Annotated in this window: 54 protein-coding genes, 1 pseudogene and 1 riboswitch (1 of these 56 running past the window's edge); of the genes and pseudogenes, 8 read left to right on the top strand and 47 right to left on the bottom strand. The window is 36.6% G+C overall.

From position 1 onward, the window contains the following. A partial coding sequence (gene tnpA / locus BUB45_RS08235) for an IS200/IS605 family transposase (RefSeq protein WP_139300120.1) occupies nucleotides 1-262 on the bottom strand: 262 nt, incomplete at its 3' end. Between the two features lie 457 nt (nucleotides 263-719). On the opposite strand from tnpA, the gene BUB45_RS08240 reads away from it, so the two are divergent. After that, a complete protein-coding gene (locus tag BUB45_RS08240; protein ID WP_073007238.1) occupies nucleotides 720-1,346 on the top strand; it encodes a metal-dependent hydrolase in 627 nt (208 codons plus the stop codon). Between the two features lie 153 nt (nucleotides 1,347-1,499). Here the strand turns inward: BUB45_RS08240 and tkt are convergent, their stop codons facing one another. The 9 genes from tkt to BUB45_RS08290 all read right to left on the bottom strand — a co-directional run bounded on the left by tkt (nucleotide 1,500) and on the right by BUB45_RS08290 (nucleotide 13,230). Next, nucleotides 1,500-3,500, bottom strand: a complete 2,001-nt coding sequence (gene tkt / locus BUB45_RS08245; RefSeq protein ID WP_073007240.1) for a transketolase — start codon at nucleotides 3,498-3,500, stop codon at nucleotides 1,500-1,502. A gap of 43 nt (nucleotides 3,501-3,543) precedes the next feature. Further along, on the bottom strand, nucleotides 3,544-4,902 hold the full coding sequence (locus BUB45_RS08250; RefSeq protein WP_073007243.1) for a PTS ascorbate transporter subunit IIC: 1,359 nt from the start codon (nucleotides 4,900-4,902) through the stop codon (nucleotides 3,544-3,546). A 21-nt stretch (nucleotides 4,903-4,923) separates the two neighbouring features. Then, the gene (locus BUB45_RS08255) at nucleotides 4,924-5,205 is read right to left on the bottom strand and encodes a PTS sugar transporter subunit IIB (protein WP_073007245.1); all 282 of its coding nucleotides are present in this window, start codon (nucleotides 5,203-5,205) and stop codon (nucleotides 4,924-4,926) included. A 16-nt stretch (nucleotides 5,206-5,221) separates the two neighbouring features. Further along, a complete protein-coding gene (locus tag BUB45_RS08260; protein WP_073007248.1) occupies nucleotides 5,222-7,249 on the bottom strand; it encodes a BglG family transcription antiterminator in 2,028 nt (675 codons plus the stop codon). Nucleotides 7,250-7,628: 379 nt separating this feature from the next. Beyond that, on the bottom strand, nucleotides 7,629-8,168 hold the full coding sequence (locus BUB45_RS08265; protein WP_073007251.1) for an NADPH-dependent FMN reductase: 540 nt from the start codon (nucleotides 8,166-8,168) through the stop codon (nucleotides 7,629-7,631). A gap of 261 nt (nucleotides 8,169-8,429) precedes the next feature. Then, on the bottom strand, nucleotides 8,430-10,277 hold the full coding sequence (locus BUB45_RS08270; protein WP_073007253.1) for an LTA synthase family protein: 1,848 nt from the start codon (nucleotides 10,275-10,277) through the stop codon (nucleotides 8,430-8,432). Then, on the bottom strand, nucleotides 10,265-11,887 hold the full coding sequence (locus BUB45_RS08275) for an aminotransferase class V-fold PLP-dependent enzyme (RefSeq protein ID WP_073007256.1): 1,623 nt from the start codon (nucleotides 11,885-11,887) through the stop codon (nucleotides 10,265-10,267). The genes BUB45_RS08270 and BUB45_RS08275 overlap by 13 nt, the downstream gene beginning before the upstream one ends. After that, entirely contained in the window at nucleotides 11,887-12,426 is a 540-nt protein-coding gene (locus tag BUB45_RS08280; RefSeq protein ID WP_244527692.1) for a glycerol-3-phosphate acyltransferase, read from the bottom strand. Before BUB45_RS08280 ends, BUB45_RS08275 begins: the two co-directional genes overlap by 1 nt. A gap of 258 nt (nucleotides 12,427-12,684) precedes the next feature. Next, complete coding sequence (locus BUB45_RS08290; protein ID WP_073007261.1) at nucleotides 12,685-13,230, bottom strand: DUF6944 family repetitive protein; 546 nt, start codon at nucleotides 13,228-13,230, stop codon at nucleotides 12,685-12,687. 520 nt (nucleotides 13,231-13,750) lie between these two features. Between BUB45_RS08290 and BUB45_RS08295 the strand changes: the two are divergent. After that, nucleotides 13,751-14,058 (top strand): annotated as a pseudogene (locus BUB45_RS08295) (transposase); the annotation flags it as partial. Nucleotides 14,059-14,207: 149 nt separating this feature from the next. On the opposite strand, the gene BUB45_RS08300 reads toward BUB45_RS08295, so the two are convergent. From BUB45_RS08300 to BUB45_RS08390, 19 genes are all read right to left on the bottom strand, one after another. Next, on the bottom strand, nucleotides 14,208-14,900 hold the full coding sequence (locus tag BUB45_RS08300; RefSeq protein WP_073007264.1) for an OmpA family protein: 693 nt from the start codon (nucleotides 14,898-14,900) through the stop codon (nucleotides 14,208-14,210). Then, entirely contained in the window at nucleotides 14,890-16,719 is a 1,830-nt protein-coding gene (locus BUB45_RS08305) for a MotA/TolQ/ExbB proton channel family protein (RefSeq protein ID WP_073007267.1), read from the bottom strand. Before BUB45_RS08305 ends, BUB45_RS08300 begins: the two co-directional genes overlap by 11 nt. A 251-nt stretch (nucleotides 16,720-16,970) precedes the next feature. After that, nucleotides 16,971-17,795 carry a YihY/virulence factor BrkB family protein gene (locus tag BUB45_RS08310; RefSeq protein WP_073007270.1) on the bottom strand — a complete coding sequence of 275 codons (825 nt, stop codon included), beginning with the start codon at nucleotides 17,793-17,795 and terminating at the stop codon, nucleotides 16,971-16,973. A 101-nt stretch (nucleotides 17,796-17,896) separates the two neighbouring features. Beyond that, complete coding sequence (locus BUB45_RS08315; protein ID WP_073007274.1) at nucleotides 17,897-18,082, bottom strand: hypothetical protein; 186 nt, start codon at nucleotides 18,080-18,082, stop codon at nucleotides 17,897-17,899. A 384-nt stretch (nucleotides 18,083-18,466) separates the two neighbouring features. Next, nucleotides 18,467-18,784 (bottom strand): hypothetical protein, encoded by a 318-nt coding sequence (locus BUB45_RS08320; protein ID WP_073007276.1) that lies wholly within the window; start codon nucleotides 18,782-18,784, stop codon nucleotides 18,467-18,469. A gap of 11 nt (nucleotides 18,785-18,795) precedes the next feature. Further along, the gene (locus BUB45_RS08325; RefSeq protein ID WP_073007278.1) at nucleotides 18,796-20,172 is read right to left on the bottom strand and encodes a M56 family metallopeptidase; all 1,377 of its coding nucleotides are present in this window, start codon (nucleotides 20,170-20,172) and stop codon (nucleotides 18,796-18,798) included. A 15-nt stretch (nucleotides 20,173-20,187) separates the two neighbouring features. Beyond that, entirely contained in the window at nucleotides 20,188-20,538 is a 351-nt protein-coding gene (locus BUB45_RS08330; RefSeq protein ID WP_212590752.1) for a DUF4367 domain-containing protein, read from the bottom strand. Between the two features lie 24 nt (nucleotides 20,539-20,562). Further along, nucleotides 20,563-21,255: a LolA family protein gene (locus BUB45_RS08335; RefSeq protein ID WP_212590753.1), complete on the bottom strand. Its 693-nt coding sequence runs from the start codon at nucleotides 21,253-21,255 to the stop codon at nucleotides 20,563-20,565. 40 nt (nucleotides 21,256-21,295) lie between these two features. Beyond that, the gene (locus tag BUB45_RS08340) at nucleotides 21,296-22,756 is read right to left on the bottom strand and encodes a sensor histidine kinase (RefSeq protein WP_073007286.1); all 1,461 of its coding nucleotides are present in this window, start codon (nucleotides 22,754-22,756) and stop codon (nucleotides 21,296-21,298) included. Further along, the gene (locus BUB45_RS08345) at nucleotides 22,753-23,454 is read right to left on the bottom strand and encodes a response regulator transcription factor (RefSeq protein WP_073007289.1); all 702 of its coding nucleotides are present in this window, start codon (nucleotides 23,452-23,454) and stop codon (nucleotides 22,753-22,755) included. The genes BUB45_RS08340 and BUB45_RS08345 overlap by 4 nt, the downstream gene beginning before the upstream one ends. Nucleotides 23,455-24,048: 594 nt before the next feature. Beyond that, nucleotides 24,049-24,966, bottom strand: a complete 918-nt coding sequence (locus tag BUB45_RS08350; protein ID WP_073007292.1) for a DUF4349 domain-containing protein — start codon at nucleotides 24,964-24,966, stop codon at nucleotides 24,049-24,051. Between the two features lie 161 nt (nucleotides 24,967-25,127). Beyond that, complete coding sequence (fdhA, locus tag BUB45_RS08355; protein WP_073007296.1) at nucleotides 25,128-26,345, bottom strand: formaldehyde dehydrogenase, glutathione-independent; 1,218 nt, start codon at nucleotides 26,343-26,345, stop codon at nucleotides 25,128-25,130. A gap of 256 nt (nucleotides 26,346-26,601) precedes the next feature. Then, nucleotides 26,602-27,177, bottom strand: coding sequence for a DUF5067 domain-containing protein (locus BUB45_RS08360; RefSeq protein WP_073007298.1), 576 nt, complete (start codon nucleotides 27,175-27,177; stop codon nucleotides 26,602-26,604). A 447-nt stretch (nucleotides 27,178-27,624) separates the two neighbouring features. Beyond that, a complete protein-coding gene (locus tag BUB45_RS08365) occupies nucleotides 27,625-28,875 on the bottom strand; it encodes a dihydrolipoamide acetyltransferase family protein (RefSeq protein ID WP_073007302.1) in 1,251 nt (416 codons plus the stop codon). Nucleotides 28,876-28,890: 15 nt separating this feature from the next. Next, nucleotides 28,891-29,922, bottom strand: a complete 1,032-nt coding sequence (locus tag BUB45_RS08370) for an alpha-ketoacid dehydrogenase subunit beta (RefSeq protein WP_073007305.1) — start codon at nucleotides 29,920-29,922, stop codon at nucleotides 28,891-28,893. A 19-nt stretch (nucleotides 29,923-29,941) separates the two neighbouring features. Further along, nucleotides 29,942-30,907 (bottom strand): thiamine pyrophosphate-dependent dehydrogenase E1 component subunit alpha, encoded by a 966-nt coding sequence (locus BUB45_RS08375; RefSeq protein WP_280157380.1) that lies wholly within the window; start codon nucleotides 30,905-30,907, stop codon nucleotides 29,942-29,944. 331 nt (nucleotides 30,908-31,238) lie between these two features. Next, nucleotides 31,239-33,041, bottom strand: a complete 1,803-nt coding sequence (locus BUB45_RS08380) for a sigma-54-dependent Fis family transcriptional regulator (protein ID WP_073007307.1) — start codon at nucleotides 33,039-33,041, stop codon at nucleotides 31,239-31,241. 272 nt (nucleotides 33,042-33,313) lie between these two features. Then, nucleotides 33,314-33,781: a GNAT family N-acetyltransferase gene (locus tag BUB45_RS08385; protein WP_073007311.1), complete on the bottom strand. Its 468-nt coding sequence runs from the start codon at nucleotides 33,779-33,781 to the stop codon at nucleotides 33,314-33,316. 20 nt (nucleotides 33,782-33,801) lie between these two features. Continuing rightward, nucleotides 33,802-34,272, bottom strand: a complete 471-nt coding sequence (locus tag BUB45_RS08390) for a hypothetical protein (RefSeq protein WP_139300123.1) — start codon at nucleotides 34,270-34,272, stop codon at nucleotides 33,802-33,804. Between the two features lie 388 nt (nucleotides 34,273-34,660). Here BUB45_RS08390 and BUB45_RS08395 point away from each other — a divergent pair, with 388 nt between their 5' ends. From BUB45_RS08395 to BUB45_RS08405, 4 genes are all read left to right on the top strand, one after another. Further along, nucleotides 34,661-35,137: a hypothetical protein gene (locus BUB45_RS08395; protein ID WP_073007316.1), complete on the top strand. Its 477-nt coding sequence runs from the start codon at nucleotides 34,661-34,663 to the stop codon at nucleotides 35,135-35,137. A 138-nt stretch (nucleotides 35,138-35,275) separates the two neighbouring features. Further along, nucleotides 35,276-35,398 (top strand): hypothetical protein, encoded by a 123-nt coding sequence (locus BUB45_RS20610; RefSeq protein WP_280157382.1) that lies wholly within the window; start codon nucleotides 35,276-35,278, stop codon nucleotides 35,396-35,398. 605 nt (nucleotides 35,399-36,003) lie between these two features. Then, entirely contained in the window at nucleotides 36,004-36,576 is a 573-nt protein-coding gene (locus BUB45_RS19345) for a DUF4879 domain-containing protein (protein WP_212590754.1), read from the top strand. A gap of 24 nt (nucleotides 36,577-36,600) precedes the next feature. After that, entirely contained in the window at nucleotides 36,601-37,083 is a 483-nt protein-coding gene (locus tag BUB45_RS08405; RefSeq protein ID WP_073007319.1) for a hypothetical protein, read from the top strand. 455 nt (nucleotides 37,084-37,538) lie between these two features. On the opposite strand, the gene BUB45_RS08410 is transcribed toward BUB45_RS08405, so the two are convergent. The 18 genes from BUB45_RS08410 to BUB45_RS08485 all read right to left on the bottom strand — a co-directional run bounded on the left by BUB45_RS08410 (nucleotide 37,539) and on the right by BUB45_RS08485 (nucleotide 55,755). Beyond that, the gene (locus tag BUB45_RS08410; RefSeq protein WP_073007813.1) at nucleotides 37,539-38,018 is read right to left on the bottom strand and encodes a DinB family protein; all 480 of its coding nucleotides are present in this window, start codon (nucleotides 38,016-38,018) and stop codon (nucleotides 37,539-37,541) included. A 412-nt stretch (nucleotides 38,019-38,430) separates the two neighbouring features. Next, nucleotides 38,431-39,828 (bottom strand): Fe-S cluster assembly protein SufB, encoded by a 1,398-nt coding sequence (gene sufB / locus BUB45_RS08415; RefSeq protein ID WP_073007322.1) that lies wholly within the window; start codon nucleotides 39,826-39,828, stop codon nucleotides 38,431-38,433. A 64-nt stretch (nucleotides 39,829-39,892) separates the two neighbouring features. Next, a complete protein-coding gene (gene sufU / locus BUB45_RS08420) occupies nucleotides 39,893-40,327 on the bottom strand; it encodes a Fe-S cluster assembly sulfur transfer protein SufU (protein WP_073007324.1) in 435 nt (144 codons plus the stop codon). Further along, the gene (locus BUB45_RS08425) at nucleotides 40,317-41,537 is read right to left on the bottom strand and encodes a cysteine desulfurase (protein ID WP_073007327.1); all 1,221 of its coding nucleotides are present in this window, start codon (nucleotides 41,535-41,537) and stop codon (nucleotides 40,317-40,319) included. The genes sufU and BUB45_RS08425 overlap by 11 nt, the downstream gene beginning before the upstream one ends. Beyond that, the gene (gene sufD / locus BUB45_RS08430; RefSeq protein ID WP_073007330.1) at nucleotides 41,537-42,844 is read right to left on the bottom strand and encodes a Fe-S cluster assembly protein SufD; all 1,308 of its coding nucleotides are present in this window, start codon (nucleotides 42,842-42,844) and stop codon (nucleotides 41,537-41,539) included. The genes BUB45_RS08425 and sufD overlap by 1 nt, the downstream gene beginning before the upstream one ends. A 17-nt stretch (nucleotides 42,845-42,861) precedes the next feature. Continuing rightward, entirely contained in the window at nucleotides 42,862-43,647 is a 786-nt protein-coding gene (gene sufC, locus BUB45_RS08435) for a Fe-S cluster assembly ATPase SufC (protein ID WP_073007331.1), read from the bottom strand. A gap of 474 nt (nucleotides 43,648-44,121) precedes the next feature. Further along, complete coding sequence (locus BUB45_RS19835; protein ID WP_164085238.1) at nucleotides 44,122-44,292, bottom strand: YuzK family famiily protein; 171 nt, start codon at nucleotides 44,290-44,292, stop codon at nucleotides 44,122-44,124. Between the two features lie 201 nt (nucleotides 44,293-44,493). Continuing rightward, entirely contained in the window at nucleotides 44,494-45,318 is an 825-nt protein-coding gene (locus BUB45_RS08440; RefSeq protein ID WP_073007334.1) for a MetQ/NlpA family ABC transporter substrate-binding protein, read from the bottom strand. A gap of 81 nt (nucleotides 45,319-45,399) precedes the next feature. After that, nucleotides 45,400-46,068: a methionine ABC transporter permease gene (locus tag BUB45_RS08445; protein WP_073007337.1), complete on the bottom strand. Its 669-nt coding sequence runs from the start codon at nucleotides 46,066-46,068 to the stop codon at nucleotides 45,400-45,402. Beyond that, nucleotides 46,058-47,089 carry a methionine ABC transporter ATP-binding protein gene (locus BUB45_RS08450; protein WP_073007339.1) on the bottom strand — a complete coding sequence of 344 codons (1,032 nt, stop codon included), beginning with the start codon at nucleotides 47,087-47,089 and terminating at the stop codon, nucleotides 46,058-46,060. Before BUB45_RS08450 ends, BUB45_RS08445 begins: the two co-directional genes overlap by 11 nt. A gap of 100 nt (nucleotides 47,090-47,189) precedes the next feature. Continuing rightward, a riboswitch (SAM riboswitch) is annotated at nucleotides 47,190-47,304 on the bottom strand. A gap of 68 nt (nucleotides 47,305-47,372) precedes the next feature. Continuing rightward, the gene (locus BUB45_RS08455) at nucleotides 47,373-47,687 is read right to left on the bottom strand and encodes a thioredoxin family protein (protein ID WP_073007342.1); all 315 of its coding nucleotides are present in this window, start codon (nucleotides 47,685-47,687) and stop codon (nucleotides 47,373-47,375) included. Nucleotides 47,688-47,709: 22 nt separating this feature from the next. Beyond that, nucleotides 47,710-48,066, bottom strand: a complete 357-nt coding sequence (locus BUB45_RS08460; protein WP_073007345.1) for a toprim domain-containing protein — start codon at nucleotides 48,064-48,066, stop codon at nucleotides 47,710-47,712. A 680-nt stretch (nucleotides 48,067-48,746) separates the two neighbouring features. Continuing rightward, the gene (gene gcvH / locus BUB45_RS08465; RefSeq protein ID WP_073007348.1) at nucleotides 48,747-49,127 is read right to left on the bottom strand and encodes a glycine cleavage system protein GcvH; all 381 of its coding nucleotides are present in this window, start codon (nucleotides 49,125-49,127) and stop codon (nucleotides 48,747-48,749) included. Between the two features lie 173 nt (nucleotides 49,128-49,300). Continuing rightward, nucleotides 49,301-49,654 (bottom strand): arsenate reductase family protein, encoded by a 354-nt coding sequence (locus BUB45_RS08470; RefSeq protein WP_073007350.1) that lies wholly within the window; start codon nucleotides 49,652-49,654, stop codon nucleotides 49,301-49,303. 210 nt (nucleotides 49,655-49,864) lie between these two features. Then, nucleotides 49,865-50,053, bottom strand: a complete 189-nt coding sequence (locus tag BUB45_RS20150) for a hypothetical protein (RefSeq protein ID WP_212590755.1) — start codon at nucleotides 50,051-50,053, stop codon at nucleotides 49,865-49,867. A gap of 229 nt (nucleotides 50,054-50,282) precedes the next feature. After that, nucleotides 50,283-52,067 carry an acyl-CoA dehydrogenase family protein gene (locus BUB45_RS08475; protein ID WP_073007353.1) on the bottom strand — a complete coding sequence of 595 codons (1,785 nt, stop codon included), beginning with the start codon at nucleotides 52,065-52,067 and terminating at the stop codon, nucleotides 50,283-50,285. Nucleotides 52,068-52,163: 96 nt separating this feature from the next. After that, nucleotides 52,164-53,339, bottom strand: coding sequence for an acetyl-CoA C-acetyltransferase (locus tag BUB45_RS08480; RefSeq protein ID WP_073007356.1), 1,176 nt, complete (start codon nucleotides 53,337-53,339; stop codon nucleotides 52,164-52,166). 16 nt (nucleotides 53,340-53,355) lie between these two features. Next, nucleotides 53,356-55,755, bottom strand: coding sequence for a 3-hydroxyacyl-CoA dehydrogenase/enoyl-CoA hydratase family protein (locus BUB45_RS08485; RefSeq protein ID WP_073007358.1), 2,400 nt, complete (start codon nucleotides 55,753-55,755; stop codon nucleotides 53,356-53,358). A 510-nt stretch (nucleotides 55,756-56,265) separates the two neighbouring features. On the opposite strand from BUB45_RS08485, the gene BUB45_RS08490 reads away from it, so the two are divergent. Next, complete coding sequence (locus BUB45_RS08490; protein ID WP_073007361.1) at nucleotides 56,266-57,243, top strand: metal ABC transporter solute-binding protein, Zn/Mn family; 978 nt, start codon at nucleotides 56,266-56,268, stop codon at nucleotides 57,241-57,243. Between the two features lie 38 nt (nucleotides 57,244-57,281). Continuing rightward, a protein-coding gene (locus BUB45_RS08495) for a metal ABC transporter ATP-binding protein (protein ID WP_101932353.1) crosses the window boundary here: on the top strand, nucleotides 57,282-57,671 show its 5' portion. 366 nt of this gene lie beyond the right edge of the window; only the first 390 of its 756 coding nucleotides appear in the window; its start codon is at nucleotides 57,282-57,284; its stop codon lies beyond the right edge, outside the window.

Consider the following 57,671-nt stretch of genomic DNA (forward strand, 5'->3'; position numbering starts at 1 on the left):
ATCTCGATGATCTTCCTTTTAGATACTGCAATATTTTACTTGGGGCAATACTTGGAGGACAAGATAATAATAAATGAATGTGGTCTTTCCCAACACTTCCTTGCAATATGGTAATTCCTCTGGCTTCACAACCTTGTCTTATCAAATCACGCACTCTCACCGCTATATGCCCGCCCAAAACCTTATATCTATACTTTGTCACCCATATGACATGATACTTAATATCATACACAGCATGACTATTTTTTCTATATCCTTCCATACTTTCACCTCTTCACTTAGTATGGACAAAAAAGATAAGGCTAAAAGCGGATACCGTCTAAAGACGGTGGAGTTAGACCACGCATTTGTAAATTAAATCATCCATTCGCATTAATCCCTTTCTTCTCTCCTAATTTATTATGCCAAACTATATAAAGAAATTTCACTTCTTTCGGTTATGGCAGCCGTCAAGCCTAAATACTTCATGCTTTTCTATAGCTTAAAAAAGGAGGCGTAATTTTCGTGCTTCCCTCACTACATATTACATACCCATCTTTTGTAGAAAATATATACGTAAAAAATTGTATGCCAATAGATTTTTATAACAGTTATCAACTATCCTACTAAACAGAACATACATTTTGGTGTACAATGGTAAAAGTGCATTTTAGTAGCCGAATTATCATCAAGAAACATTTTAGTACTTTCCGAAACAACTTAGAAGGAGGTTTATATTTATGAATGGTACAACTCACGCAGCAATCGGAACGGTAACTGGCTTTATAATTGCAAATAACTTACAAAGCCCTCCTACAGAAACAGCTTTACTTGTTAGTCTTGGGACCTTTTCAGCATTAATTCCAGACTTAGATATTGATGGGAAATTACGAGGTAAGATTACCCTATCGCATAAACTGTTTCGAACAATTGCTCAGGTTATCGGTGTATTACTTATTATTTACAGCTTTTATGAAGGAGTAGGTAGCAAGCAATGGATTGGAGCTGGGAGTGGATTTGCTTTGCTTTCCATCTCTATTCGCCTTAAACAGAAACATATGCTTACCATAACCGGATTAGGTGTTATTATTGGTGGACTTGCATTGCAAGAACAGTGGCTGCTATTATTAGGAATTTATGTTATTATTGCTTCTTTCGTAGCACATAGAAGTTATACACATTCCATTGTCGGTCTTTTGTTTTTTGGATTTATTGCCTATTACTTAGATCAATTACTTCAAATCAAAGGAGTATATTATTCATGTCTCATTGGCTATATAACACATATCATTGCTGATAGTAAATTTTTACCCTTTAATAAACGTGGTGTGAAACTGTTCTTACCATTTTGGAATAAGGAGTTTTAACTCCTTCGCTTATACGTAAGACTAAAATAATGAACGCTCCTAAAATCCAACTTATGGTATATTGAACTAATTTTTTGATAGAACGAAATGAAATTTGTTTAAAAAGAAGTGGGGATACTCGTATCTTAAAAGTATCCCCATGGAACCATTTGTTTATAATAAGTTTTTAAAGTTGGCTACGACGTTTTCTACAGTAAATCCAAATTTATCAATCACTTGGTCTCCTGGTCCAGAAACGCCAAATGAATCAATGCTCATTACTGCACCATTACATCCTGTATATTCCTTCCAACCAACCTTAGAACCCATTTCAATGGATAAGCGTGTTTGTAAATGCGAAGGTAATACACTTTCTTTGTATTCTGGTGACTGTTTATCAAATAGATCCCAAGATGGCATACTGACAACATTCACATGAATATCTTCTTCAGCAAGCTTTGCCTGAGCCTTCAAAGCGAGGTGAACCTCTGATCCTGCAGCAATTAAAATTCCTTCTGCTGTTTTTTCAGCCTCCGATATAACATAAGCTCCTTTTGGAACACCTGTTACTGCCTTTTCCCCTGTCTGTCTTAAAGTTGGGACGGCTTGACGCCCCAGTACGAGAATGGTTGGACGATCCTTTTGTGTTACGGCAATTTTCCAAGCTTCTTTCGTTTCATTCGCATCTGAAGGTCTTAATACGGTAATATGAGGCATCGCTCGAAAAGAGGCTAAATGCTCAACCGGTTGGTGAGTTGGCCCATCTTGTCCAACCGCCACACTATCATGGGTAAACACAAAGGTTACCGGTTGCTCCATCAAAGCGGACAGTCGAATAGCTGGTCGTAAATAATCCGAAAATACAAAGAATGTACTGACAAATGGTCTTAAATAATGACGTGCCATTCCGTTTGCGATAGCACCCATAGCAAATTCTCGAACACCAAATGAAATATTTCTACCAGCATAATTTTGTGATGTTAAATCAGGAAATGATTGTAACCTTGTTTTCGTTGAAGCATTTAAATCTGCGGATCCACCAACTAGTTCTGTAAAGTGCTCTGCTAAAGCTTGCTGCACTTGACTTGCGGAAGCACGTGTCGCAACTGCCTCTCCTTCTTTGTAAACAGGCAAATCATCTTCCCAGTTTTTTGGTAAATCACCAGCGATTAATCGCTTTAATTCAACAGCAAGCTCTGGATACACTTCTTCATACTGCTTAAATAATTTATTCCATTGCTCCTCTTTTTTGGTTCCATTCTCTAAAATACTACGAAAATCTTCGTATACTTCTTCAGGTACATGGAAATCTTCTTCATAGTTCCATTTATAAAACGCTTTTGCACGTTTAATCTCTTCAACACCAATTGGATCACTGTGTGCATCACTTTTACCTTCAATAGTAGGAGCACCATAGCCGATTTTTGTTTTAATTTCGATAATTGTTGGGCGGTCTTCATCCGCTTTCGCTTCTTTAATTGCTTGTTCAATTGCTTCTATATCATTTCCATCTTCAATATAAAGGTATTGCCAATGGCAAGATTCAAACCGCTGTTTGATATCTTCTGAAAACGATAACGCTAGTTCACCATCTAAACTAATGTCATTAGAGTCATATAAAACAATTAAACGACCTAACTTTAAATGTCCTGCTAAAGATGCTGCTTCATAAGAAATACCTTCCATTAAGTCACCATCACCACAAATAGTATATGTGTAATGGTCAACAATTGGATAGCCTTCCCGATTAAAAGTTTCAGCTAAATGTCTCTCAGCTAAAGCTAAACCAACAGTAGCTGGTATTCCTTGCCCAAGTGGTCCTGTAGTAATTTCCACTCCTGGCGTTACCCCAAATTCTGGATGTCCTGCTGTTTTACTACCTAATTGTCTGAAGTTTTTCAACTCATCTAAAGATAGATCGTAACCCGCTAGATGTAATAAGCAGTAATGTAGCATAGAACCGTGACCTGCCGATAAAACAAAGCGATCTCGATTGAACCATTCAGGGTTTTTAGGATTCATATTCATGATGCGTTTCCATAGGCTGTATGCCATTGGCGCTGCTCCCATTGGCATACCTGGATGACCATGTTGCGCACGTTCTACCGCATCAATCGTTAGGGTACGAATGGTATTGATAGATAAGTTTTCAATGTTGTTTCCTGATTTCGTCATAGATGACTCCTCCAGTTCATTTTTTCTTGTATTATTTTCCTATTTAAACGTTTTTTGTTGCTTCTTTTTTCTTACCAAAAGGAATAAGCATTAAGCCTAGAATGACAATTAAGCTAATAACGATTGCAATTGGGCCTGCATAATTTGCTAATGTTCCAAAGAATATACCGGATACACCAAAGTCAGCATCAGAGAAGGTTGTATTGGCAAAACCTAGCTCTCCTAGGACTGGAAGTAAAAATATTGGTAAAAACGAAATAATAATTCCGTTTACAAACGAACCGGCAACAGAACCTTTTATACCACCTGTTGCATTACCTAAAACACCAGCTGCTGCACCTGTGAAAAAGTGTGGCACAACACCAGGAAGAATAATGGTTGTACCTAAAACAAACATAATTCCCATACTGAATATCCCGCCAATAAAACTACTGAAAAAACCAATTAAAACAGCGTTCGGTGCATACGTATAAATAATCGGAACATCAAGAGCTGGTTTTGCATTTGGAACAATCTTCGTAGAAATCCCTTTAAATGCTGGAATAATCTCTGCTAGCACGAGACGAACACCTGATAGTATAATGAACACCCCAGCCGCAAAACTACCACCTTTCATCAAAGAAAACACGAGGTAGTTTGTACCATCACTAAGTTCCGCTTCAATAAATGTGGAGCCCGCAAAGAGCGCAACAATGATATACATAACAATCATGGTTAAAGCAATACTTACCGTACTATCGCGTAAAAATCCAAGTCCTTTTGGAAAATCAATATTCTCTGTGGAATGCTCTTTGCTTTTTTTGAATAATTTTCCAGTTAATCCGCTAATAGCATACCCTACCGCACTAAAATGGCCTAAAGCGACATTATCATTACCAGTAAGCTGTCGCATAAATGGTTGTAAAATAGCTGGAGATAGCGTCATAATAATACCTAACGCAACCGCACCTGCAGCGATTAATGGTATCGTATCAAATCCTGCTACAGCCATTATTACGGCAAGCATACAAGCCATATAGAGTGTGTGATGTCCAGTTAAGAAGATATATTTATATCTTGTAAATCTGGCAATGAGAACGTTAACAATCATTCCAAAAAACATAATGAGTGCTGTATTTGTCCCATATTCATTCAACGCCAATGCAACGATGGCCTCATTATTTGGTACTACTCCTGACACATTAAATGCTTCTTGGAACATAGCACCAAATGGAGAAAGGCCTTGTTCTAGTATTCCAGCTCCCGAAGCAATAACAATAAACCCAACGAATGTTTTAATAGCGCCTTTCATGATTTCTGACAAATTTTTTCTTTGCGCTAATAATCCAATTAGCGCAATGGCAGCAACTAAAATGGCTGGCTGACTTAAAATATCGACTAAGACACTTAAGAATTCATTCATGGTAGTCATCCTTTCCTCGTATTAAATTAGATTTTTTTCTTTTACTACTTTTGTTACCTTGTCCCTCAACTCATCCATATCTATAATATTATCTAACACGATTACTTCACCTAAATGGGCGCCTCCCTCAGCAATATCTTTTGCTAAAAAGAATACATCTGCGTCTCCAGGTGTTGCTGAACTTAAATCAGAATGCGACACTTCAACACCCGTGACACCTATCTCTTGTAAAATTTGTTGAATATTCATTTCCACCATAAAACTTGTTCCTAATCCTGACCCACATACTGCTAAAAATTTCATTTTTTCCATCTCCTTTTTATTTAATAATTTCCATGACCTCTTGCGCTGTTTGCGCTGCTTTTAAAGCTTGTAGTATTGCGTTATCTGACAGCAACTTTGTTAAATGAGATAATGCTTTTAAGTGCGCCTCATTATCAACCGCTGCTAAACAAATAAAGACATCAATTTGATGGTCATCCTTTCCTAGCAATTTAACTGGTGTGTTTGTTCTTAAAAATGACATCCCTAAATGGACTACGCCTTCCTCTGGTCGTGCATGAGGAATAGCAATTCCTTTACCTATATGAATATAAGTTCCTACTTCTTCGACTTTTTTATTCATCGCCTCAATATATTCTGGTCTAATTTTATGAGCTGCAAGTAATGGTTGTGCAGCCATTTCTATCGCTTCTTTCCAGCTCAAAGGCTCATCTGTAAACTGAATCATTTCTTCGGTAAGTAATTCTGAAAGCATTGGTTTATACCCTCCTATATCGGTATGACTTAGATGTATGAGATCAACAAGGTCTGAAAATAACCGTTTCTCATCTTTAATTTCTGTATGTTTTGCTATAACTTCCATTATTTGATCCATCGAAAAATCGTAATTATTTAAAATAGGGAATTGATTCATTACGGATTCAATTAAATAATTTTTTTCTATTTTTGAAAGCAATGGTTTCACTGTAAATATCGGCTTGGGCGAATCCACATCTACTGTAGTAAAGATCAGATCATAACTAGACGTTGGAAGTAAGCTCACTTGTTCAGCTGTGTGCACCCGGGAAAAATGAATGTTTGGAAACATCTCCTTTAACTGTGCACGCAACATAATGGAAGAACTAACGCCGTTAGAACAAACAATTAATCCATGAATTTCTGTTTTATTCCTATTTCTATTTTTTTCAAGATAACCGCCAAAATGAAGCGTAAAATAACCTATTTCCTCATCACTAATTGGCTTTTTTGTCCAATCAGATAAAGGAGCGAGCGAGCGTTTGACAAATTGAAACAATTCCACATACTTTTGTTTAATTTGTGATGTTAAAGGGTTCACAAGCGGTATTTCAAATATAATTCGATAAAAAGCTGGAACGAGGTGGTTATACAAGCTTTTTTGTAAGAACGTTTTATTATCAATCGGAAGCAAGGTGTTTTTTTCAAATGCTTCAATGATTTGCATGGTCAGTCTGCTTAAATATGGATTTTCTTCTAATTTCACTTCCTGTAAGGCAATTAATAATTGCAAGGTCAAATAATATTGTTCTTCTAATTGATTATTTTCAAATAATCGTCGTGCCAACTCTTCTACCAGCCCAAACAAGCGTTGTGAACGCAATAACTGTTTCTCTTCTTGAGAAAACAATGGCTCGATGTTTGCAGTTCGGACTCTTATAAACGTCAAATGAAAAATAACTTCGGCTTTTCTATCCTTCACTAAATGAATTTGCTTTACTTTTAACACATCATTCACTGTTAACTGCGTATTCACATAGTAGCCTTCCTGTTTCCACGATTTTAATACGAGTACTAACATCTCTTTTCCTAGTGACTTTGTGAGCAAGTAATTGATACAAAAGCTTGCTAACCTTCTTTTTTCCATTTCTGTACCAGTTAAGTGGTAGCCATCTTTCCTTGAATATTGAAGGATAACCCCTTTTTTTTGACACAACTTTTTTGCTTTTTTCACATCACTTAGCGCTGTATTCTTACTTACGTAAAGCAATTGCTGATAATGATAATTGGAAACAGGTTCTTTGCGAATAAACGTGTATAAATAGAGTAAATAAATACGTTCCTCTTCTGATAAAACAATGTGATGCATAGAAATATCCAAAGGAGCACCAGCTTGAAGTAAATCCTTCACTTTAGCATCAACGACAAATTGTTGATCATGCAGTTTAATTGGCTCTAACTTCATACTTTTTAAAGTGTTATTCACTTTTTCCAAATCATAGTTAAATTGCCGTTCTGAAACATCTAATTTTCGTATGAGTTGAGAAACAGTAATCTCATCATGCGTAATAATTTCTTCAAACAGTTTAAAAGACCTTTGATCAAACAACTTTGCCCCTCCTTTAACTTTATTGTAATGCGCTTACAATGTTGATTCAACAGTGTTTTAGCCCAAACTATGTAGCCTGTTGCTATGTTCTATTGTGCTCTTTTTATGAAATCTTATGAAAACTGTTGTCTCAGCAAGCTACACAGATTAATTATGTTCATTTTTGTATAAAGGCATCTTCACATAGAAGAGCGAAATCTATTCTTCTTTTTCATCAAATCTTAAAAACGAAAACTGTAAGCCTTCATCATATACTTTCCTCAAATGCAAATAGCCGAACAATTTTATTTTAATTGTTCGGCTATGACTATATGGAGTTACAGAGGTCCCCTTTTCTTAAAAATAAGTGATAGATCTATTTATTTTTGCTTACATTTATTTAAATGCTATACGTACGTTTTTTAATTGTAATCATTTCTTGAGCGAGCTTATTTATCCTTTCTTGTACATCTTGGTCAATAATCTCATTATCATCATTAAAACAATCATTGTTAACAAAAACACTATAACGAGGTATGATTCCTTTCAAATAAGCAAGTATTGGCTTTAATTGATATTCGGATACGAGAAAGTGCTTATCCGATCCAGCAGTAGTTACAATTCCTGTAACTTTTGATTTGAAGGCGTCGATTGGAAAATGGTCGAGCAAATTTTTCAACGCACCTGAAATAGATGCTTGATAGATAGGTGAACCAAAAACAATCATATCTGCTGCTAAAATCGTATTTACTACATACCATGTGTCTTTATTATAATAGGCTAAAGGTGACCCCTTAACAAACTCTACATCATATTCTTTCAAGTCGATTAATTCGATTTCTATTTGTTTATCGACACGTTTGGCTACACGTAAAACGTCATGTACTACTTGCGACGTTTTTTCACCAACTAACGAGCCGGCTATTCCAACAAGTTTCACAGCTGTCCCCTCCTGCTTTATCTATGGATAGTTAATATAAGTTTAAGTTGAAAATAACATTATGAATAAACGGTTACAAGCTCAATCGAAATACGACTGGGACTATGCAACCGATGCTTACGTACACACCTCTCTAAAAATTCTAAATAAATATTTCAGTGATATAAGTGTAATAAGTATGCACAAAGAATAGCTTACCATAGATATAATAGCAAATTTTTTGCTTCATTCTGTTTCATCAAAAGGGCCTCTCCTTCGAGGTTATTTTCCGATAAAGCGAAATAGATCACCAAGGATAATTTGATCCGAAGCATATAATTCATTTCTCGCCGTTTCTAAATAATCAGTACATGTATTTGATTTGACAACCTGTTGCTTGTGCTTATGATAACAACGACCATTTACATAAGCATATTTCCCTGTGACGATGCTTCCATCACGAAACACAACAGGGGCTTCATTATCTCTCGTAAATAGATTGCGACTAAAATTTATTTGCTCCTTATCTCGTACACCCATTAATTCAGAAACAGTTGCATGAATATCAATCGTTCCTCCCACTGTTTCTATCTTTTTTCCTTCTTGTCCTGGTACATGGATAATTACTGGCACCTTTTGTAGCTCAAGGTGGCTCATTTCCGTATCCTCTTGCCCAAGTAATTCATAAACGCCAGCTTCATATTTTTGGGAAATACCATAATGATCTCCATAGATAACAAACACTGTATCTTCATACATGTCTTTTTCCTTTACTAATTCAAAAAAACGTTTTAATGCTTCATCCTCATACCGAACGGTTGTTACATATCGATTAACAACACCTACAGATGTATTCGCAGGTGCAATAGATTGATCCTCTTCTTCTAATAAAAATGGAAAATGATTCGTTAACGTAAGGAAACTTGCCATATAAGGTTCAGATAAATGAAGTAATTTTTCCATTGATTGCTCAAAAAAGGGAATATCTTTTAACCCATAATTAACCGAATTTTCTTCTGTCACATGATAATCTTTTTTCGAGAAAAACCTATCAAACCCTAACGATTGATACATATCGTCTCTATTCCAAAAAGAAGCATCATTTCCATGAAAAGCAGCAGCCGTATAGCCATTTGCTTCTCGCAAGATATGCGGTAAAGATTGAAATTCATTGTTCGGTCTGCGAACAAATACAGATCCACTTGGTAAAGGATATAAGCCAGTATTAATCATAAATTCAGCGTCAGATGTTTTTCCTTGCGCTGCTTGGTCGTATATATTGTTAAAATAAAAACTGTCTTGAATCAGCTCATTTAAAAATGGGGTTATTTCTTTGCCATTCACTTTTTGGTTAACCACAAAATTCTGTGTAGACTCTAAACTAATAAAAACAACATTCTTTCCTTCCGCTATTCCAAATTCCTGAAACGAATCCTTTTCTTCATTACCTTGGATATACGATTGTACTTCTTTTACATCTGCCTCATCTGCAAAAGCTTTCATTACGGGAGATTTAACACCATTTGCTATATTTATCAGCTGATAATTATATAAACCTAATGACTTCACTAGTTCTTCACGATCGTAATCTGTTTGTAAAAGAAACGGATTTTGAATGAGCGCAATGACCAAAGTAAAGACAAGCAACCCCACACCAGTAAAAGCATATCTTTTCTTATTAGGTACTACTGGATGGTTTTTCTTTCTGTTCATTTTAAAAATAACATACCCAATAACTGCAACATCCACAAATAACAACGTATCAAGCGGGGAAAAGAGTTCAACCGTGCTAGGTCCTAAACCTCCTACATTGTTCAATTGTAGTAAAACAGAAACGGTAACAAAATCAATATAAAACCGATAATATAGCACATTTGCATACAATATGCCTAACAATAATAGATAAATGATAAATAGCATAAGTGGAGACAAACGTTTTCTCCACAAGAAACTAATCCCAAACATGATCATAATAATGCCAATCGGGTTGATAAAAACGACCATGATATCAAACCAAGAATAAAGCGGTAGTTGAAAAGTAGTAAAAGAAATAATGACTGATTTTAACCATAATAAGATAATCAGCGTCATCAATACATTTCTTTCGATCAACAGAGTTAATTTTCGCATGAATGAATCTCCTTCTCCCTAGCAAACTGTTGATATACCTCAACAATAATCTCTATGCCTTTCATAATATGCGAAGCTTGTTGTTGTCCCATAATAGCCACTTGAAACCAGTTATGGTTTAGTAAATAACTGCTTTCATAACTAACTTGAACCCCTTTTTGTTTTAACACATCACCAAACTGACGTGAACGAATTTCAGGAGGTAGACAAACCGTCACAATGCCTGGAGAATAATTTTCTCCAGTAAGCACTTGCATGCCAACGCTTTGAAAGGCATTGCTTATATCTCGAAATAGCTTTGTTTTATCTGGACAAAACTGCTGTAAAGCAGCTTGCATAGCAAACAAACTATTGGATGAATGCGTAAACGGAATACTATCGCTTGTTTGATACCTACCAAGGTCTAAATAACTAGGTATTGAATTTTGTGGAAAAAGCTTCTCGTGATGAAACACAATAGCTAATCCCGGGTATGAACCGATACCTTTTCCACTTACCGTGCTTGCTAAATAAACGGACTCTAAATGAAGCGGTAGAACACCAACCGTACTACAAGCATCTATACATAAACGGACACCATATTTGTTACATAGCTGCTTTAAATCTTCCAATGGATAAACATAGCCTGTTGATGTCTCGCAATGGACAGTCCATAGCCATTCTATTTCTGGATGCTCCACCAATGTTCGTTTTATTTCTTCTAAAGTAATCGGTGCACTCCACGACTTAGAAATGCTTTGGAAAGTAAGGCCGAATCTAACAGCTTGATCCATTAAACGTTCTCCAAATTCGCCATTTGACAGAATTAACCCTGCACCTGGAAGTGTTGTTAATTGAGCAGCAATCATATCATTTGCAAGTGTACCTGTCCCTACTGCAATTTCTACATAATTAGCATTGGTTACATCACATAATTGTTGCTGTACCTCTTCCATCACTTTATGTACATCCTTCGCACGATGAGATATTGCTTTATCACTCCATGCTTTTTTTACAGCATCAGAAACCTCTACAGGACCTGGTAGAAAATTATAATTCTCTTGCCGTGCTTCTTTTCGCAACATTCGTTCAAATAATTTAGAGGCACGCTCAAAGTTTTTCTTCGTTAAATACATGGGTTGATACGGGGCTTCTTCTGTTCCAACTAATGGTCCAAACGCTTTAAACCCTAAATGCTTATAGAGCTTGGTTTGCCTTAATGTTCCAGAAATAACCGCCATATTAAACCCTTTTTCCAAACAATAGTCTACTAACGTTTCACAGAGACCATAAAAGATACGCCCTCCTCGATACTGCTTTTTTATAGCTAATAGACGTATTTCACAAGGGGTTGCAGATGCAGGTAAATAATCATCCACATTATCTAATTTCTGGTCAAGCGAAAAAGGTCTTTGATTATGAACCGAAATCATGCCAATTACTTCCTTGCCTCGTTTAGCAATAACATATGTATTCTTATCGTCAAAACGGTCTACTAATCTATGGTCGCTGTTCTTTTCATGCTGTGGAATCTCTTCAACAAACGTTTCATAGTTTAAACGATAGATTTGCTCTAACTCTTCTTCTAAGTCTGCTATCTTATAAATTACAAAGTATGATTCTTTCACCATTAGTCCCCATTTCTATGCATAATTACAACAACAAACAGCATTATAAAATAAACTACTGTCAACTCGATATTTCTAAAGAAAATGAACAAGTTTAACGGGATACTACTAAACCCAATCATCGCTATTAACGTAAGATTTTTATGAAGCTGATACCCTACCAAGATGATAAAACCACAAACAACTAAAGGGATAGGTGCTAACATAAGTGCTGTAGCTAAGTATACAACTACTCCCTTTCCTCCACGAAAACCTAGTTGTACTGGCCATAAATGACCTAGGAGAAGGGCAATAGCCATACACCCTAATATAATCGTATCCATTTCCCAAAAGCTGATAGCTATCCATAACGGAATAATTACCTTCCATGCATCTATGATTACTGTAACAATAAACGCAGAACGACTAAAGACCCTCCCCGCATTTCTAGCTCCAGCATTCGTACTACCTAATTCTCTAATATCTTGTTGATAAAATAGTTTACCAACATAATAAGCGCCATTTAAACAGCCAAATACATAGGCAACCAAAATCCAAATCACTTTTTCCAGTGGCTTCACCCCACATCGAACATATTCCGATTCTCTTTATATTCTAACATTATAATCCAAAAAATTTTAGCTTTCCAAAAATTATTCTCAAATAAAACCAGTATGAATTTACCATAAAGTGTTAGAAAAAATTGGCTTAGCCAAGTCATAATGGGGGAATGCTTCGTATTTTTTATGTGATAAACCAAAAAAACGTATGCTTTCCTTTAATGTAAAAAGAAAAGCACCCGTTAAGATGCGTTTCAATAACTATTCTTCTTGAAATGCTCCAATAAACGATATAACGGTGCCTACTGCTTGTATCCAACTTCCTACAACCCCAATTATACGCTGATCAGACTGATTGTTTTGAAGCGTTTGAATGCCGCTTATTGCTTGTAAAGAGTTACCAATACCTTGCAATAATGCTCCGATAGTATTTTCCCACACACCCTTTGTGTGATCAGCCCATTCATCACTAGCAACTAGAAAACTCCCCAATGCCTGCATCCACAGTCCTGTTATAATCCATTTTTCTTTTGTTATAGGATCAGAAGAACGATAAATCAACATTCCTACTATTACAGTTGAATTGCCCGTAGCTTGAATTTGGTACCCTAATTTTTCAAAAGAAGCCGTGGTTTCCCCATCAGCAGTGACGCCGCTTCCTAGAGCTTGTAATACATTACCTATTAATCGAAGTTGAAAACGTTGATCTTCACTTAAAGATAATTGGGGAGTGCTACCAATCGCCGCTTGTATCGTTCCAATTGCCGAAAGAAGAGATCCCGTTATTTCCTTTAAATTAGATGCCATTTGATACCCATTCCATCATTTTCTGAACTGAACTTTTACGTAATCAATAACTAGTGTATGACAGATATCGTATAAGTGATTCTGCTAAAAGTGATTTTCTGACTTTAAAGAGACAACGAAGATAGGGATAGCTGTCATTTTTAATACAGAATCTCTCTACAATTACGCTCCTGTAGCATGACAATGCTTATCCCCTCTCGTATATTATGTTTAGGCGTTATTTTTCCGCCTATTTTATTCTAACTAATTTATAAAAATTGTATCTGCTAGTGCTACCGTTACTTTCCACTGCAGGCGGACGCTTTCCTCAGGGCTGATTGAGTCTCCTCACTCGCAAAAAACGCTCGTTGCGGGGTCTCAAGTCTCATGCTTTTCCCGCTGGAGTCGCCGCCTTCCGTTCCAAGTAACTTGGTTTGGACAAACTCATGAATTAGTAAAGACCTAAGATAATATGTCAAATGTCTTGGACGTTCCGTGATGTTCCTAGATAATGGTCTTAGGATCATTTGGGACAATTCACGAAGCGAAGATCGCCAAATATGCAGGACTCTATGGCGTAAACACCAATCTGGTCGCTTTACAGCTGACGACACATCGTTATCGCGTAATGGAAATCAGTATCTCCGTTATTACCTCGTTGAAGCCGCCAACTTGGTAAGAAGGCATGTTCCTGAATACAAAGAGTATTACGCGAAAAAGTTCGATGAAGTACCAAAGCATCAACACAAAAGAGCCCTCGTCTTAACTGCAAGAAAACTAGTACGTTTGGTGGATGCGCTACTACGCAAAAACCAAATTTACACGCCACAAAGGAGCGTCAATACATGAAGCATAATTAGCTTCTAATCCTTTGAGTAATTTGCAGTATTTTACACATGTTTACTGGAGTCGGTTTAGGGTTGCCTTTTTTAAGCAAATTGTACCTTGATAACTAAAAAACTATTTAATTTTTACTTGACATACTACCGCAGGTCTTTCTACTCACCTAATATATCTCTTGTTTTATCTAATATTTCTTCGTCCTTGAGTCGAAATTTGAATTCCACTCTACGAGAAGCTTCTGCACTATAATCCCCTTTCTCATCCATCCTAACGTCGGAGAATGATTTACTGTTTACTGTTAATTTATTTGCTAAATGCTGCTGGATATTCTTGTATGGAAAATCATCACTTAATAGGTAGGCAGCAACACTATATGCCCTATTCTGTGCTAACTGTAAATTATATAAATATGACCCATCACGGTCCGTATGACCTTCAATAATGATCTCCGCAACATACTCTTCATATCCTTCTTGCAACAAAATATCCAAATATTTGGGAACAAATTCGTCTAAAAAAGTATAAGAGTTAGCCTTTAACTCGTGCTTATCATAGGCAAACAAAATCTCTGTATTAAAAATGATGGCGCCCGTCTTTTCGTCGACTTCAACACCTAATTCAGAACCACCGAACTCTTCTTTTAAGTCTTCCACTAACTTTGCTCGTACCCCCATAATTTGGTCTAACGTCTTTTTCATTTCTTCTATTTGTAAGGATTTAATAATCATCATAGCAACAAAAATTAGAATAAAGCAAAGCAAAATCGTTGTAAGTAAGTCTGTAAATGATGGCCAAAAATGTCCTTCGTCCCTATTCTGCCTAAATAAACGCTCATATTTAGTATTCATTTTGGTTCAGCCTAATCGCATTATTTGCAGTGTAATTACGTTGTGAGAAAGTTGCCAATTGCTCGTTTAACATGTGAATTTCCCGCTGCAGATCCTGTACGCTTTGTTGGATTGCCCTTACTTGATTTTGCTGTATCGTGTCATTTCTTCTTCTTAGTTCATTCCATTCATTGCGCAGCCCTTCATTTACTTCACGCATGGACGATTGGAGAGCTTGACCAATTTGATCTAATCGTTTTCCTACAGACCCTTCCAAATTATGAACATAATTGGCTAACGTATCCTTTAATATATGCACACTATTATCCAAATGGTTCTCGCGTTGCTGATGGGTTTGCGTCATTTGGGAAATGGTTCCATTTATTTCTTGTAACAATTGACTATTTTTCATAGCCATTTGTTCAAAAGAACTTATCGTTTGCTGCAAATGTTTTTCAAATGCCGTCGTATTTGTAGCCTGTGATTTCATATGATTGCTAAATGTACGGTTAAATTCTTTTAATTCTTGGAAACGATCCGATAATAAATGTTTATATTCTGCTTGCGTTTGGTTAATGACTTCAAGAGCATTTGGAAGCTGTGTTAAACCATCCCCCATTTTATCAAATTCTCTCGACAGTCCATGTAGCTGTTCAATCACACCTGATAGCTTTGTCGATAGATCCGCACCAAATATGGATCTAAATTCACTGTTCTGTGACTCCATTTGCACAACGAGTTGTTTGCTCTTTTCCTGTATCGCGGTGAAATTATGATGTAACGATGCTTGTTCATCTAATAAAGTAGATGTGAATTGTTTTATTTCCTCTGTGGAATCTAAAAAATTTTGCAACATGCCCATTTGCGAAATCGTTGCTTCTTTTATCTTCTCATATGTTTGTTCGAACGCTTTCTCCTGTCGTTCGTTATGACTATCCATACGTTTAAAATACGTAAATAATGTAGCAAAATTTTCGTTTAGATTGTCCGTTCCCGTAGCAAAACGATCGGTTACTTTTTGCATATGTGTAAATAATTGCTGAAATGATTCGAGATTATCTGAAAGCCCATGATTAAATGCAGCTAAGTCTTTAGCGGATTGTTCCAAACTTGAGGTGTAATTTTGAAATCCAGCGAAGGCGGCTTCTATTGTTTTAAAGGACTGTTGATTCGATTTTTGTAAATGCTGTATAGAGGTATGAATCGCCTCTGAAATGCTTACTAATCGTTGCAGTCCTTTTTCCTCTGTGCCTTCTAATCTTGTCTCCGTCATCAGCATAATATCTGTTAACATAAATTCTGTATTGAATACCTTTATTAATACCGTCATCACTAATGAAAATCCCATCCCAACAATACTTGTATAAAAAGCAACATCAATACCAGCTAATACACTTGCTACCCCTGTAACCACATCATTTCCTTGTAAATCAATACTACCTAAAGAAGAGGTTAAGCCAATAAATGTGCCAAGTACTCCTAATAATATAAACACTGACACGGTCATTTGGACCATTTTAATGAGACTAACGACAGACACCTGCCATATACGCCAGTTCGAAAATTGCTCTTGAACAAATGTCTCCACTTTAACCATTTCTCGTTTTTGCTTTTGTTCATATTGTTCTTTCAATGTTTTTAACGGATATACATTCAAATTCCCCGTCGTTTTAAGATGATTTCGAATCATTTTTAATTTATTGTAAATGGTAAAATGAATCAGCAAAGCCAACAGAAACATGACAAACAGGACAACAAAAATAAACTCAATAATGGAGCTGCTTAAAATAGCTTCCACTCTTTGTTCTGATGTAAATAATTTAAGCATAAATTCAACCATGGATTCCCCTCCTACTACGTCCCAAATGTATTACTATATAGATATTCAAGGCATGTTCCAATCATGAATATAGATAGGAGAGAATCCGTTATTTATTGTCTGATTAAAAAATGAATAGGTTTGCGAAATAGTAGTTAAGGTAGCGAAGATCCTGTATTTACGAGTGTTTCAAACTTTTGTCGGAGAAAAAACAGGGGAAACAGTATCCGCTCAGCTCATACAAACGATATCGTATGTCATGATTTTCAAGGCTAAAAAGAACGCCTTTCGCTACGTTGAATCGGATAAACCATAGCATTAACTAGTCCCCCAATAATAATGATCATAGCAGACATATAAAACCAAATCATTAATACAACAATACCGCCTAATTGTCCATAAAAAGCGGTATAATCGTTACGACTAACAAAAGTAGCAAATTGAAGGGAGATAATTTGCCAACCAATTGTAGCGACAAGCGCACCTGGAAGAACTTGCTTTACTTTGACACGTAGATTTGGAGTGAAATAATAAAGTAGAAGAAAAAAAGTCATGATTAAAAAACTACCAACTCCCCATTGGATAAAATCCCACAAACGATGAAAACTATCATTGGTAAATATATCGACCAAATATGCCCTCAGTGTTCTTTCCAAAACAGGAACAACAACAGAAAACAAGAAAACAATCATAAATCCTATCGTTAACATTAGCCCTTCAATTACTTGCCTTACGATACTTTCCTTCGCATGCACGTTATAAGCCGTGTTAAGTATACGTTTCATGGATTGAAATCCCATTGAAGCAAGCCATACAGAAATAACCAAGCTTAAAGAAAGCAAGGGTTGATTTTGATTTGCAAGCACAGCAGTTAACGTATTTCTAATGAGACGATACGTTGTATCCGGTGCATACGGTTCAATTAGCGTTAAAATATAATCTTCATTAAAGGGCAAATAAGGAATTAACGAATAAATGACGAACAGAAACGGAAAAACAGATAGCAGGAAATAATAAGCCATTTGTGCAGAAAGATCGTACACTTTATATATAAAAAATTTTCTCCCTAGTTCGTAAAAAAATAGTAAGATAGACATCATAAGTCCCCTTCCATCGTCTGTCTATCTTATTTCTGTCCGTTTATGTTTTTTTTATCCAACTTATACCATTGTTAGAAAAACTTCTAGAAATCCCCCTATCACTTTCCTAATGCTTCATTGGATTGTTTGTTGATTAAACGGGCCATGCTCATGGAATAGATGAGTATTACTATTCCAAAAAAGAATAAGAAATCGAAGTTCAAACCATGTAAAAGCCCATATAACAGTAGTAATAAGATTAAAATGAGATGCAAAATATGAATAGTGAAAAGTTGTTTTTCCAAGTAATCACTCCTCGTATATTATGTTTAGGCGTTATTTTTCCGCCTATTTTATTCTAACTAATTTTATAAGATTGTATCTGCCAGTGCCCCCGTTACTTTCCACTGCAGGTGGACGCTTTCCTCAGGGCACCTTGAGCCTCCTCACTCGCAAAAAAAGCTATACTCATGCTTTTCCTGCATGAGCCACCACATTAAGTGCCAAATAACTGATTACCTTCTCCTACTATTACTGGATATGTCAATTTTCAGGGTACTGAAATGCTCTCTAGATAATGGCCTTAGGGGCATTTGGGACCATTATCTCACGCTTCCTATATATGAAATGGTTTCTTTTTTCTCACTATCAAGATTTGTTGAACAAGTCTTGATAGTGAGTGCTACAACTTATAAGTTAACTCTTTTATGCTGGAAGAAATCTGGCAACGATTCTTTTATCCGTGCAATTAGCCACGCTTTTCTCGTACTCTTCCAATTTTCTTCTTTACATAGTTGTTGAATACGCCAATATAACGGCGGATGCGGCATAAACTGAAACTCCATGAAGCGTAACAACCAGCTACCTCTTTCTATGCTGTTATGGTTATTCTCTTCAAGAGTGCTATATTGTAATGCCTTGTTTGTTGCTTGATCTTGGGCAACAGCTAATTCTTTCAATCCATCAGCCATATGTCTATTTCCCGCCTCTAATAGTTTAGCTCCCAAATAATCAGCCCTTATTTCTGTCCATTGAGAAATCCCTGATAAACAGATAAAAAAATAGCCGAAAATAAATTTATTAATATAATAAATAGTAATGGCTGTTCTATTAACTGTTTTAGTAAATCAAAAGATACAAAGATGCTAAATCCAAGAACAATCATTAACACCATCCGCCCAATTTGATTCACCATAACATCTCGTTTTTTTATGTGTATTGCCTCATGTGCTAAAATAGCCTTCACTGCAGACGAAGATAATTTCGTTGTTGCGCTAGTCAACATTATCGTACCTTTTCCAATGTGCATACCCGTTGCAAAACCGTTGTATACATCAGAATCAATCATATATAATCTAGTGCCTGTTATTCCAGCTTGCGAAAAAATTTCCTGGGAAATATGATATAACTCTCCCGCTGTAACTTCTTCTGCGTCTGAAGCATGAATAAGCAGTCGGTCTGCAATATACATATTAAACAGCCACCATAAAAATACAAAAACAGTAATCACATACCACGGGCAATGAAGAAAAATCAAAATACTTAGTAACGCTGTATATGCAGCAACACCTTTAACGCTAATTGCAAAATAGCCTTTCCATAACAAGCGCTTTATATTGCTCCTATGCCAGATCGGAAGAATATTTTTTTCCGTTTCTACTTGCGCTACTTGGATAAAACGATCCCAGTACATGGACCACGCCTCTACATTTACAGGTGTTAAATACATTGTTTCTCCAGAAAAAGTTAGACGCAATACGGTTGCAAATGAAGTTGTATAATCTTTACGTTCAGATAAAAAGGCAAAACTAGGATGAAGACGTAACATATCTGGATTAGATTGTTTTTGAATACTTTCTAGATGTTCCATTGGCAATTCTCTTGCTTCCAGTAAGGAAATAATGACCAGTACTTGTTCCTCAGGCAGCATATACACTTTGGCAAAGAGATAATCTAACAGGCGGTTCAAAAATGGTGGAAGCATCAAAATTAAATAGTAGCCAAGTACATACTTAAGCGTAATAATCATTTCTGGAAGAAAAAGAAGGCAAATAACAGAAACTCCTGCTATTCCACCAGCTAACCAAATATCCATCAAAATTCGCCTAACATCTCTTTTCAGTTCAACGATCTGAAAGTTTGTAACCGAAAGCTTTTGTTGTAATTGCTGTTTTTTTACCTTTTTGTCATGATCAAAAACAACAGTAAAACTGAAATAGGTGACGAACATCACACTAAGTGACAAAGCTGTATCGAAAAATTCATTCGTCATGAATAAATATACGATCATACTACAACTACTGATAAAAAGTAACCATACACTTATTTTCTTTGGAAGAATGAAAGAAATAAAGGTAAAGAAAATTGTAATAACACTTATGATAACGAGTTGCATATTCTTTTCCTCCAATTACGGGACATATTTCATTTTATTTACGAATTGTTTGACTTGGTTCACACTTAAATCTGCATCCATTATCATGAGAGAATAGCGCAGACCTTGTTCGTCCCATAACAACATTTGATACGTATCATCCTCCGTATACACCCCCTCCACGCCTCGAAATCTGATCCGCTTTTCATTTGACGCTGTAAACGATTCAATGCCATTATCATCTTCATTTGGTGTTGGAAAAACAGACAAGTTAAATATCGGTATGTTGTTATTTGTATAATCCATGCTTACTTCCGTACGCGAAAATTCACCTTTCAGTTCAATGAGTTCAACATTATTTAACACGATGTTTTCTGCTTCAGGCACATATAAGAATGTACTTCCCATCTGTTAGCGCGCTTCTTCTAAAGTAACTTTGCGATTTGGATTTAACTCATTCATATTTTTAACTTCTACATCTTTTGGTAATTTCAAGGAGTATTTTTCATCAGCTATATCTGCTTCAAAGTTAATTTGGTTATATTCTGTTTCTACTGTTTGGTTTCCTATCGTTGCCTTCATTTTTAAAACAATCCAGTTTTCCTTATCTATCCATAACTCTTGTCGACCATATAATTGATCTTTCGCTTTAGGCTTAGCGATGACGTGTTGCGTTTGACGACCAGCTACCTTCTGTTCTTTTCCCATGCTTATTTCATGTGTTTTTGAAATTTGTTCTAAAATAAAATTCACTTGATCCATAGGAGATGGTTGATTTAATGCAAGCATTTCTCGGTCATCCATGATGAGCGCTTGTTTTTGCTTTGGTTCGTAACTAATTAAAGATGAGCCATCATTAACGGAAATAGATATAGGTTCTTCTTTATTTCCTTCTATTTCCACACGAATTTTACCTGTACCATCACGCCATTCTTTCATTACAAACCGTTCTACTTCTGTTTCATTTTCTTTCGTTACCGTTGTCGACTCTCCATAATAAGCTACATTTGTTTCTTCTTCAGCGGCTAATACTTTATGAACCATTTCCTTTGGGGTAAATTGATTTGAACCTGGTGTACACGCTGATAATATGATTCCTCCCATGAGGCAGATTAAAATACTTATCTTATATTTTTCCATACGATCACCTTTCCAAAGTTTGAGGCAACATACAAACAACACATGTACCTACGTTTTTTTGGGAGAAGATATGTATCCACCCTCCATGCTCTTCAATTACTTGTTTTGCAATACTTAACCCTAAACCATTTCTTTGAAATTCTTGCTTACTCCTCGCTGGATTATGTTGGTAAAATGGTTCAAACACATACGGCAAAACCGCTTCATCAATCCCTTTCCCTTCATTTTGTATGAAAATGAAAGCTGCTTTCTCCTCTTGCCCCTTCCAATCTACGTTTTGCCGCACAAAGGAATAAGTCCAATCTGGCAAGTCTCCTGATACAACGCCTAACCAAATATTCCCATTAGTAGGCGTATGGGAAATTGCATTGCTCACAAGATTATCCATCACACGTATCATTTGGTTTGGGTCTACCTCGTATTTCCCTTTGACTTGCAAAGAAACATGCAAGTCAACCCCTTTTTGTTTACAAAGCGTTTCAAAGTCTGAGGTTAACATGTCAAAAAATTCTTCCCCATCTACTAAAGCCAATTCCAGCTGCTTTTCTGATGAGCGTAACATCGTGTAGGTTAATAAATCATCAAGCATTGCTTTTAGAAAATCTGTTTTTTCCATAATGATACGCAAATATTCCTTCTGTTCCTTTACATGGATATTTTTTTCAAATACTAATGACTCTGCGTATGCTTTGATGGAAGTCAACGGTGTTTTTAAGTCATGAGATACGCTAGCAACTAAGTATTCCTTTGCTTGCTGTTCTTGCTTAGCTATTTTTCTCGCCTTATTTATTTGTCTACTCATAACATAAAAATGTGCTGTTAATTCCCCCACTTCATCTTTTTTCGTCTTTCTTTCATGTATTAATTCCCCATCAGCAAATCGTTTCATATCATTAATAAGCATCTGCAATGGACGTACTATTTTTTTATTCACAAACAGGACAACTAACGTATAAATAACAATAAAAACAATAAATAAGCCCACACCTACTAAAAGAGCTCGATTCGTAACTCCCTCCACCCATTGTTCTCTAGGGATTTGTATTTCAAAAAATCCAATTAGTTCATCTTTCAGAAATACAGGTTGACGATATGTATAAGAGCGATAGCCTTGTTCTAAATCATATAGACCTTCATATAGCTGCTCTTTTCCATATTTTCGAAAAGCAGAAGTAACAGATGAATGAGATGCATACATAACCATGCCATCTTTATTTAGTAAAGTAACAGCTTGATTCTCATCTATATTATGCTTGATTTTGCCCCAATCGCTATTAAACTCGTATAATTCTGGGTCAGCAAGTAATGCCTTTAATGTTGTTATTTCCTTTACCGTTTCAATATGTTCTTGTATTTTCAGTTCATCATGGTACCCTTGTATGAATAAAAATAATAAATAACCTGCCATTACAGGAAGAACCATAACAACAAAATAAGATACCAGAAGCCATGTTTTTATTTTCATTGCATGTCACCAATAAAGCGATAGCCTTTTCCCCATACCGTTTGTATGTATCGAGGTGTCTTCACAGAGTCTTGCAACTTTTCTCTTAATGATTTAATATGAACCGTTACCGTATGTATGCCATCTAATTCAACTTGCTGCCAAATATGCTGATATAGCTCTTTCTTGGAGAACGTTTGCTCAGGATGTTTAGCCAAAACAGTAAGTAACTCCCATTCTTTATCGGTTAGCGTAATTCTTTTGCCTTGAAGAGAAACGTGGCGCTCTTTCCAATCTACCATTAGCCCATGTACATAAGAGGTGTGCTTTGTCTGTTTAGGAACTCCTTGGAACCTACGCCAACGACGTAAATGCGATTCTACTCGGGCTTTTAATTCCAGCATACTAAATGGTTTTGCTATATAATCATCTGCCCCTAACCCTAAACCTTTTACTTTATCCCCATCTGCTTTTCGAGCGCTTATGATAATCATTGGTACGTCACTTTTTAAGCGGATATTTTTACATAAAGAAAACCCATCCATTTCAGGAAGCATGACATCTACAATTACAAGGTCATAATTAGAAATTTCAAAATCTTCCCATCCTTCTAACCCTGTTGTAGCCCATGCTACCTGATAATGGTTACGCATGAGCATATCTCGAATGATACGTGCAATTTCCATATCGTCTTCCACAAGTAAAATATTTTCTTCCATCGGTCTTTCCTCCTACTAAAGCTAATGTAGCATAAAAAAATCGAAATGATCGAAACTTTATAATTGGTTTATTTTTAAAGCATATCGCTTTTACGAACCAAAACCTTTAAAATAAGTACTGATATTCAAAAAAACAAGTCAAATAAAATGAAATAAATCTATTGGATATTTTTCACGATAGATGCCTTCATCATTTAATACGAATTCCTTATTTTTCTTCTTTTTTAAAATGATAATGATGGAAGAATATTATTACATTTTAATGCAACCTAAAGTGTTTAATAAAGTAGCTATTATACTAACCCTTTCTATTGGTTAATTTGATATGATTTAACTGTAGCAGAAATGGCTTCTTTTATCATTTGTTTCGTGCAAGGAGCAAATTGGTTTCCTCCTTCGTACATAAGCTTTTAGTAATGTTCTAGTTATATCTGAATAATTCTGGATAAAGAGGATTATTCTCTCTCATAAAGGCGTTATGTCTCTATAAAATACGCTTATTTCGTTATCCACTAACACCTCATTTACAATAAAAAAACTGCAGTTTATCTTTAAACTGCAGTAACAGAAAATCACATCTTTATTCTGTTTTCTCTATTTCTCCTTGTGATTTTGCTTTACCCATTTTCTTATAAAAATCCAACCAAGCCAACCTAATACACTAATTAGAATAAGAACCGGCATGTTACCTGCTATAAATACAAACACGTTTGAAATCACTTTCAAAAGAAAGTTTATACTCTTTATGAATTGCTGTTTCGTTGCCTCCCATGTATTTAAGTTTCCATCTTCTATCGATACATAATTTTCTTGTATTTCAATATGAACAGTTGCCAAATCGGCTTTATTTTGTAGATAATTCATTCGACCAGTAATTTGCTCTATTTCTTCCTGTACTTCTGCAAGGTCTTCTGAAATAGCCAATAAATCCTCTGTTTTTTCAGCTTGTTCCATAAAAGCTAATAACCTTTTCTCTACTACTTTTTTAGATTGAAGTCGAGACTCTAGATCCACATATTCTTCGGTGACATCCTGACCTGAAATATTACTACTTAATAATTTTCCTTCTCCCGATTCTACTTCATCCATAAAAGGTTTAAAATTCGTTTGTGGTACTCTTGCAGTGATGAAACCGGTGCGATTATTTTCTTTTGTATCATTACTTCTAGATGATTCTACAATATAACCATCATAATCTATAATCAAACTTTCCAAAGTCGCTATTTTTTTCTGTAAATCTTTTACTTCTATACGTGTATCCGCAGTATAGATTACTTTTCGTTGATCCACATCGTAAGTATCTGCTTTTGGCACTTCCGTTTCTTCGGCTTTCTGTTCCGTTTGTTCTTTTCCTGAATTAGCCATTTCTCTACTATCTTCTGTTTGAATTGTTGTTTTGTCATCTTGATTACTAGAGACTGAGTTTGATTGATCACTACTATCTGAACGTTCATCGCAACTCGTAAGTAGAATCAAAAAAAAGCACAGTAACAAAAATAATCGTGACCTCATTTTTCCCTTCCCCCAAACACGTTTAGATTTCAGGCAAACACCTCTTCTTAAATCAAATATAATGAAATGAAGCCTTATTCAGTCGAAAAACTGGATAAGGCTTATGCTTTTAATTATCGTTTGATGGTACAGACAGCATACGCATTCATTACCTCATTTCGTTATGCTTTCACCAAACCATGTGGATCAATAACAAATTTCTTGGACGCACCACCATCAAATGCTTCATATCCAGCTGGCGCTTCATGCAACGAAATTAATGTAGCATTCACTGCTTTTGCAATTTGCGCCTTTCCACTTAAAATTGCCATCATTAAATCACGATGATATTTCATCACTGGAGTTTGGCCAGTAACGAATGTATGTGCTTTCGCAAATCCTAATCCGAAACGAATTTTCAACGTTCCTTCTTTTGCATCTTTATCAACGCCCCCTGGGTCACCTGTAACATATAACCCTGGAATACCTAATTTTCCTCCAGCCCGAGTTATACCCATAATCGTGTTTAAAACAGTTGCCGGTGCTTCACTTGCTCCTTCTCCGTGACCACTAGCTTCAAACCCAACTGCATCAATCGCACAATCTACTTCTGGTGCATCTAGGATCTGCTCCATTTGCTCTCCTAAATTCGTATGTTCACGTAAATTAATTGTTTCACACCCGAAGCTGCGTGCTTGTGCCAGCCTTTCTTCAATTAAATCACCGACAATGACGACAGATGCACCGAGTAATTGGGCAGAATGTGCAGCAGCAAGACCTACTGGACCTGCTCCAGCAACGTAAACCGTTGATCCCGGTTTAACGCCGGCGCTTACCGCTCCATGATAACCTGTTGGAAAAATATCTGATAACATAGTTAAATCAAGTATTTTGTCCATAGCCTGGTCTTTATCAGGAAATTTAAGCAGTTGAAAATCAGCATATGGAACCATTACATATTCCGATTGACCGCCTACCCATCCGCCCATATCAACATAACCATAGGCTGATCCCGGTCTGTCTGGATTTACATTCTGGCAAATATGTGTGTCTTGTTGTTTACAATTCCTACAACGTCCGCAGGCAATGTTAAATGGAACAGATACTAAATCTCCTATTTGGATAAACTCAACATCTCGTCCTACTTCAACAACTTCTCCAGTAATTTCATGACCAAGCACTAACCCACTGGGAGCTGTAGTCCTCCCTCGAACCATGTGTTGATCACTTCCGCAAATATTCGTAGTTACTACTTTAACAATGACGCCATGATGACATTTACGCCCCACATTTAATGGATTTACACCTGGCCCATCTCGTAACACTAAATCCGGATAACGAATATCCTGCACCTCTACTTTACCAGCACCTACATATACGACACCCCTGTTCTCAGCCACTAAAACACTCCTTTTCAAAAATATATTGGATGTATTGGGAGCATTGACAATCTAAAACCATTATACTACTTAAAGTTTAATTTTTCCGTAATTCTATTAATTCTAATAAAAATGTTATTTCTCTTATACGTATTTACTTCTATAAAACCTATAAACAACAATGGCATATAGTACTGAATTTGCATAAATGAAACTATTAAAATATATGTAAAAAGCAAAGACACCCATTTTATTGAGTGTCTCTGCTTATTTCTTATTATTTAATTTCAAAATCTTGTCTACCAATCTCTTCTCCCATAACGCCTTGTGTAGCTACTAAGGTTACAGGAGTTTCTAAATCATCTAATTCATAAGCAATGGAGTTTTCTACTGTACCATCTTTCTTTATCGTTTCCGTTTGTGTATCTAAATGGTTTCCGTCTGGTAAGCTACCCATTTCTAATTCGTTTACTGCATTTGGATCGTTGTCTTGCAACGCTGTAAATACTGCTATCCAAGCTGTTGACGGATCTATATCTTTATCAGTAAGGTTCGTTGTCTCATACCAGATAGCGAATACTGGTTTTTCTCCAGTTTCATTTCCTTCTTCTCCAGCAGGTATAACCTTTGTTTCTTTTATTTTGATTTTTAAATCTTCAATTTTAGCTTCATTATCTTTGAAGTATACATCTTCGTTTTCGTTTGTTTCCGCGCTATCTTTGCTTTCTTCATTCGCTGCATCAGCGCTATCTTTGCTTTCTTCATTTTCTGTGTTTTTACTTTCGCTTGACCCACCACAGGCAGATAAAACTACTAACATTACAGCAAGTAAAACAAATAAGTACTTCTTCATATTTCTAGCCCCCATATATTTTTTTACAACCATCCTAATTATGGACTAGTTTACAATATTTATCAACATCATTTAATTAAACTAAAAATTCCTTAAACTATTGATAGATATGTCAATAGTTTTGTGTAGTCTCTCTTTTTATAGCTTAAAGTACGCTTTTCCTTTTAGATAGCCCATAATAATGCATGAAATGTCAGGGGGAGGGGAATTGGAGTACATAGAAGGATACCGCTCAGCTGAGACAGCTTCCTTCTATAATTTAGAACCTTTATATGTTCTAGTCTGGAATAGCTAAAAATATCAAATTGATAGGTCCTTCTCTGCACGCGATAAGATTTGCGAAACCTTTGTCCTCATAGCAGAGAAGGAGTTTAATTTTAGTGTTTCCTTTTCTATTTTCATACGCATAGCGAAGTTCTTTATAGGATAGATTCTATTCTGATTTCTTTACAGCAATAACAAATACGGTTTTGCTAAATAATGAGCAATCGTATTTAAGAATTCTGCTGCTGGAGCCCCATCTAATACTCTGTGATCAAAGGTTAAGCTTAGTGGTAGCGAAGTTATCTGTTTCACCTGCTCATTTTCATCTAACGTAAGCTCTTTTACAAATGTACCCACACCCAAAATCCCACTTTCTGGTGGGTTCAAAATTGGTGTGAAATATTCTATTCCTTGCGCACCTAAATTAGAAATGGTGAATGTTGCTCCACTTAAATTGGCATTTTTTCCTTCACGAGCTGTTTCTGTGACATGTTTCATTTGCTTTGCTAAGCTACCAAGTGGCAATCTTTCCGCATGTTTTACAACAGGAACAACCAATCCTTCTTCTAGTGAGGTTGCAATACCTAAATGCACTTCTTCAAATTGGTGAAGCTGATCATGAATAAGATGTGTATTAACTTCAGGATGTGCTTGTAAGCTTAACGTTACAGCTCGAGCTAAAAATACCGTTAGTGTCAGCTTTAGATCTAAATTATTCTCCGCTGCTTCTGTGCGCATTTTCTTTTGAAAAACAAGTAAGTTTGTTATATCAGCTTTCCGATGTAATGTTAATTGCGCGGTTGTTTCTAAGCTATGCTGCATATTAGCAGCAATTGATTTTCTCATTGCTGACATACCTTGAACCTGCATTGCTTCTTCTTCATGAACGGCTGGTTTTGTTGTAACCTGTTCTTCCGTTGTGGTCGCTGCTACTTGCTGCTCAGCTACTTGCTCAATATCTCTTCTAGTAATCCTTCCCTTAGGGCCAGTACCTGTTACTTTAGAAACATCTACGGATAATGCTTTTGCTTTTTTACGAGCAGCTGGAGAAATACGCCTTTTTCGTTGCGGACCTTTCATGTCTTGATGCCCTTCAGATTGATTCTCTACTTGTTGAACCGCCTTCTCTTGTACCTCAGCGGTTGGTTCAGTTTTTTCTTTTTCAAAAGTCGATGTCGCTTCCCCTACTTCTTCTCCTGCTTGCCCAACAATACCAATCGATTCACCAACTTCTGCTTCTTCAGACACATTTTTTATAACCTTTAATAATATACCGTCAGCTGGAGCTTCTACTTCACTCGTTAATTTATCTGAACTAATTGTGACAATTCCTTCACCTTCTTTTACGGTGTCTCCAGGTTGTTTAAGCCATTCTTCCACCGTTCCTTCTGTCATCGTCATACCTAGTTTTGGCATTAATATCGATGTAGCCATATTATCCCCTCCTCATTATCTAGATAAGGTCAATTCCCCAATCATGTCTTTTACTGTTCGTACAACTGTTTCTGCTCGTGGTATATATAATTGCTCTAAGTTTGTGGCAAATGGTGTAGGTGCATGTGGAGCCGTCACCATCTTAATTGGCGCATCTAAAAAATCGAAACCTTTATCTACAACCATAGCAGAAATATCCGTTGCTACATTACAACGTGGATTTGCTTCATCAATAATCAATAGACGCCCTGTTTTCTCAACGGACTGTAAAATCGTATCCTCATCAAGTGGAGATAATGATCTAGGGTCAATAATTTCCACCTCGACATTTTGTTTAGCAAGCTGATTTGCAGCGCTTTCAGCTACTTGTACCATTTTACCTATCGCCACAATGGTTAGATCATCCCCCGCACGCTTAATCTCTGCCTTTCCTAACGGTATTGTGTAATATCCTTCGGGTACTTCACCTTTCATACTATATAGTGTTTTATCTTCAAAAAAGGCGACCATATCATTATCTTCAATTGCCGTTAATAACAAGCCTTTAGCATCGTAAGGGTTAGAAGGAACAACGACTTTTAATCCAGGGATAGCTGTTAACATGCCATATAATGATTGGGAATGTTGCGCTGCAGCACCTGCACCTGCACCATGGCTTGTACGAATCGTTAATGGAACTTCTGCTTTCCCACCAAACATATAACGAATTTTAGCACCTTGGTTCATAATTTCATCCATGGCACTGCCAATAAAATCGTTAAACATTAATTCTGATATTGGTCTTAAACCTGTAACCGCAGCGGCCACTGACGCTCCCATATAGCCAGCTTCAGCAATTGGCATATCGATGACACGTTTACGTCCAAACTTATTTCCTAATCCTTTCGTTACTCCAAAAACGCCACCCCAAGCTTCTTCATCTTGTAGATGATCGACGGTTGCTCCTCCAGCTACGTCCTCTCCAATTAAAATGACTTTATTATCTCTTTCCATTGCAATATCCATTGCTTCATTAATCGCCTTTGAAAACGTTATTTTTCTCGCCATTTATCTCACCTCATTCATATTATTTGTAAGAAACGTATACATTCTCCGTTAATGCTTCCTCATTTGGCACTTTACTGTGATGCGCAAATTCAACTGCTTCTTCCACGGCTTTTAAAGACGCCTTCTCCAACTCTTCCAGTTCCGTTTTGCTTAACAGTTTATTCTCTAACGCATATGCTTTGAATTGTTCTATACAATCTACTTCTACTGGCCACTTTTCTTTATCAGATTCTGACTTGTACGCTTGATTATCTCCTTCAAAATGGCCACTCGTACGATAAGTAATAGCTTCAATTAAAGTTGGCCCTTCTCCGTTTCTAGCTCTTTCTATCGCTTCTTCGGCAACTTCATACACCTTGGTAACATCATTTCCGTCAACGCGTACGCCAGGTATATCATATGCGATTGCTCGATCAGCAATTGTTTTTGCTGAAGTAGCGTACTCAAATGGCGTTGCTTCTCCAAAGCCATTATTTTCTGCGACAAAAACAACTGGTAGATTCAATGCTGCTGCAATATTAATTCCTTCATGAAAAGTGCCATGATTATTTGCCCCATCGCCAAAGAAACATACTGCAACGCCACCGTTTTCTAAAATATCAGCAGATAAACCTGCACCAACAGCTAATGGAAACCCTCCACCAACAATACCGTTAGCTCCAAGCATGCCGACTTCCAAATCTGCTATATGCATGGAACCGCCTTTTCCATTACATAAACCAGTTTCTTTACCAAATATTTCAGCCATCATTCCATTTAAGTCACAGCCCTTGGCAATACAATGACCATGCCCACGATGTGTACTGGTTATATAATCTAAATTTTCTAAATGAGCACAAACCCCAACTGCAACAGCTTCTTCCCCTGCATATAAATGTACAAATCCCGGAATTTCCCCTGTAGCAAAAATTTTTTGGACTTGGTTTTCAAAATTACGAATGTCATTCATTTTTGTAAACATCCAACTTGCCATTTTCTTATCCATCTTGAAATCCTCCTTCATATTTTGTGCATTCACTGATATACAAGCAAAAAACATGCCAACTTTTTAAGTTGTATTAATAAAGCGTTTTCATTTAGGGGGACAAAAAATGAGACAACTTTCACAAATTGTCTCATTTTGTCGCATTTTTTATTCTTAAGGTCTATTCCTAAAAAGGCCGCTTATTCATTTGTAATACTAGATTGAATATGCATGAGACTACATCATATAGGACTTTTAGGACATCGGCTTAAAAAACCTTTTTGAGTGCTATCCTTTTTATGAATGTATATCATCCAACAAGCGAGAAGAGAAAAAAGCATTTGAAATGCCACTATAATTGGTACTTTTTAATTTTACGATATAATGTACTTCGTGACATATTTAAATCGGCTGCAGCACTTGGTACATGATTGTGATGTTTTTTTAAGGCTTGTTTAATCTTGTCTATTTCTAGCTGATTGCGAAAACTTTGCGCTTCCTTTTCGTTGTTCTCTACTCTAATCTGCTCTGTGTTATCCCAAATTGAAATAATACGATAAAGTTCTTCTTCCTCAGGTGTTTGTTCTGGAAATAAAATGCGACAGCGATCTAAAGCATTAAATAATTCACGAATATTCCCTGTCCATTTTCCATGTTTAAAAGTAGCTGTTAATTTATTTATCCAGCTTGGATACCAATGATTTTCCTTGCAATAATAATCGATAAAATAAGGAATATCTTCTTTGCGTTGTCGTAAAGCCGGTACATAAATAGGAAAACCGTAAATACGATAAAAGAGATCAGCCCGCATTGTCTCGTTTGCAACTAATTGCCGTATATCTACATTTGTTGCTGAAATAATGCGTACATCAATAGGAATAGGTTTATAGCCTCCTATTCGAGTTACTTGCTTTTGTTGTAGTACCCGAAGCAAAGAAACCTGCATGGATGAAGGCATATCACCAATTTCATCTAGAAATAAAGTGCCTTTGTTTGCCGCTTCTAGCTTTCCCTTTCTACCATTTTTATGAGCACCGGTGAATGCACCGGGTTCGTAACCAAACAACTCACTTTCCAATAACTGTTCAGGGATCGCCCCACAATTAATAGAAACAAAAGGTTGATGCGCACGTTCACTATTACGGTGAATTGCTTCAGCAACTAATTCTTTTCCTGTACCAGTCTCTCCATATATATGAACAGCAGCATCTGTTGCAGCAACTTTCTGAATATCTTGCAATACCTTTTGAAATACATCACTTTTTCCTGTCACACCTGCAAAATAAACAGGATTTTCCTTTATTTCTTCCTGCACATAAACCTCATAACCTATGGAGCGGCCATTTATTAGCAACGGTTTTCTTACAGGATGTAAACTTAACTCTGATATTGTGTTATCTAAAGGTTCACCAATCATATATCCATACTTATTTTCCAAATGCCTCGGTAATTTACATATAACATCATCATTGGAACAAATAATTGCATTTTTAGAACAAGATAATTTCTGTAATTGTTCCATATCCTCGTACATGGTTTTTCGCCAAGCAAGTGAAATAGAATCTGCAATCATTTTCACTGAAGCCAGTACATAATTAAAGTTTATTGGCTTATAGGGGCTTGATATATTAAGAATACCAATTAACTGATTATGATGATCAACGATTGGTGCAGCGGCGCAGTTCCACATTTGTGAGGCTACTGCAAAATGGCCATAACCTTTTACTGTAAATGGCTTCTTATATAGCTGGGCTAATCCAATTGCATTTGTTCCTACTTCTTTTTCGCCCCAGTTTGAGCCTTGAATAAATAAAATATCATAAGCTTTTGCTTCTACTGACTGCTCGCCTCTATTTTGTAATATGTAACCCTCTTTATCTGTCAAGGTCGTAACATATTGCCACCCCTTTAAAAAATAATGTAATTGATTGCGTTGCGTTTCTACTAACGAAATAAGCAGTTCATTTTGTTCTACACGCCGCTGGAGTTCATCTGGTTGTAAAATCGATTTAGAAATCCCATCAAACGGATCGACACCTTCTTGCTTACATCTTTCCCAAGAGTCAACGAGCTCATAGGAGATATTTTCATCCGCCAAACTCCCCTCACGAATGAAACGCTTCCAATTTTCTTTGGTAACGACATCAGTAATCAATACCCTCAGCTCCAATCTAAAAAGCTATCACCAGAAATCTAAGTAAACATGTCATCTTATTCTTTTACCATCATTATTTTCAGAACAACATAGTAACTGCACGGTTGGAAATGGCCTTGTTTTTTCAAAACTCACCTAATACCTAATAAGTCTGGTTTGCCGTCCAGCTCTTAAAAATTTCATCTCAGTTGTATACGTGTATATGAGCGCTTCTCGTTTCGAAAATCCATATTTATGAGTCAGAAAGAAAAAACTTCGATTGAAGATTCACTTTATAATCTCTTTTCCAAACTATAATAGCGCTTTGCTTGGTAAACACGTTCATCATACTGCCTAAAACCCATATCACTCCAAAATAATAGTGCTTTCTCATTGTTAGCATGGACAGCAATTTGGATCTTAGGAGCTCCGTTTACTTGCATCCATGTTTCAAACTGTAAGTAAACATTTTTAGCTAGCCCCTTTCCTTGATATTTCTTATCTATAAGCAAAAGTGTTAGCCAAGGCATATTCGTTCGAGGACTATGCATTCCATATTCCAAAATTCCCATAGGGATGTCGTTATTTTGAATAACGTACCTTTCCGTTTGCAATCGCTTTGACTCCATGTGTTGTTGAACAATGTCAGCACAATGGAGCTCCTGTTTATCAAATGCAATTTGGTTAAATATTTTATTCGTATTAAACACATTTTTTTCAACGAATACCGTACTATTATTGCTCCGTGCATACGTAAACATTCATAATTCCCCTTTAAAATCTACTCCACCATCGCTTGCCAGCGATCGATAGTTAGATTTAGGTTATATGTTCTATTAATGTATCCATTTATTTGTGCTTTATGATGTAGATCATGACTAACTAAACCGTCAAGATATGTACATATTGTGAGCTTGCTTCCCCCAATAGAAAAGCCCTTCTCAAAATGATGCATTTCCATTGCCTCTAACATAGAGAACATTCTCTCTCTACCATTTAAAAAATGTTTAATTGTTATTGATTGTTCATGATTACGGCCTTTAATCGCTGCTATTTTGTTCACCAATTCTCTATCAGGTGGAGGACATAAAACTGTGCTTGTTAGAACAGCAGGAACTCGATCGTTAATTACAAATTTATCCCATGGAATAAAATGACTTATTATTTCTGCAACGCTCCACTTTCCATCCTCTATTGGCTGAAACCAAAATCGATGGGGGATTTTCCCTAACGAATTCGCCCATTGTATCATGTTTTTTTGATGGTTGATTATTTTATATTTACAAGTCAGCTTCCTCACCCTTTATTCTTGTTTATAGTGTATATCTCCTTAAAAAAAACCAATACTATGTATGAGGTGCCCGCTATTATGGCAAGCTTTGTTTATCGCCTAAGTTTTAACCCGGATGTAAAGCGCTCTGAGAGTCCAGATTCATAATGAGTAGATAAACCTGGGCAAGTGATGAAAGAAAATCGTTCATTAAATAGAGATTGACTTTAAGATAAGATGTGCAAAAGGATTTATAATTTTTTTGCTTAAGCCACTTTAGAAACATCAGGAGATGGTGACTATGATATACACACAATGACTAATATAAATACTAGTTAATTATATCTGTCTAAATAAAGGAGAATGAAATATGGATAAAGTTATCCACAATCTTGATTTGCATTCAAAAGGAATTTGGTTTCCTATTACGATTAGCATCATTTTAGTACTCACTATACTTTTTATCCCTAAAAAACATATTACTTGGAAAGAGCTATACGCCACTTTTGGAATTATTGGATTTATAACTTGGCTTAGCGATTCATTAGTTGCCAGAACATTAGATTTAATACATCTTGCTGATCCAAAAACAGCTGGACTTGCGGAAATTTTAGTGTATACGTTTGTCCCTTCCTCTTTAGCAATATTATTTATTAACTATTATACGCATAAAAACAAATGGTTTTTAGTAGTATTATTTACAATTATTTCTGCTTTATTGGAATGGACTATGGTACATTTGGATTACCTGAAATATACTGGGTGGAATCCCTTTGTTTCCATAGCTGCCTACATTATTGCATTTGGATTCCTTGTACCTTTTCATGTTAAATTGCTCCGTAAATAAGTGTTACTATGCTCATTTACTATAATGTAGCTTGACAAGATTTAGTTTCCCTTTCATCAGTTGAACGTTTCTAATTTTACCAGCAAACGGATAAATATCCTGAAATAAATAAAATGTAATTGCTCAAGCGCTTCCATTGTGAAAGAGACAAGCCAATTAAAACCATTAATCGCTACTTGTGAAGCACGTATAGAAAAAGCAACCGCTTCCAGTTGCTCTAGTTCATCATATGAAGTAGCTCCAAAAAATGCTTTCCAATAAATAATCCGCTTGATTTTCTATATTATATTTATCCATTTGCAATAATCCTCTTTACCGCCTCTTGGGTAATCATTTCATCATTATTCACTAGACTGACAACTTTCTTTTAAAGCTCAGGTGAAAGAAACATGTTTTCGAAACGGAGATTAGCAAGGACTTGTTGAAACTCTTTAGATTCAATTGTTAATTTTGCCATTTAGTCATGACTTCCTGAAACGGTAAACTGATTATATTTATTATAACATATATTTTTACCATTATATCCATAAAATTATTTGTAAAACACTATATCGATTAAAGCCTTCTATAATACTCCAATTTTAAAACGCATCTATTTTTTGATTTCCTCCTTTCTTCTCATCATCTTCATTTCTAAAGTTAATTAAGTCTGTCGCATAAGTTGCTCCATTTATCTGTGCTACATATTAGTGGATAGTAAACAATTAATTATAGAAAACATCTTTTATCAAAATAATTTATAGCTAAGAATAATAAAAAATGATTTTCTCTAAATTTTTTTCATTAATATTCCGATAAAATAAACATATTATAATATTGGGTTAACTTAACTCAATTAAGAAAAAACGATGAGGAGGTTTATTTATATGAAAAAAGGACTTACCGCAGTAGTCATAGCCTTAACGCTTTTCTTAACGGCAGGGGCAGTTTCAGCGTCTTCTGTTGACGAATCTATTACTTTGCATAAAAAGTTGCTAAAGGATCAAGCTTTACAGTCTCTTCAAGAGGAATATCCAGATGCTCAATTTATTGAAGAAGATGTAGCGAAAGACGGATCCGTAGAAGGTATAACTCTTCAAGGACCCGCTCCTCCTTTAACTTCTTTACGTGTATATGCAGCTATTTCCACTCATTACCCACAGTATGAATATTTTGCACTAAATCAATTAACATCTATTGAAGATCATGGTGGAGAAGAAATGTACATTGTTACAAGGGAAATTGGCTATAGTAGAAATACATCAAGGATAGCCCAAATGAATGGTGGAAATATCCCAATGCTTATGGACGAAGCCATTGATTTGAATGGGGATCGAATCATTGATGGGTATTTTCGGTGGTGGGACGCCAGCGGATATGAGAATGGTAGATTTACTTATCAAGCTACCTCTATCAACGCACCTTGGAATACAATGAGCGCTAGGATAAATATGAGATAACAAAAAACAATAGGAGAAAATAATATGAATATTAGTCAAATGAATGCAATAACAGCCCATACTCTACCAGCAAATACAAATATAAAAAACACAGAAACGGAAGACCATTTTAACAAAGACATGAAGCAAACTCAAGAAACATCAGCAGCAAAAAAAGATACACCGAATATTTGGAGAGAACTTTCTGAAAAATACGATATTACGAATGCTTCTTTTGAAGATCTCAACGCGATAAGTACCGCTTTGTATGAAGCAGGCCACATATCCCTTAGAGAACATGCAGGCTTCACTTTTGATTTTAATAGAGCGACAGAATCTTTAAAACAACAAGCAACTGGAATATCCCCTCATTTCACAATGTATGCTACACAAGCTAATGAATGGGGAAATAGAAATTGGATAGAAGAATTTCAAGCAAGAGCAGATAGAGCATTCCAGTATGGTAATATCATTGGACACCATACTAATAACAATTTAACAGCTATTTTACAGAAATTAAAGCTGTAAAAAAACCATACTTTCTAATCGTAGCTAAATATTAGCTACGATTTTTTCACTTAGAATAAGTTTTATTATTGCTGCATACATACCCTTTCCATATTCCTCGCTCCTTCGCCTAACATAACGAAAATACCGATAGTTGTCCAGAGCTCAAATGATTTATAATATCATGGTCAGTACTTAGACCATTTATGAATTGAGTCGCTTGTGGCTTTACATAAGGTGAGAATGTGGATAATCGCTGCCTTGGCAAAACATAGTTATCCACATGTAGTGAGATGGTGTCAACCTTAAGCTAAAAAAGAAATTTTGGTGCTGTTATCTCCCACCTAGACTTGTTCAGCTCGCATCTTCCAATTCTTGAAGTGGTCGTCTTACAACACCTTATATCCGGGATAAATACAGCACACCCTAAAAACGATAGCTTGAATTAAACTTTTTACGTATTTCTTTATAAACCTTTAATCCCATATCTTCGGACGGGTAATTCTCATTGTTCTCATGTAGTCTAGCAATTGACCTGTATGAACTGACTCATGGTAAGCAATCCGTACTAACATTGCACCTAGCTGTTTCATATAACCTCCTTCATCAATTAGATCTATTTCTATATTCTCTAAGTCATGCGCGTCCAGTGTTTGAATATATTCCAAAAACCTCTCTCGAAAAGGCTTAGCAAATTTAAGTTCATCTTCCACTGATATAAATTCTTTTGCTTCAAATGGATTATCCAAATTAACAAGCCCCTTACCACCTCTACCTATAAGAACGTGATGGAAAAGGAACTCAGCTTCTAATAAATGTCTAATCATTTCAGCACATGTTAAAGCTTCTTCATCAGGTTTCCAATGCAACATTTCCTCAGGAATGGCCTCCCACACTTTTATGCTTCTGCTTCTAATTTCTTCAAATTGTAATAGCAATAACCCAATTGCATTCATAAAAAAAATCCCCTCTCCTTGAAAATTTAATTTTTTCCAAAAATAAAACCCTTCATTATAAGTATAAACTAAATTTTTCTGTAGTGGAGAATTAACGCATATATCATGCTGAACTAACCGAGAAAGCCTATAGTCAAACCAAGTGCAATGATTGCTAAAAAATAGGATTGTTGAAATAAGCGTTACATACAAGGCAAAAGAAGGATATAGAAAGACATTATTCCTTAAAAACGAAAGTCCCATTAAACCTTTGAATGCAAAAATACACCTAAAATGAAGAAAATAAACCCCACATGCTACGTTGATTTCCCTTAAAAGAGTAAGCTTTTCATATTCCTTCATCTTTTTTATAGCTCAAGAAAAAACCCCCTTGTCACAGACATCGTTGTAACAAGGGAGTTGTTTATTCATATTATCCAATTGACCCTTCCATTTCAAACGAAATTAACCGGTTCATTTCAACTGCATATTCCATTGGTAGTTCTTTTGTGAATGGTTCAATGAAGCCCATAACGATCATTTCTGTTGCTTCTTCTTCTGTTAAGCCACGGCTCATCAGATAGAACAGCTGCTCTTCAGAAACTTTGGACACTTTTGCTTCATGCTCCAATGAAATATTGTCATTGTTTATTTCATTGTATGGAATCGTATCGGATGTGGATTCATTATCCATAATAAGCGTATCGCATTCAATGTTCGAGCGAGCACCTGATGCTTTACGTCCAAAATGCACAAGTCCTCGGTAAGATACTTTTCCGCCATTTTTTGAAATAGACTTCGAAACAATTGAAGATGACGTATTAGGTGCTAGGTGATGCATTTTTGCACCAGCATCTTGCAACTGCCCTTTTCCAGCAAAGGCAATAGAAAGTGTGTAACCACGAGAACCCTCCCCTTTTAAAAGCACTGCAGGATACTTCATCGTAATTTTAGAGCCAATATTACCGTCAATCCATTCCATTGTCGCATTCTCATCACAGGTAGCACGCTTAGTTACTAGGTTATAAACGTTGTTTGCCCAGTTTTGGATCGTAGTGTAACGGCAATAAGCGTCTTTTTTAACAAAGATTTCTACGACTGCACTGTGTAATGAATTAGTCGTATAAATTGGTGCTGTACAACCTTCTACATAATGGACAGAAGCACCTTCATCAACGATAATCAACGTACGCTCAAACTGTCCCATGTTTTCTGAGTTAATACGGAAATAAGCTTGGAGTGGCGTTGTCGTCTTTACACCTTTTGGTACATATATAAATGAACCTCCAGACCAAACAGCTGAATTTAAAGCAGCAAATTTATTGTCTGTTGCTGGAATCACTTTACCAAAATATTCTTTGAATAGCTCTTCATTTTCTTTTAGTGCTGTATCGGTATCCTTGAATACGATACCCATTTCTTCTAAATCTTCTTTTAAACTATGGTAAACAACTTCAGATTCATATTGCGCAGAAACACCTGCTAAATATTTTTGTTCCGCTTCAGGGATACCTAGCTTATCAAAAGTTCGTTTGATTTCTTCTGGTACTTCATCCCATGTTCTTCCTTGTTTTTCTGAAGGCTTCACATAGTAAACAATTTCATCAAAATTCAACTCTGAAAGGTCTCCACCCCATTGAGGCATTGGACGCTCATAGAAATGTTCCAACGCTTTAAGACGGTAATCAAGCATCCATTGCGGTTCTTCCTTCATTCTGGAAATCTCTTCAACAATTTCGCGAGTCAGACCTTTTCCTGAGCGAAAGACAGAAACGTCACGATCATGAAACCCATATTTATACTCTTCGATTTCTGGCATGTTTTTTGCCATTAATAAACCCCTCCTTTTAGGATAATTCAAATAGAGTCAATCGCGTCTTCATTGCATTTGACTTTTATTCGTCTTTAACACCCTTTTCCATTGCTTTCCAACAAAGGGTGGCACATTTAATTCTTGCAGGAAACTTGGATACACCTTGCAGCGCTTCAATATCTCCTACATCTAGGCCTGTCGTATCAACATCTTCTCCTAACATCATTTTGGAGAACATCTCGGACATTTTCAAAGCTTTTTCAACTTCTAACCCTTTAATTGCTTGGGTCATCATAGAAGCTGAGGCCATACTAATCGAACAGCCCTCACCTTCAAATTTGGCATCTTTAACAATCCCATCTTCTACTTGCATGTTAAGCTGAATTCGATCTCCGCAAGTAGGATTGTTCATGTCGACTGTCAAAGTATCTCCATCTAAATTGCCTTTGTTCCGCGGGTTTTTATAATGATCCATAATTACTTGTCTGTAAAGTGTATCTAGGTTATTAAAAGCCATTCCCAAAATACTCCTTTGTCTTCTTGAGTCCGTCTACGAGACGGTCAACATCTTCTTCTGTATTATACAAATAGAGGCTTGCTCTCGCCGTTGCTGTCACATCAAGCCAACGCATCAATGGCTGTGCACAATGATGACCTGCTCGAACAGCAATGCCATCTGCATCTAAAACGGTTGCTGTATCATGAGGATGGACATCGTCAAGATTAAACGTAATAAGCGCAGCACGATGTTTTGGACCATAAATCGTAATTCCATCCATCGCTTGCATCTTTTCATAGGCATATGTGGCAAGTTTTTCCTCATGCTTTGAAATAGCATCCATACCGATGTCTTCGATAAAATCAATAGCGGCGCCTAAACCTATAGCACCAGCAATAATTGGCGTACCACCTTCAAATTTCCATGGAAGCTCTTTCCATGTGGAGTCATAAAGATTTACGAAATCAATCATTTCTCCGCCAAATTCAACTGGCTCCATATTTTCGAGCAATTCTTTTTTTCCATAAAGTACACCAATACCAGTTGGAGCGCACATTTTATGACCTGAAAAAGCATAGAAATCACAATCCAGCTCTTGAACATCTACTTTCATATGCGGTGCGCCTTGTGCTCCATCTACTACCATAATAGCACCATGATCATGAGCTATAGTGGCTACTTCTTTTATTGGATTGATCGTACCTAACACATTAGACACATGCGTCATTGCAACTATTTTTGTTTGTTCGGAAACCATTTCCCTGACATCTTCTAACCGGATCGTCCCATCCTCTTGTAATGGTATATATTTTAATGTAGCACCGGTGGCTTTGGCAGCTTGTTGCCAAGGGATGATATTACTATGATGCTCCATTGGCGTAATTATAATTTCATCCCCAGCTTGTAAGTTAGTCCGTGCGTAGCTAGTTGCAATGGTATTAATTGCCGTTGTAGTTCCTCGCGTAAAAATAATTTCGGCACTACTGGATGCATGAATAAAACGACGCACTTTTTCTCTTGCTCCCTCATACGCAGTTGTTGCTTTTGTCCCTAGCGTATGCACGCCACGATGAACATTGGAATTATATGTCCGATAATAGGTATCTACAGCTTCAATCACTTGGATAGGCTTTTGTGAAGTCGCTGAAGAATCTAAATAAACAAAAGGATGGCCATTCACTTCCTGGTTGAGAATAGGAAATTGCTCCCGAATGGCTTTAACATCCATTAATATACCTTCCTTTCAATAACTTGCGTCAATTGATTTTTCACCGCTTCAATTGGAAGTTGATTTACTACTGGAGCTAAGAAACCATGAATAATTAGACGTTCTGCTTCTTCTTGTGTAATTCCTCGACTCATTAAATAATAAAGCTGTAATGGGTCTACTCTCCCAACAGAAGCTGCGTGACCAGCAGTTACATCATCTTCATCGATTAATAAAATCGGGTTTGCATCTCCACGAGCTTTCTCACTTAACATGAGTACACGAGATTCTTGCTCCGCATTTGATTTAGAAGCACCATGTTCTATTTTACCAATTCCGTTAAAAATAGAAGTAGCTCCTTCCTTCATTACACCGTGTTGTAAAATATATCCTTCTGAATTTTTACCAAAATGGACAATTTTTGCAGTAAAGTTTTGTGTTTGTTTTCCACGGCCAACAGATACTGTCTTCGCATTGGAAAGTGAATTCTCGCCAACTAAATGGGTAATATTCTCTGAGACGGTGTTACCATCATTCATTTGTCCTAGTGCCCACTCAATCGTTGCGTCCCGGTAAGCAACCCCACGACGGTTATTGTAAGCCGTAGTACCTGCGGCAAAATTATCCACCGCTCCAAAGGAAACTTTTGCATTATCCTGGGCAATAACTTCTGTTACAATATTTGCAACCGTTGATTCGTTTTCATTATGAGAAATATAGTTTTCTACATACGTTACTGAACTGCCCTGTTCTGCGACCACGAGCACATGGTTAAACATAGAAAGCTCTGGATCTTCCTGCCAGAATATAGCTTGTAAAGGTGCTTCAACAACAACATTTTTAGGAATGTAAACAAAAACACCACCGTTCATTAAAGCTGCATGCATGGCTGTTAAACGATGCTCATCAACCGATACGGCATCTTTCATATAATAGCGCTGTACAAGATCGCCATGTTGCTGCAAAGCAGTAAAAATATCTGTGAAGATAACACCTTTATCTTCTAGTTCTTTACTTAATGTACTGTGAGCAACAGAATGGTTACGCTGAATTAGGAGGTTCTCAGGCAAGTTATTTTCATCCAAATATTCCTGTAATTCAACGGGCAGATCTTGTAATGAAGTAATTTCCTCACCTTTTGCTGTATGTTTAAACTCCGTAAAATTCCATTTACCAATCTTCGTTTTATCCGGTTTTGGTAATTCTAGATCTTCAGCTTTGTTTAACGCTTGAAGTCGTAAATCTAACATCCATTGTGGTTCATTTCGTTCTTTTGAAAACTGTTCAATGTACTCTTTATTGTATGGTAACTTGGTTTCTACAGTCATAAATACCCCTCCTTACGTTACGCATTTTGCTCAACAGTATGGTCTTCGATACCTAATTCTTCTTTAATCCACTCATAACCTTCTGATTCAAGTCGCTTAGCTAATTCTGGTCCACCAGATTTAACAACGCGGCCTTGCATCATGACATGCACGAAATCAGGAGTTATATAGTTTAATAAACGTTGATAGTGTGTAATAATTAAGCAGCCAAAGTTTTCGTCACGAAGCTTGTTAATGCCTTTAGACACTATTTTTAATGCATCAATATCTAAACCAGAGTCGATTTCATCCAAAATGGCGATCTCAGGCTTCAGTAGCATAAGTTGCAGAATTTCGTTACGCTTTTTCTCCCCGCCAGAAAACCCTTCATTCAAATATCTTTGCGCCATATTCTTATCAATTTCTAAATAATCAAGAACATTATCCATTTCTTTAATAAAGTTCATAAGTGAAATCTCATTTCCTTCGCCACGGCGAGCATTCATCGAAGAACGCAAGAAGTCAGAAGTAGTTACACCACTAATTTCACTTGGGTATTGCATGGCAAGGAATAAACCAGCACGAGCACGCTCATCTACTTCCATTTCCAATACATCTTCTCCATCCAATAAGATGCTTCCTTCCGTAACTTCATACTTCGGGTGCCCCATAATCGCAGAAGCTAAAGTGGATTTCCCAGTACCATTTGGTCCCATAATTGCATGAAATTCTCCACCCTTTATTGTTAAGTCGACACCTTTTAGTATCTCCTTATCTTCAATTGATACGTGTAAATTCTTGATTTCTAGCGTAGATCCAGCCATATTTATACCTCCAAATTCATTATTATAGATATCACATCTCTATAAACGTGATATTCATTCTCAATTTATTCTCATTACAATCTTAAATCATTTCGAATTTATTATCAACTCTTTAGAACAGGAAATCCTATGTATAAATGGACATTCTTTATAATATCTTAATGATAATGGACAACTCAAATTCTTAGCCTCTACTTATTTTAACGATTTAAAATGCATGGTGGCAACGGTTATCAGGATATAAACCCGCAGTGCATCTTTCGTCCTTTTAGTTTGTTGCATCCCCCACTAAATATTTTTTTAGTAGCTTAAGGGTATCACCTAAAGCCCTCTTACGACAAAATTTCGGTGTTGCTATTTCTCACTTAGGCTTGTTTAAATTGTAGAAGCAGGCACCTTACAACAACAGCAAAAGGGCGTTTATTGCGAATCGCAAACGCCCTTCACTATTATTTATCTACATTTTTAAAATAATTAGCCGTGTTGTTGGTTCATATATGCTAAGGTAAATAGCTTACACTTCTGATATTCTTGCTGCCGTTTTTTTTCAACTGCTAGCCGTTGTTTTAACTTGCGTTGATACTCCGCAAAACCAATATGATGCGATTGCTGCATTGCTTTTTCCATTTCAGAAGTGTACTTCATTTTTATTCCACTATGAATAGGGAATCATCCTTTCCTCGTTTTGACTCATCATAAGCTTAACATAAGACAAGTTCCCTTCTCAAAATGGATATAAACGCTTCATTCGGCATAATCGCGGTTAAATTTCACATATAGACGGATACGTTGGCGATACCTACACATACAGTAAATTCCGCTAAATCTTTGCCTATTGCTGCTATTTTATTTCTTTTCTTTTACTGGAACAATTGCTCCATTATATTTCTCCCTCATAAAAGCTTGAATTTCTTCTGATTGTAAGACCTCAGCTAATTTATTTAATGCTTCATCGTCTTTATCCTCTTTCTTCACTGCCAACACATTCACATAAGGAGATTCATCGCCTTCAATAAATAAACCGTCTTCTTCTGGCTTTAGACCAGCATCAATAGCATAGTTCGTATTAATAGCTACAAGGGCATCCTCTTCCCTTTCATAGTATTCTGGAAGGACAGCAGCCTCATATTCAGGTAAAAAAGTCAAGTTTTTTGGGTTTTCTACTATATCATCAACAGTAGCACGTGCTTTGTCTACATCTTCATCTATTTTAATAAGTCCTTGTTCTTCAAACAAAGTTAAAATTCGCCCGTGATCTGGCACGGAGTTACTCATAATAACTTCCGTTCCTTCTGGAATATCCTCCACACTAGATATGCCTTTGGAATATACACCCATCGGTTCAATATGAATACCAGCAATATAATCTAAATCGTAACCTGTATCATCAATTGTTTGCTCAAGAAAGGGGATGTGTTGATAATAGTTAGCATCAATTTCTCCATTCGCAAGATCATCATTCGGTAATACATAGTCTTGGTATTCACTAATTTCCAGTGTAATCCCTTCTTCTTCTAAAATCGGCTTTGCTTCTGCTAATATTTCTGCGTGTGGTACACTTGAAGCCCCGACGGTTATTTTATTATCATCTTTTTCTTCTCCCCCACCACAAGCAGTTAATAAACCACCTAAAGCAGTAAGGATTAAAATGGAGAGAATATATTTTTTCATGTTGACACACTCCTCTTTCAAAGTTTTTATTTGCATACACTTGTCAAAATTACACTTCATTATAATAATTATTAATTTCCTTTATCTTTTATCTAATTTGCGTGTAATATAATCACCAATAAATTGAAATAGAAATACAATGAGCACAATAATAACGGAACAAAGTAAAACAATATCAAAATCTCTACGTTGAAAGCCCGAATAATATGCATAGCTCCCCAGGCCTCCTGACCCAATTGCTCCTGCCATTGCTGTATAACCTATTAGCGCAATGGCAGTAACGGTAAGTCCTGAAATTAAAGCTGGCATTGCTTCTGGTAACAATACTTTAAAAATAATTGTTCGGGTCTTGGCGCCCATTGCTTTAGCAGCCTCTATGACACCTTTATCTACTTCTCTTAAAGCAATTTCCACCAACCGTCCATAAAACGGCGCGGCTCCAATAATTAATGCCGGGAGCGCAGCGTTAGGGCCTCTTATCGTACCAACAAGAAAATCAGTAAATGGGAATAACAATAATATTAATATAATAAAAGGAATAGCACGGAATACATTTACAAATGTGGCCGTGATAAAGTTAACCCATTTATTTTCCCACAGTCCCCCTTTATTAGTGAGAAATAACAGTAACCCAAGTAAAATCCCCAAAATAAAGGTTCCAATTAAAGCAATAATCGTCATATAAAATGTTTCTTTCGTTGCTTCTACAATGTCTTCTACTTTAATAGTAGCAAATAAATCAGCGAACACCGCGGATCACCTCTAACTCTACGGAAGTCTTTTCTGTTACGTGTTGAATTGCTTTAGTAATTTCTAATTCTTCACCAGTCATTTGGATAAATAGCGTACCGTACGCACCGGCCTGCGTTCGCGTAATTTTCCCTTGTAAAATACTAATGTCAATGTCATACGCCTTCACAAGCTTACTAATTAAAGCGTCGTTCGTTGTTTCGCCTACAAAATGGAGCCGAATTAACTTACCATTCTCAAATGTGTGAACTAAATGTTCAAACTCATTCTCGGCTTCTGCATCCCCCATTAGCTGTTGAACGAACTTTTTCGTAACATCTGTTTTGGGGTGTGCAAACACATCCAAAACATTACCATGTTCTACCACTTTTCCATTTTCCATCACGGCTACCTGATTACATATTTTTCGAATCACGCGCATTTCATGTGTAATTAATATAATCGTTAAGCCTAGTTGTTGATTTATATCTACAAGCAAGTCCAAAATAGAATTCGTTGTTTCTGGATCTAATGCGGATGTTGCTTCATCACATAATAATACGGAAGGCTTGTTTGCTAATGCTCTCGCTATGCCAACCCGCTGTTTTTGCCCACCACTTAATTGCGAAGGGTAAGTCGCTTCCTTCCCGGATAAACCGACCAAATCAATGAGAGATTGAACACGTTGGTTCCGTTCTTCTTTTTCAACACCTGCTATTTCTAATGGGAAAGCTATATTTTCTTTTACAGTACGTGACCATAACAAATTAAAATGCTGGAATACCATGCCAATATCTTGTCTAGCTAACCGCAATTCATTCTTTTTTAATGCTGTTATTTCTTGATTACGGATAAAAATCTTACCACCTGTAGGTTCTTCTAAACGATTCAGTAATCGCACAAACGTACTTTTTCCTGCACCACTATAACCGATCACACCAAAGATATCTCCTTGTTTAATCGAAAGGGTTACATCGTCAACAGCCGTTGTTTCTGTCTTGTTTGCAGTAAAAACTTTACGCAAACCCTCTATCGATATCACACTTAGTCCTCCTTTTTGTCCCTTTACTATTATGCCCACATCAGCAATTAAAAACGCCTTTCTGCAAGAGAACAGAAAGACGTATACATGTCAAAATGTCCCCTCATCTACCAAGACATATGCCTTGCAGGAATTAGCACCTTTCAAAATAAAACATTTATTTGAAGGTTGCCGCGGGTTCGTAGGGCCAGTCCCTCCACCGCTCAAGATAAGAGTTAATTATTATTTAATTGGAATAGAAATCATAATAACACGTTGCTTGCTATCTGTCAATGTAATTTTACTATCGAAAAGAAAACAATTCTGGTCTATGCATGATCAAGTGTTGGTATATATTTGCTACATCACGAAATGCATACATTTTTTCAACGAGCTCTCCATCTTTCTTTATAAGCAAACAAGGAACACTTGCTATTTGATGCGTTTGCATAAATTCTGGATGTAGTGATGCATTCATTTCTAAAAATATCTCTTGCTTTTGCATTTGTTCTATTTTAAGCAACATACTTTTAGCAAGATTACACGTTCCGCAAAGTGGCGTATAAATATAAAGAAAATAATTGGATTGCTGTAGTTGCTCTTTTGTTACTTGTTGCAAACTATCACCTTTTTACTTTAAATTAAATCAGAAATATAGGATTAACCGCTATTCGTTTACTCACTAAAACTTGAGCTAGTACATTTTCAGGTGTCGTCGCTACTTCTCTGTACTCGCTACTTACATATACATGTTCTGCATGTGGCAATTCTCTTGCTAGTTGTTTACGAAGCTTGATGCCAGAAGGATCTTCGTCGACAAGAATAAAAACATCCTTATCATCTAAACCATATTCCTCCAACATGTGATCAAATCGCTCTACTCCAAGCGTTCCATTTGTGCAAACAATGGTGATCTCTTCGGCAATCACTTTATTCACTTGCTTCTTATCAGTCAATCCTTCTACAATCATAACCTTTTCTGATCCATTTGTAATCATCACACAGCACTCCTTGAAAAATCAAGCAACAAGCTTGCAATAAAATATATTTTATTTACTTTAGCTGTCTTTCAATAGTGCAAACCTAGCTGGGAATATATACTACTTACAAAAGGATAACTGCATAGCTAGGAGGCTTTTTGACTATTGAATGTATACATCATTTAGCAGGGCGTCATCTCTGTACTATAATGCTTGTTTTCATATTACCTATAAGTTTACTCCTAGTTTATGTAGCAGACGGACAATTATTAACAATCTTATAAACAAAGTTGATTGCAAATCATTGCAATCAGCTTTGTTCGCATTATAAGGAAATATCAAGTTTTTAAGGTTTATAGTATAAGAAGAACAAAGGCTCGGGGGCGCCCAGTTAGCAACGTAGCGAGTGGAACGAATCAACGAAAGTTTTAGGAATCATGCTCCTGCAACAGGAGTATGCCAGCGCCCTCCGGCAAGCCCATCTTTAGTCGGTATTCCTATTTCGTACGAACCGATGATGACTTAGCTTAGGGCAATGGAGTGAAGTCGCCTAGTTGCTGGGCGCTGGAGCCGGGCGTGGCTAAATAACTTAGTTAGTTTATCCACAGCTGCTAAAATTTATAATTTCCATAATTTCCTAGACCAAAACAAAGGCTTTCGCCATAAGACTTTGGCGACAAGCCTAGTTTTTTTAATATTTATTCACTGATAATTTCTTCGTAAGCTTCCGCAGATAGTAAGTCATCCAATTCTGTTTCCTTCGTTGGTTCAACAACGACCATCCATGCCTTTTCGTATGGTGATTCATTCACTAATTCAGGGCTATCTTCCAATTCTTCATTCATTTCAACGACTTTCCCACTAATAGGAGCATATAATTCCGACACTGTTTTCACAGACTCCACACTACCGAAAGGCTCATTGATTTCTAATTCGTCACCGACTTCAGGTAGTTCAACGAACACAATGTCACCTAACTCATCTTGTGCAAATGCAGTAATTCCAATGCGCACAGTTCCATCTTCTTTTTTTACCCATTCGTGTTCTTTTGAATATAGTAAATCCTTTGGTACGCTCATATTTATTCCCTCCAAATGATATATTCCAATTTCACTATACAAGGTTCAGTCCCAATTATCCAGTATTATTTTAAATAGATTAATCCAAAAGTTTTACCCTTCACTTGTAGTTAACATCGTACAATCCTTCATCAACTTGATTTTTTATTCGACAGTTCGGTTGGAATAAGCTATTATAGCCAATTTTTTTCAAATTCTTCCTCTTTGAAGCCAACAGTTACGTTAGAGCCATCTGTTACAATTGGTCGCTTAATTAGCATTCCGTCAGAGGCTAATATCTCCGCCATTTCTTCTTCCGTGGCATCTGCTATTTTTTCCTTCATATTTAATTCACGGTATTTTTTACCACTTGTGTTAAAGAATTTCTTTGCAGGCATCCCACTCTTCTGCATAAGTTCAAGTATATCTTCTTTATTGGGTGGATTTTGAACTATATGTATCGGTTTGTAATTCACTTGATGATTATCTAACCATTTTTTCGCTTTTTTGCATGTCCCACAGTTCGGATACCAGTAAAAAGTCAGCATTAGACAGCCCCCAATCTATAATATGTATCATTATATCAAAATAAACAATTGAAATTCGAATAAAATGGGGTTTGTATGTGTCAAGTTTTCCTCAACGTAGTTATAACCTCTGTATTTTCAGCACTCTATTCATGCAACTTCTACTGATTTTTAATACAACATTTAGTGTGCAATATAGATAAGTATAAATCTTTTTAGTTTATAGCATAGTTAAAAAGTAATTGTAGTCGGTATGACACGGATCCGTGGCGGGTATAATTTACGAGCCAAGACGCCAATATGAAAGGGATATTGTTCCCCCATAGAAATACTATCTTGCCCCACACTCGACGTAAAACCTCCTAAATCACCTACTGATTCCCATACTAAATAGCGGAGAGCTGTTGTGTTATAGTACAAAAAAGACGAGCTAGAATCTGTTATTTCCTTAGATTCAGCACGTCTTTTTTATTATCTGAAATGATAAAATGAGATGCTTGTAGAGCACGAAATAACCGAAAAGTATCGTCGGGCTCCATTGCCCTACACTAAGTCATCATCTGTTCACCGCGATTTCTTTATCTCGTTGATTCGATCCATCGCTACGTTGCTAAACGGGCGCTTGCGCCTTTGTTCTTACATAACTTTTTTATAGCGTATATTTTTCTTCTTCAATAATGGCAGTAGCAATTTCGCGTTTTTTTGCAATTACATTTGTCGGTGTATGCCGTGTTAACTTACGTAAAGAAGAAAGCATCATTCGTAAAGTGTCTCCTTCTTCTACAGCAATTAATGTTTCTTTAGCATTTGCCTCCATGCGATTAAACGCTTCTTGTACATAAACTTGCGTATACAACAGCTTTTGCATACTCTTTTCCTCACCATCTCGGTAAATTGCCTTTTCTGTACGCAAAATGGCAGACTCCATATTGTAAACCTCTGCTATCATATCAGCTAAATTCACAAGAATTTCTTGTTCGTTTTCGATGTTCTGCATAAATTTCTGTGCCGCTAAACCGGCTCCTAGCAATACCATTTTCTTCGCATTTTTAAGCAGATGTTTTTCTTGTTCTAATGCATCTGTGCCAACTTCTTCTGGCATCATCATCATTAGCTCTTCTTGAAGTGATTGTGCCTTTTGTAATAAAGGCAACTCACCTTTCATTGCTTTCTTCAATAATGTACCAGGAACTAATAAGCGATTAATTTCATTTGTCCCTTCAAAAATACGGTTAATACGTGAATCGCGGTACATTCGCTCTACTTCATATTCCTGCATAAAACCGTAGCCACCATGTAGTTGAACAGCTTCATCTGCTACAAAATCCAATAGTTCCGTACACATATACTTATTCATCGAACATTCTATTTGGTATTCGGCAATTGCTCTAGCAATTTCTCTACCGTCATTTAATTGCTCCTCCGTAAGTGCACCCATTCGCTGCTCAAATAAGCCTACCGTACGATATACCGCACTTTCATTTGCATATGTTTCTGTAGCCATTGTTGCTAGTTTCTCTTTTGTCAGGGAAAAGCTAGAAATAGGCTTATTAAATTGCTTACGTTCATTTACATATTTCGCCGCTAACTCAATGCCACGCTTCGCTCCACCAACACCACCAATAGCAAGCTTATAACGGCCAACATTTAAAATATTAAATGCGATAATATGGCCCCGTCCTTTTTCACCTAATAAGTTTTCTACTGGTACTTCAGCATCTTCTAAAATCAACGTACGAGTTGAGGAACTCTTAATTCCCATTTTCTTTTCTTCAGGCCCTGTGGACACACCTGGAAATTCACGTTCTACAATAAATGCGGAGAAATGTTCTCCATCAATCTTAGCATAAACAACAAACACATCAGCAAAAGCTGAATTCGTTATCCATTGCTTTTCTCCATTTAAAATATAATGTGTTCCCGTCTCATTTAACGTAGCTGTAGCTTTTGCCCCTAAAGCGTCTGAACCTGAGCTTGGTTCTGTTAAAGCATATGCTGCTAACAATTCTCCAGTAGCTAATTTCGGTAAGTACTTTTCCTTTTGCGCCTCGTTGCCGAAAAACACGATTGGCAATGAGCCAATTCCTACATGTGCACCATGTGTAACCGAAAAACCACCCGCAAGAGCAAATTTTTCCGTAATTAAAGAAGAACTGATTTTGTCTAAAGCTAAACCGCCATATTCTTCAGGAACATCCGCTCCTAACAACCCTAACTCACCAGCTTTTTTTAATAAATCTACAGAATGCTCAAATTCATGATTTTCCAAATGGTCAATTTTAGGAACTACTTCACCAACCACAAACTCTTCTGTCGTTTTCGCAATCATCTTATGCTCATCGGTAAAATCCTCTGGAGTAATGACGTCATCTGCAGTTAAATCATCAACTAAAAAACCGCCGCCTTTGAATACTTTTTCTTTTGTTTCGCTCATCTATGTGAACCCCTTTTCTATTAATTTTTACACCATGAAACGTATCCCTTTAAAATTTAAACTTTAGATTTTTCATCTTTGTCAAACAAACATGCATTATATCAGTTCAAAAACACCTGCTGCTCCCATGCCTCCCCCAATACACATGGTTACAACACCAAACTGCACTTTCCTGCGTTTCATTTCATGCATAAGTGTTAGCGTTAATTTCGTTCCTGTCATACCTAGTGGATGTCCTAACGCTATTGCACCACCATTGACATTGACTTTATCCATATCTAAATCCAAAGCTTGAATAACACGAACGGATTGAGAAGCAAACGCCTCGTTCAATTCAAATAAATCAATGTCCGCCAATTCTAAACCAGCAATTTTTAAAGCCTTTGGGATAGCAGCTACCGGCCCAACTCCCATAATTTCTGGCTCCACGCCAGCTACAGCGAATGAACGAAATTTAACCATTGGCATTAACCCATCTGCTTCTGCTTTTTCTCTATCCATTACTAACACGGATGCTGCTCCATCACTCATTTGTGATGAATTTCCTGCAGTAACCGATCCATTGATATGAAATGCAGGCCTTAATTTAGCTAAAATTTCAGTAGATGTTTCCGGACGTACTCCTTCATCCAACTTAAATGTTATCTTTTGCTCTTCTGGTTTATTTTGATTATTAATGAACCGATGCGTTACTTCAACAGGCACCATTTCATCCGTAAATTTACCTTCTTCGATTGCTTTAGCAGCGCGTTGATGACTTCTTACCGCAAAAGCGTCTTGATCTTCTCTAGAAATTTGAAAACGATTGGCAACCTCTTCTGCTGTATGCCCCATTCCCATATAATATCCTGGGGCATTTTCAACTAACTGTGAATTCGGTTTAATCACATGGCCACCCATTGGTATTAGACTCATAGATTCTGCCCCACCTGCAATAATGGTATCACTAGCTCCAACCATAATGCGCTCTGCAGCGTAAGCAATGCTTTGTAAACCTGAGGAACAATAACGATTAACTGTTATTCCAGGTACATTATGACCTAAACCTGCAAGACCAGCTATATTTCTAGCCATATTCATACCTTGTTCTGCTTCTGGCATAGCAGTGCCAATAATAACGTCGTCAATATTTCCATTATAATTTCCTGCACGTTTTAATGTTTCTTTAATGGTTAGCGCTGCTAAATCATCAGGTCTTGACTGAGCAAGTGACCCTTTATTTGCTTTGCCTACAGGGGTTCTTGCACCCGCAACAATTACTGCTTCCTTCACACCAGTTCCCCCTTCATTAATTACGTAATGGTTTTCCTTTAACCAACATGTGTTGCATTCGTTGTTGTGTTTTTGGCTCTCCAATTAAGCTTAAAAAGGCTTCTCGTTCTAAATCGAGCATTACTTGTTCATCTATTTTCGTTCCTTCTTGAATTCTACCCCCTGACAAAACATAGGCTAATTTCTCTGCCATTTTCACATCATGTTCGGAAGCATAACCACTTAAATGCAAATTTTTAGCCCCTAATACCATGGCAGCATAACCTGCATCACCGACTACTGGAATTTTTTCTCTTTTTGGCGCCCGATAGCCTGACTTTGCTAATGATAGGACATTTTCCTTTGCATCATATAGTAAATGATCTGGGTTAACGCTAATTCGATCACATTGGTCTAAAAAGCCAAATTCGCGTGCTTCAGCAGCTGAAGTAGATACTTTCGCTGTCGCTACCTTTTCAAAAACATCATTGGCTACCTTCTTCGTATCAAAGGACACGCCTTTTGGAAGTTGACGAAGCATCTTTACATACAATTCTTTCGTACCGCCGCCCCCAGGAATAAGACCTACCCCAAATTCTACAAGTCCCATATAAGTTTCTGCTGAGGCTTGAATAGAAGCTGCTGGCAAGGACACTTCTGCACCACCACCAAGCGTCATATTAAACGGTGCAACAACGACTGGTTTATTAGCATATTTAATTGCCATCGTCATATTTTGAAATTGCCGAATAACCATATCTAGTTCAAAGAAATTATCATCTTGTGCCTCCATCAACATCATGGCTAAATTAGCTCCTACACAGAAGTTCTTACCTTGATTACCAATAACGAGACCCTCGTAATTCTTCTCTACTTCTTCTATGGCGAAATGAACCATTTGCATAATATCTAATCCGATGGCATTGCTTCGAGAATGAAATTCTAAACATGCTACCCCGTCGCCTAAATCTATTAAGCTAGCTCCTGTATTCTTTTTAATAACACCCTGTACTTCTTTTAAACTGCGCAAATGGATCTCTTTTTTATTGACATCCTTTTTCTTATATGTTCCTTGATCATAAAAGTAGACGTTGCCATTTTCTGTTTGATAGAAAGATTCCTTTCCTGCTTCTAATAATTGTAAAACCCATGTAGGAACCGTTTCTCCTTCGCTTTGCATGCGTTCAACTGATTTACGCAAACCAATTGCATCCCACGTTTCAAATGGACCTAGTTCCCAGCCAAAGCCCCATTTCATCGCATCATCGATAGCTGCTATATCATCAGCTATTTCGCCTGTTAGTTCGGCAGCATATATAAATACAGGTTTTAAAATGGACCAAATGAGCGCGCTTGCTCGATCATCTTTCTGCGCTAGAAGCGTTTTCATTTTTCGATGCAAGCCCTTTTCTTGTTTTGCCATTTCCGTTGCTTTCGTTTTAAGCTTTTTCCTATCTTCATATTCCAATGTCTTTGGATTTAATTCATAAATAACGCTCCCGTCTTTCCCTTTTTTCTTTAAGAAAAATCCTTGACCACTTTTGGCGCCTAACCACCCTTTTTCTTGCATAGTATGCATAAATTCAGGAACAGAGAATTTCTCTTTTTCTTCTCCTTCCACTTGATCATATACATTCTTCGCTACATGGATAAATGTATCTAATCCTACGACATCAAGGGTACGGAAGGTAGCACTTTTCGCCCTACCAATTAACGGCCCTGTTACAGAATCAACTTCGCCGACACTATAACCGCTACGTAACATTTCCTGTACAGTAATTAACAAGCCATAAGTACCAATTCGATTAGCAATAAAGTTAGGTGTGTCCTTAGCTTCAACGACACCTTTTCCTAGAGTATCTTCGCCAAATTGCTTCATAAAGGACAGCACTTCAGGATCAGTATCTTTCGTTGGAATGACTTCAAGTAATTTTAAGTATCTTGGTGGATTAAAAAAATGTGTGCCTAGGAAATGTTTGCGAAAATCTTCCGAACATTCGCTTGACATTGCCTCAATAGAAATACCAGATGTATTTGAACTTACAATGGTTCCTGGTTTACGATGCTGTTCTACATTCGCAAAAACTTTTCGTTTAATCTCCAAATTTTCGACGACAACCTCAATAATCCAATCCACCTCAGCTAGCTTTTCCATATCATCTTCCATATTTCCTACTTCAATTAAATCAAGGCTCTCTTTCGTTGCAATAGGGGAAGGTTTTTGTTTTAATAACGCCTTTTTACTCTCTGTTGCAATTCGATTGCGAACAGATGGGTTATTTAAAGTTAGCCCCTTGTTTTCTTCCTTTTTTGTTACCTGTTTCGGTACAATATCAAGCATAATTGTTGGTATACCAACATTAGCCAAGTGTGCCGCAATTCCTGATCCCATTACCCCAGATCCTAAAACAGCAGCACGCTTGATCAATTGCTTCATAGTTTATCCTCCCATCCACACTTTGAATGAATACTCATTCATTTTATGTCGAAAATAAAAAGATAGTCTCCTATCTACTTACCTATTACTATAAAGTATTTACTGATATTTCGCAACAATTATAAACATTTTTTTATTAATAAGCTTGCAAATACATACGTAAAACATTCTCATTCATATTCTTTAACCTTGTTTAGAAACGTATAGACCATTTTTCACAAACTCCGAACAAGTCTTTATAAAAAAATTTATTACAATGCGCCTTCAATCATTGGGGAGATATCTTCATGGATGAAAGCTAAATTTAGAGAAACTTGTCTATCACCAAACCTTTAAGGTACAAGCCACCGTTTCCCTAATAGGATAAACTCTATTGGATACTTTCCTAGAAACAAAATAAAATCGTTTTTTCCGATTACTATATTAATTAATCGTAACGGTTCCTATTTACTTTTCGGAATGATTACGATATTATATGTAAAGGAGAGTTAAGAAGAGGAGGAACAACTTTTGAGGAGAACATCCATTGCTATACTTATACTTGGCTTTATTACAATATTTATTGTCGGTTGTACAAAAACAGATGGTGCTAATCAAAAGAACACTGATATAACTATATATACATCTATATATCCAATTCAGTTTGCTGTAGAGCAAATTGCTGGAGACACAGCTGATGTGCATTCCGTTTATCCGCCAGGAGTAGATGCGCATACCTATGAGCCAACCTCTAAAGACATGACAAATATAGCTAAAAGCGATGCATTTATTTACTTAGGTGCAGGGTTAGAAGGATTTGCAGAGAATGCAGCAGACGCACTGCGTTCAGAAGACGTGGAGCTTGTCGAGCTAGGTAAAAATGAGCATCTTTTTGATAAAGAAACGAACCATACGGTAAGTGATCACTCCCATGAAGATGGAGAGCATGCTGATAAAGCGGGAGCTCATGAAAGTCATACTCACGGAGATCATGATCCGCATGTATGGCTTGATCCTTTGCGAATGATTACATTATCTGACATGGTAAAAGAACGATTAATAAAACTTAACCCAGACGATAAACAGCTTTACGAAAATAATTTTGATCAATTAACAGAACAGCTACAATCGCTTGATGCCGACTTTACGTCCGTTTTGGAAGCAGCAACAAACAAACATATTCTCGTATCCCATGCAGCTTATGGTTATTGGGAAGAGCGCTATGGTTTAGAGCAAATTTCCATTAATGGGTTGTCACCTAACCATGAGCCATCACAGAAAGAACTAACCGAAATTATCGACCAAGCTGAAAACGATGATCTTCATTATATCATCTTCGAACAAAATACGTCCAATCGTATATCAAAAGTTATACAAGACCATATTCAAGCACAAGCTGTTACTATTCATAACTTATCTGTCTTAACAAAGAAAGATCTCGAAAATGAGGAAGATTATTTTTCCATTATGAAAAAAAATTTAAAAACACTCGATCAAGTAACTTCTTAATTCTCGATTGAGTCATGAAAAAGATAGGAGGCTTAAAAGTGAGTGAAGCCATTATCTCCATGAAAAACATCAGTTTTTCTTATGAAAATAAGCAAATATTAGATCATATCAATTTTTCCGTATCTAAAGGCTCATTTATGGGCTTGGTTGGGCCAAACGGAGGTGGAAAGACCACACTTATTAAATTAATTCTCGGTTTACAAAAAGCGGATGCTGGAAGTATTCAATTATTTGGCCAACCGATTGAAAAATTTAACAACTGGCATAAAATTGGTTTTGTTTCGCAAAAGGCAAATGCGTTTAATAAAGGTTTTCCAGCAACCGTATACGAAGTAGTGTCAATGGGTCTAACAGCCAAAGTTGGCTATTTAAAATTCTTTCAAAAAAAACATAAAGAAAAAATTAAGGAAGCAATTAACCAAGTTGGA

The sequence above is a fragment of the Virgibacillus chiguensis genome, assembly GCF_900129865.1.
GTDB lineage: Bacteria > Bacillota > Bacilli > Bacillales > Amphibacillaceae > Virgibacillus > Virgibacillus chiguensis.

What these genes read in the sequence shown, in the direction of transcription:
- BUB45_RS19345 (WP_212590754.1), top strand. Translation starts at nt 36,004, where the DNA reads ATGAAAAAAGGACTTACCGCAGTAGTCATAGCCTTAACGCTTTTCTTA.
- BUB45_RS08475 (WP_073007353.1), bottom strand. Translation starts at nt 52,067, where the DNA reads ATGAGCGAAACAAAAGAAAAAGTATTCAAAGGCGGCGGTTTTTTAGTT.
- BUB45_RS08425 (WP_073007327.1), bottom strand. Translation starts at nt 41,537, where the DNA reads ATGGATGTTAAAGCCATTCGGGAGCAATTTCCTATTCTCAACCAGGAA.
- BUB45_RS08275 (WP_073007256.1), bottom strand. Translation starts at nt 11,887, where the DNA reads ATGGTGAAAGAATCATACTTTGTAATTTATAAGATAGCAGACTTAGAA.
- BUB45_RS08440 (WP_073007334.1), bottom strand. Translation starts at nt 45,318, where the DNA reads ATGAAAAAATATATTCTCTCCATTTTAATCCTTACTGCTTTAGGTGGT.
- BUB45_RS08370 (WP_073007305.1), bottom strand. Translation starts at nt 29,922, where the DNA reads ATGGCGAGAAAAATAACGTTTTCAAAGGCGATTAATGAAGCAATGGAT.
- BUB45_RS08325 (WP_073007278.1), bottom strand. Translation starts at nt 20,172, where the DNA reads ATGCAACTCGTTATCATAAGTGTTATTACAATTTTCTTTACCTTTATT.
- BUB45_RS08305 (WP_073007267.1), bottom strand. Translation starts at nt 16,719, where the DNA reads ATGGTTGAATTTATGCTTAAATTATTTACATCAGAACAAAGAGTGGAA.
- BUB45_RS08250 (WP_073007243.1), bottom strand. Translation starts at nt 4,902, where the DNA reads ATGAATGAATTCTTAAGTGTCTTAGTCGATATTTTAAGTCAGCCAGCC.
- BUB45_RS08375 (WP_280157380.1), bottom strand. Translation starts at nt 30,907, where the DNA reads ATGGATAAGAAAATGGCAAGTTGGATGTTTACAAAAATGAATGACATT.
- BUB45_RS08395 (WP_073007316.1), top strand. Translation starts at nt 34,661, where the DNA reads ATGGATAAAGTTATCCACAATCTTGATTTGCATTCAAAAGGAATTTGG.
- BUB45_RS08340 (WP_073007286.1), bottom strand. Translation starts at nt 22,756, where the DNA reads ATGAAAATAAAAACATGGCTTCTGGTATCTTATTTTGTTGTTATGGTT.
- BUB45_RS08270 (WP_073007253.1), bottom strand. Translation starts at nt 10,277, where the DNA reads ATGCGAAAATTAACTCTGTTGATCGAAAGAAATGTATTGATGACGCTG.
- BUB45_RS08365 (WP_073007302.1), bottom strand. Translation starts at nt 28,875, where the DNA reads ATGGCTACATCGATATTAATGCCAAAACTAGGTATGACGATGACAGAA.
- BUB45_RS08360 (WP_073007298.1), bottom strand. Translation starts at nt 27,177, where the DNA reads ATGAAGAAGTACTTATTTGTTTTACTTGCTGTAATGTTAGTAGTTTTA.
- gcvH (WP_073007348.1), bottom strand. Translation starts at nt 49,127, where the DNA reads ATGAGCGTACCAAAGGATTTACTATATTCAAAAGAACACGAATGGGTA.
- BUB45_RS08460 (WP_073007345.1), bottom strand. Translation starts at nt 48,066, where the DNA reads ATGATTACAAATGGATCAGAAAAGGTTATGATTGTAGAAGGATTGACT.
- BUB45_RS08405 (WP_073007319.1), top strand. Translation starts at nt 36,601, where the DNA reads ATGAATATTAGTCAAATGAATGCAATAACAGCCCATACTCTACCAGCA.
- BUB45_RS19835 (WP_164085238.1), bottom strand. Translation starts at nt 44,292, where the DNA reads ATGAAGTACACTTCTGAAATGGAAAAAGCAATGCAGCAATCGCATCAT.
- BUB45_RS08385 (WP_073007311.1), bottom strand. Translation starts at nt 33,781, where the DNA reads ATGTTTACGTATGCACGGAGCAATAATAGTACGGTATTCGTTGAAAAA.
- BUB45_RS08345 (WP_073007289.1), bottom strand. Translation starts at nt 23,454, where the DNA reads ATGGAAGAAAATATTTTACTTGTGGAAGACGATATGGAAATTGCACGT.
- sufU (WP_073007324.1), bottom strand. Translation starts at nt 40,327, where the DNA reads ATGGCTTTTAATAACCTAGATACACTTTACAGACAAGTAATTATGGAT.
- BUB45_RS08290 (WP_073007261.1), bottom strand. Translation starts at nt 13,230, where the DNA reads ATGGCATCTAATTTAAAGGAAATAACGGGATCTCTTCTTTCGGCAATT.
- BUB45_RS08240 (WP_073007238.1), top strand. Translation starts at nt 720, where the DNA reads ATGAATGGTACAACTCACGCAGCAATCGGAACGGTAACTGGCTTTATA.
- BUB45_RS08300 (WP_073007264.1), bottom strand. Translation starts at nt 14,900, where the DNA reads ATGAATACTAAATATGAGCGTTTATTTAGGCAGAATAGGGACGAAGGA.
- BUB45_RS08390 (WP_139300123.1), bottom strand. Translation starts at nt 34,272, where the DNA reads ATGATACAATGGGCGAATTCGTTAGGGAAAATCCCCCATCGATTTTGG.
- BUB45_RS08485 (WP_073007358.1), bottom strand. Translation starts at nt 55,755, where the DNA reads ATGAAGCAATTGATCAAGCGTGCTGCTGTTTTAGGATCTGGGGTAATG.
- BUB45_RS08470 (WP_073007350.1), bottom strand. Translation starts at nt 49,654, where the DNA reads ATGCTGACTTTTTACTGGTATCCGAACTGTGGGACATGCAAAAAAGCG.
- sufB (WP_073007322.1), bottom strand. Translation starts at nt 39,828, where the DNA reads ATGGCAAAAAACATGCCAGAAATCGAAGAGTATAAATATGGGTTTCAT.
- sufC (WP_073007331.1), bottom strand. Translation starts at nt 43,647, where the DNA reads ATGGCTGGATCTACGCTAGAAATCAAGAATTTACACGTATCAATTGAA.
- BUB45_RS08255 (WP_073007245.1), bottom strand. Translation starts at nt 5,205, where the DNA reads ATGAAATTTTTAGCAGTATGTGGGTCAGGATTAGGAACAAGTTTTATG.
- BUB45_RS08410 (WP_073007813.1), bottom strand. Translation starts at nt 38,018, where the DNA reads ATGAATGCAATTGGGTTATTGCTATTACAATTTGAAGAAATTAGAAGC.
- tkt (WP_073007240.1), bottom strand. Translation starts at nt 3,500, where the DNA reads ATGACGAAATCAGGAAACAACATTGAAAACTTATCTATCAATACCATT.
- BUB45_RS08310 (WP_073007270.1), bottom strand. Translation starts at nt 17,795, where the DNA reads ATGTCTATCTTACTATTTTTTTACGAACTAGGGAGAAAATTTTTTATA.
- BUB45_RS08335 (WP_212590753.1), bottom strand. Translation starts at nt 21,255, where the DNA reads ATGGGAGGAATCATATTATCAGCGTGTACACCAGGTTCAAATCAATTT.
- sufD (WP_073007330.1), bottom strand. Translation starts at nt 42,844, where the DNA reads ATGACTGTAGAAACCAAGTTACCATACAATAAAGAGTACATTGAACAG.
- BUB45_RS08350 (WP_073007292.1), bottom strand. Translation starts at nt 24,966, where the DNA reads ATGAGGTCACGATTATTTTTGTTACTGTGCTTTTTTTTGATTCTACTT.